The organism is Bacillus silvicola (genome assembly GCF_050524305.1).
Classification (GTDB): Bacteria; Bacillota; Bacilli; order Bacillales; family Bacillaceae_G; genus Bacillus_A; species Bacillus_A cereus_AT.
In genome coordinates, this window is sequence record NZ_JBNGVC010000001.1 from 634,386 (window position 1) to 692,056 (window position 57,671).

Sequence of the window (57,671 nt, forward strand, 5' to 3'; positions counted from 1 at the left end):
CTGGTACTAAAACAATATCATCAATTACCTCTTTACAAGTTTCAAATGTTAACTTTCCTACCTTTTTAACCGCTGCCCCATCAACAAAACTATCTATTTTCTCCAATGCCACATTTTCATTTTGAAGAAAAGCCTCTTTCATAGATGCAGCCCCCATCGGTTCTACACCAATGACCTTTGTAGCAGGACTAACACCTTTCACATATGTACCAACACCTGATGCTAACCCGCCACCGCCGATTGCTGTAAAGATATAATCAACTGGTTTCTCCATATCATGCATAATTTCAACCGCCACTGTTCCTTGACCAGCAACGACATACGGGTCATCGAACGGATGAACGAATGTCATCTTATTTTCATCACAATAGCGCTGTGCTTCTTGGAAAGAGCTATCAAATGTATCACCAACTAATACAATCTCTGCGAAATCACCACCGAAAAATTGGACTTGTGATACTTTTTGCTTAGGTGTCGTTGTGGGCATAAAAATCTTTGACGGAATCTTCAATAAATTACACGTATAAGCTACCCCTTGCGCATGATTACCAGCACTTGCACAAACAACACCATTTTGTAACTTTTCTTTCGGTAAACTTTGAATCAAATTATACGCACCACGAATTTTGAAAGATCGAATCAATTGTAAGTCTTCTCGTTTCACATAAACGTCACAATCATATTTCTCAGATAAAACTGTATCTCGTTGTAACGGTGTTTTAATAACGATATCTTTCATGCAATTATGAGCCATTAAGATATCTTCAATTTTCACTCTCTCCTTTACTTTCTGCACCATTTCATATCATCCTTATCTCTTTTAGATTGGCTCAATCGAAATTCGGGATTTTTAGGACTGCACCTGTATTCGCCGATGTTACCATTTGTGCATAACGCCCAAGCCAGCCAGTTTTCACTTTCGGTTCTGGTCGTTTCCATTCTTTTTTACGCTTATCTAATTCTTCATCACTAACTCTTACTTCTAATAATCTCTCCTCAACATCGATACAAACGATATCCCCTTGTTTAAGAAGTGCAATCGTTCCGCCCGCAGCTGCTTCTGGTGAAATATGCCCTACTGAAATACCACGTGAAGCACCCGAGAAACGTCCATCCGTTAATAGCGCAACATCTGCTCCTAACCCCATACCAGCAATTGCTGATGTTGGTGCTAACATTTCTGGCATACCTGGTCCGCCTCTTGGCCCTTCATAACGAATGACAACTACATCTCCTTTTTTCACCTTTCCAAGCATAATGCCCGCAAGCGCCTCATCTTGTGAATTAAAAATAACGCAAGGTCCTTCAAATCGTTTTACCTCTGTTGCTCCGCTTTTAATAACTGCCCCATCTTTCGCAAGGTTTCCTTTTAATATACGTAATCCCCCTTCCTCACTATGAGGGTTTTCAAGAGTATGAATAACTTCTTTATCTTGAATCTCAGATTCAGCAATGTTTTCTCTTAATGTTTGCCCAGTAGCAGTTATTCGATCTAGATGAAGTACCCCTTCCTTTCTGCTCATCTCTTTCAAAATTGCACTAATCCCGCCTGCTCGATCAATATCTTCCATATGCCAATTAGAAGCAGGGCTTACTTTACATAAATGCGGTACACGTCTTGAAACAGCATCAATACGGTTCATATCGTAATCTAATCCTGCCTCTTGTGCGAGCGCTAGCGTGTGTAATACTGTATTCGTAGATCCTCCCATCGCCATATCAAGTGCAAATGCATCATCAATTGCCTCTTCTGTCACAATATCGCGTGGCTTAATATCTCTCTCAATTAAAATTTTTAATTTCTCTGCTGCTTGTTTAATTAACTCCTCACGTCTTGGATCAATTGCTAAAATACTACCGTTTCCTGGAAGAGCTAAACCTAACACTTCACATAAACAATTCATAGAATTCGCGGTAAACATACCCGAACAAGAGCCACAAGATGGACAGCCATGATCTTCGATATCCTTTAATTCTTCTTCTGAAATTTTCCCGGATTGATAAGCTCCTACCCCTTCAAAAACGGAACTTAAATCAACAACTTCTCCTTTAGATGTTTTTCCCGCAGCCATCGGACCACCTGAAACAAATACAGTTGGAATGTTAATACGAAGAGCCGCCATCATCATACCAGGTGTAATTTTGTCACAGTTTGGAATGCAAATCATGCCATCAAACCAATGTGCATTTACAACTGTTTCTACTGAATCTGCAATAATTTCACGACTCGGAAGCGAATAACGCATACCGATATGTCCCATCGCAATACCATCGTCTACTCCAATTGTATTGAATTCGAATGGTACCATGCCCGCTGCACGAACGGCTTCTTTTACAAGTTTTCCAAATTCGTTCAAGTGCTTATGCCCTGGAATAATTTCAATAAAAGAATTACAGATCGCTATAAACGGTTTATCAAAATCTTCATCTTTCAAACCGGTTGCTTTTAATAAACTACGATGCGGAGCTTTATCAAAACCTTTTTTAATCATGTCACTTCTCATCTTGTCAAATCCCCTCTTACATATTTTTCACTTATACTCTCTTAATCTATTTCTTTACTAATTCTTTCGGTGCATGAATCCAGCTCATCATTTCACGAAGTTCTGCCCCCACCTTTTCAAGCTGATGATTTTGTTCTGCTTTTTTCATCGCATTATACGTTGGGCGCCCCGCCTGATTTTCTAAAATCCATTTTTTCGCGAATTCACCTTGCTGAATTTCTGTAAGAACACGTTTCATTTCCTTCTTCGTTTCATCTGTAACAATTCTCGATCCTGTTACATAATCTCCAAACTCTGCCGTATCTGAAATAGAATGACGCATATTCGTTAATCCGCCTTCGTACATTAAATCAACAATTAACTTTAATTCATGCAAGCATTCAAAGTATGCAATTTCAGGACGATATCCACCTTCCGTTAACGTTTCAAAACCAGCTTTCACAAGTGCTGTTACCCCTCCGCAAAGCACTGCTTGCTCACCGAATAAGTCTGTTTCTGTTTCTTCTTGGAATGTCGTTTCAATTACACCTGCACGTGTACAACCTACACCTTTTGCATATGCCAGTGCTACATGTAGCGCTGTTCCCGTTGCATCTTGATGCACTGCGACTAATGCCGGAACACCATTTCCTTCTTGATATACACGGCGAACGAGATGTCCTGGACTTTTTGGCGCAACCATTGCTACATCTACGTAACTTGGCGGATTAATTTGGCCGAAATGAATATTAAATCCATGTGAGAAAAGTAACATTTGTCCTTCACGGAGATTTCCTTCTACTTCTGCTTTATACACATATGCTTGCTGTTCATCCGGCAATAACATTTGTACAACTTGTGCGGTTCGAACCGCTTCTGAAACAGACATTACTTCAAATCCATCAGCTTTTGCTACTTCATATGACTTACCAGGGCGAACACCAACTACAACTTCCACACCAGAATCGCGTAAATTTTGTGCTTGGGCATGACCTTGAGATCCATATCCGACTACCGCAACTGTTTTCCCTTTTAATAGCTCTAAATTTGCATCTTTCTCATAATAAGTTTTCATATTCCATACACTCCTTATAATTTATTTACTTGCAGTACATTGATTAATTTTTTCAACTGACTGACAAGTAACGTTGCTTCATTTTCAGTACAAACTGCTGTTAGTTTCATTTCAGAAACACCACTTGTATCTCTTTCGTTTAAATTTAAAGAAGAAATATAATAACCACGCCGAGCAAAAATTCCACTTATGCGTAATAAGACGCTCGGATCGTTATGAATAACTAATGAAAAAGTATGACTCATTCTTCCCACCTCTTCATAATCATTTCGTTATTCCCTTTGTTTGGCGGAACCATCGGAAAGACGTTCTCACCTTCTTCTACACAAAAGTCAACTACGACAGGACCTTCATGAGAAAATGCTTCTAACATTACCTTTTTCGCCTCAAACGAATTTGTTGCTCTTAGCCCTTTTACACCATAAGCTTCTGCTACTTTCACAAAATCTGGTGACCCAATTCTCGATTCCGACAAACGGTTTTCATAAAACATTTCTTGCCATTGCCTTACCATCCCTAAAAATTTGTTGTTTATGATGAATACTTTGACAGGAATATTATTTTCAGCAATTGTTTGCAGCTCTTGAATGTTCATTTGGAAAGAAGCATCACCAGCAATACAGATGACAAGTTCTTCTTCTTTTGCAAGCTGAGCACCAATTGCTGCTGGAAAACCAAATCCCATCGTCCCTAATCCCCCTGATGTTAGAAAAGTCCGTGGTTTTCTCGCTTTATAAAAGTGAGCAGCCCACATTTGATGCTGTCCTACCTCTGTCGTGACAATCGCTTCACCATTCGTTAATTCACTTACTAAGTTGATAACATGCTGTGGTTTTAACTCAAATTCTTTTTGCTTATATGAAAGTGGATATTCTTCTTGCCATTTCTTCAGTTTTTGAAGCCATTCATCTGTTTGTGTATAAATAGACATATGTAACAGCATATGTAGCGCCTTTTTCACATCACCAACAATCGGATGCTCTACAGTTACATTTTTATGGAACTCAGAAGGATCAATATCAATATGTACTTTTTTCGAATGCGGAGAAAAAAGTTCTAATTTTCCTGTTACACGATCATCAAAACGAACACCTAACGCCAGTAATAAGTCACATTCTGTTACTGCCATATTTGCAGCGTACGTTCCATGCATACCGAGCATTCCTAAAAACAACGGATCTCCCGGCGGATATGCACCCAGCCCCATTAAAGTTGAAACGACTGGAATACGATTCTCCTTCGCAAACTTGATGAGTTCTTCAGATCCGCCTGAATGAATGACGCCTCCCCCGATATAAAGGAGTGGGCGTTTTGCTTTTGAAATTGATTTTGCTACCTCTCTCAGTTTCAAACTGTCTGGCAAAGGTTCTGGTTTATATCCTGGAATCTCCACTTCTTCATTAAAGAAACTTGTTACATTTGCATTTTGAACATCTTTTGGAATATCAATTAATACCGGTCCCGGTCGCCCGCTTTCGGCGATGTAAAAAGCTTCTTGCACAGTTCTTGATAAATGATTTACATCACGAACTTGGTAATTATGCTTCGTAACAGGTACTGTAATTCCGACAACATCCGCTTCTTGAAATCCGTCTTTACCAATTAAAGGCGTTGCAACTTGCCCTGTAATGACTACTAAAGGAATCGAATCCATATAAGCATCTGCTAAACCCGTAACTAAATTCGTCGCCCCTGGACCAGAGGTAGCAAAGACTACTCCAACCTTTCCAGAAGCTCTCGCATATCCTTCAGCTGCATGAATTGCAGCTTGTTCATGACGAGTTAACACGTGCTTTAAACCACTTTCGTATAACGCATCGTATATTGGTAAAATCGCTCCGCCCGGATAACCGAAAACGGTCGTTACACCTAATTTCTTCAAACATTGAATAACGTGTCCAGCACCTGTAGCTTCTTCACTCTGCAGTTCATCGCATGCTGTATACTGTTCCTCCATTTCAATTAACTCCTCTCCCTATTTACGCTAAACTTTCCACCAACCCTGGAACACGTACTCCTCTTTCTCTCGTTAATTTTTTAAATTCTTCGGTTAATCTTTTTGTTACATCTCCTGGTTTTCCATCTCCAATTTCTCTTGAATCTACTTTCACTACAGGAATTAGTTCCGCTGCAGTTCCTGTTAAAAACACTTCATCTGCTACATATACATCATGGCGAGTAAATGGCCTTTCCTCACACGGAATACTTAGACGCTCACATAACTCAATCACACTATTTCTCGTAATACCTTCTAGCGCCCCTAAGTACGAAGGAGGTGTTAACACTTTTCCATCTTTCACAATGAAAACATTATCTCCAGAGCCTTCACAAACATATCCTTGTTGATTTAACATAAGAGCCTCTAGCACTCCCGCTTGTGCCGCTTCAATTTTTACAAGCACGTTATTTAAGTAGTTCATTGACTTAATGCGTGGGTCTAATGCGTCTGGCGTATTACGTCTTGATGCAACAGACACAACGCTTAGTCCATTATCATAAAATTCCTGAGGGAATAACTTTAATTGTTCTGCAATGATAATTACGCTCGGTTTCACACAGCTTCTCGGATCAAGCCCTAAGTCACCTTTTCCTCTTGAAACAATTAATCGAATGTAGGCATCCGCGTATTCATTTTTTTGCAATGTTTGTAAAACTGCTTCTTCCATTTCATCTACCGTCATTGGAATTGTAAGTAAAATAGATTTCGCCGATTCATATAGTCGTTTCACATGTTCTTTTAAACAAAATACATTTCCTCCGTAACTACGAATCCCTTCAAATACACCGTCCCCGTATAAAAAGCCGTGATCATATACTGAAACAACTGCCTTTTCTTTTTCTACAAATTCCCCATTCATGTAAATGTACTGGTTTCCCATCTCACATCGCTCCTCTTTTTTCTCTCTATTTTTGCAATCTATTTCTATATCGATTGCTGAGATGAGTATTTTTAACAGAATATTCAGTATAATAATCTTAAAAATATACTCGTCTCAACAATCGATTACTTACATACTTGTAGCAATCCATTGCTGAGACGAGGGAATCGTGGTACCACTCAGCTTCCTTACACTTCTCACGAAATATAAGCTCTGCAAGTCCAATTAGACTTTTGTTTTTCTATCGGAAAACAACTCCGCTACTTTTTACTAACTTCAAAAGCAGTGCTCCGAGGTGATTTTCAATGATTCAATTGTTACCACCCTCACAGCCTTTGGGCAGCTCTCTGAAACAATCTTTATCATTTACTCTCCTCTTCCTCGCATTCTTTTATTCTATTTTTTAAAATAAAAACTCTCGCCTCAGCAATCAACTACTACAAATTAGTAGCTTTGATTGCTGAGGCGAGAGTTTCGCGTTACCACTCAGCTTCCTTATACTTCTCACGAAATATAAGCTTCATAGGTCCAATCAGACCTCCGTCCTTTTACCGGAGACGATGCCGCCGCCCTCTACTCAGTTTCCCTTTCGCAAGCGATGCTCCGAGGTGATCTTCAATGATTCGATTGCTACTACTCTCACAGCCTAGGAGTAGCTCTCTGAAACGACCATAATCATCTACTTTCCTCTTCTTTGCATATACAATATATAAAGTTAGAAAATTCTTAATTCACTTTTATTTGTTACACGTATTATAGGACGCGGTTCTTTTCATTGTCAACATGTTTTTAGAAAAAAATTAAAATTCATTCTATTTACTAGAAATCTATTTATTTTTTCTCAAAACAAAATCGGAATGAACTTCTTACACATACTCATACATTACTTAAGTATGTTCGCGTTACTACATAAAGAAAAACAACTTAAAAACATATACAATTTATGAGGAGATGAGAAAACTATGTTAAAAGGTAAAATAGCATTAGTTACAGGAGCAAGCCGAGGAATTGGACGTGCTATCGCAAAACGGTTAGCAAACGACGGTGCATTAGTTGCTGTTCATTATGGAAATCGAAAAGAAGATGCTGAAGAAACTGTTCATGAAATTCAATCAAATGGCGGATCAGCTTTTTCTATCGGTGCAAATCTTGAATCTTTACACGGTGTAGACAACCTTTATATTTCTTTAGATAACGAATTACAAAAAAGAACTGGTGGAACACAATTTGATATTTTAATAAACAACGCTGGAATCGGTCCTGGTGCCTTTATTGAAGAAACGACTGAACAATTTTTTGATAGAATGGTTTCAGTAAATGCAAAAGCACCATTCTTTATCATTCAACAAGCACTACCACGTTTACGTGATAATAGCCGAATTATTAATATTTCATCAGCTGCCACCCGCATTTCTTTGCCTGATTTCGTTGCATATAGTATGACGAAAGGTGCAATTAACACGATGACTTTCACGCTTGCAAAACAACTCGGAGCACAAGGAATAACAGTGAATGCAATACTTCCAGGATTTATTAAAACAGATATGAACGCAGAACTCTTGAGCGATCCAATGATGAAACAGTATGCTACTACTATTTCCGCCTTCAATCGCTTAGGTGAAGTTGAAGACATTGCCGATACTGCTGCATTTCTTGCTTCCCCAGACAGCCGCTGGGTTACTGGTCAATTGATTGATGTGAGCGGAGGATCTTGTTTATAAAAAACATATATTTTCAAATCTTTTTTATTGCGCAATAAAACAATTTATATAATACTATATAAAACATATATATTTAGGAGGATTACAGCAATGTCCGAAAAAACATACGAACTCGCAACCTTCGCTGGTGGCTGCTTTTGGTGCATGGTAAAACCATTTGATGAGCTTCCTGGTATTCAAAAAGTCATTTCTGGTTATGCAGGAGGTCATATAGAAAATCCAACATATGAACAAGTAAAATCAGGGACATCTGGACATTTAGAAGTCGTCCAAATTACATTTGATCCTTCTATTTTCCCGTATCAAAAATTACTAGATTTATATTGGCCACAAATCGATCCGACTGATGATGGCGGACAATTTTTTGACCGTGGTCCCTCTTACCGCACAGCAATTTTTTATCATAATGAAACACAAAAAGAGCTTGCTGAAAAATCGAAGCAAACGCTAGCAGAAAGCGGTATGTTTAAAGATCCTATTGTGACTGAAATTCTTCCTGCTGCACCTTTTTATGAAGCAGAAGAGTACCACCAACATTTCTATAAAAAGAATCCAGAGAAATATGCTTTAGAGCGTAAAGAATCTGGCCGTGAAGACTTTATTCAAGAAAATTGGCAGAAAAAATAATAAAAACGCATCGTGCTCTTTTAAGTACGATGCGTTTTTATCTTTGAAAAAAGTACCATACAATTAAAAGAACAACTGCTGTTAATGTCCAAAGTGCTATTTCGTTTTTCACTCTATTCTTTTTATTAGTCATTTCCGCTCCTCCTAATAGGTGTTAAACATATTCAAGATTTCCTCTGTTTAATTGTCCACCTTATATACGTGAATACATCCTTACAAATTCTTATAACAAGACCACCAATAATTCCGATTGCAATTGAAATTACTAACGTCTGTCCAAAACTAAAAGTTTTTGTATATGTTATGTAGAAAACAATACACACAAGTAAAATATCTGGTAAAGAAAATAAAAGCTTTTTAAACAATCCTTCACCTCTCATGCTTTATTTATAAATTATATCTTCTACTTTAGCTTTAAAAAGTTCCATTTTGACACTCATTTTACGGAAAAAAATAAGAACCTCTTTTAAAAAGGGATTCTTATCTACATATCCTATTCCATAATTACTCCTAAAATAGAATAATATTACTAGTGATTTATTGTAAATTAACTATTTGCCAGGCAATCGGATGTTACACCAGCTACTTACGTCGCATTGACCGTATGTATTATCACCTACTGCTACCACCGTGCCGTCAGATGTAAGGCCGACGGTATGTGCACACCCCGCCGCTATCGCTACAATATCACTCCAATTGCTTACATTACATTGACCATACTCATTCGAACCCATTGCCACTACAGTACCATCTGATTTAAGAGCGACTGTATGCTTACTCCCTGCCGCTATTTCCACAATATCACGCCAGCTGCTTACATCACATTGACCATGTTTATTATTACCGACAGCCATCACCGTGCCATCCGATTTCAGACCCACAGTATGAAGATAACCTGCCGCCAACGCCACCATACCACGCCAGCCACTTACATTGCATTGGCCATATCGATTATTACCCACAGTCGTCACCGTTCCGTCCAATTTAAGACCGACTGTATGCCAGTCACCCACCGCGACCGCCACAATATCACACCAGCCACTTACATTACATTCTCCTTCTTTATTTCGGCCCACTGCTATCACCGTGCCATCCGCTTTAAGACCAATGGTACGGCGCCATCCCGCCGCAACCGATACAATATTATGCCAATCGTTTACATCACATTGGTCATGCTTATTCCAACCCACTGCTACCACAGTACTGTCACATTTAAGACCGATTGTATGAGCATTACCCGTGTTCGTCGCCATATGGACATTGCCCGCTGCGACCGATACAATATCACGCCAGCCACTTACATTACATTCTCCTTCTTTATTTCGGCCCACTGCTATCATCGTGCCATCCGATTTTAGGCCAACAGTATGACAACGCCCCGCTGCAATCGTATCTTTAGGCCACCGTTTCACTTTTAATACCACTTCTTTCGCTAAAATGGAATCCATGTTTTACCTCCTTGCATATAAGCGACTGTATCCAAATAGATATTTTTATCACATTTTATTATAAATGACCTAACTTTTTTTATAAATCTACATCTACAAAGGAGCCTATTACTTCTTCTTCAAAAAATAAAAACCTCCAGTTTAAATACTAGAGGTCTTCTATTTTATTTCTTTAGTCTCTCAATAAAATCCTGTAATTTATCAAGCGATTTCATATTATGATTGCAAGCTACACCATCTTTGCAAATATAGTTTCCCTTTTTAACAAAAGTTCCTTGTACATCACCTTTAATTTCAACTAAAAACATTCCTACTTCTTCATGCCCATGACATAATGAACAAATGCTTTTTTTATTTAAACTTTGAAATGTTCCTTGCAGACCAACAAACTTATTTTTATCATTTTTCGCTATAATAAATTTCCTGCTTGATCCCTTGTCAATCCAGCTTAAATAAGATAATTCTTTCATATCCAGTTCTTCCATATCAGGCAGTTTTAATTTTTTTGCTTTAGGGAATAGTTTTTTTAACGTTTGTGCTGTAACTTCCTGAAACGGAATTACATACGGATTTATTTTCATTAAAAATGATTCTGCATCTTCTCTATTTTTAACTGTTAATACCGTATCAATTAACTCTTTTTGTTCATCCGTTAAATTCTCAAATACATGTAGTATCTTTTCAATTGCAAGTGATTTTAACGCTTGAATTACTCCTCTATCATTTGCCGTCGCATGTCCATTTGCTAAAATATAAGCTTGTGACTTTATAAAATTATATTGATCACTTCTAATAAAAGCTTCCATCTTTATCACTCCATACAAATTGTTGATCTAATTTTATTGTATACAATGATTACGTTTTTTGATATGTAAAAGATAACTTAGAAAAGAATATTACATACATCGATTATTCTCTACCGCTGCATTTCCTGACAAAAGAAACCATCATCTGTTTTCCATTCTGCATATAATACATCCTCAAATTTAGTAATCCCTTTTTGTTTTATTTGTTTATAAAGCCATCCTTCATCAAAACCTGCTTCCCTCAAATTATCTTTCACTACTTTTCCATCACTAATTAATGAAATCGGTAAGTATACAGGCTTATTTTTTAAACTTAAATCATTTATAGTGGGAGATTCATATTTACTTTTTTTCAGAACACTTACGTTTCCGTTAGGTTCCAAAATCATAAACTCAACTTCCCGGATTGAAAAAATATCTTTTTGCTGCCGTAGCATTTGCTGTAATTGGTTTATGTCCAAATGATTTGAACTTAGTTGTTCCCGGTCAATATATCCATTACGGATAATGATTGACGGAGAGCCTTCAAAAAAACTTCTCGTCCCTCTAAATTTTTGCGTTATTACTTCTATAATATAAATTAACACTACCCATACAAGTACTGCATATAAAATAGACCATACTTTTATTTTCGGGTCATATATAGTATTTCCGACCAATTCTCCGAGAACAATAGCAGAAATAAAATCAAAAGGCGTTAACTGCGATATTTGTGTTTTCCCTAATATTTTTGTAGCAACCAATAGAACAAAAAAACCAAAAAATAGTTCTATCGTTATTTGTCCTAAATGATTCATATATGCTCACCTTTCTGCTTTCCACTCAAATGCTCTATATTCTAGTAAAAAAACGGCACATTTTTTCTATTATCTTGCCCATTCATACACAATATATCCGATACATACAAAGCAAAAAGAGTCTAGTTCAAAATAATATTTGAACTAGACTCTTTTATCTTCATTTAGAATACACTATCTTTTTAATCGTTTCTCCGGAAAGAAAATACTCTTCTGCAAGTTGATGAATAGCACTTCCGCTTTTAAATGCTTCTTTAATTGCTTTATTTCTTTCATCCAGCTGTTTTCTTCCTCCAGATCGTGTACCCCATTTATAATGTTTTGTTTCTTGTTTTGGAATGTAAATTGTTTCACCTTGTATATACTTTTGAATTTCCATAATTAAACTTTCTGGTAAAACCGTCGCAGCTTTAACGTATTTCATTTCTGCTCGCCCCTTATTTTTTATGGTTCATTTCAATAAGGTGCAAAGCCAAATATAAAAAATGATACGAGCTCATTTAGGCGATTGTATATTACTTGTCTACCTCACGCAAAGTATCGCCATTTCCATACTTGGCTTTGCATGAGACGCTGCAGTGTCCGGCAATTGAATTATAATCGCCATTTAAACACCTCCTAATATACCTTTTTCAATTTATTATATGATAAATCTCTTCTCCTTGCATCTTCATACTTTTTAAAGATATTTTAGACTCATTATCTAAGAAGGGCTATTAGTTCGTAACGGTAAACGAACTGCAATAAAAAGGTAGCGTAATCATAGAGCGATGCGCTACCTCTCTTTTTATATAATTCCAAGTACATTTAGGAATACGATAATAATCGCAATTGGTGCAATATAGCGAAGTAAGAATAACCATAATACGAATAATTTATAGCCTTTATTTTTACTTACACCAAGCTCTTTCATTAATACATCTTTCTTCATTTTTAAAGGAACAAAGATGGAAACTAATAAAACACCAAGTGGCATTAGTATGTTACTAACCGCATAATCTGCTAAATCAAAAATTGTTTTTCCAAATGGTTTCACATCGCTTAACAAACCGAATGATAATGCTGATGGTACCCCAACAACGAAGATTAATAATCCAACGATTAAAGCCATTTTTTCACGTTTTCCTTTACCTTTTGCAGTTAAAGATGCAACGCTAATTTCTAACATCGAAATTGCTGATGTAATAGTAGCAAAGAAGAATAGTAATAAGAAAACAATGAAGAATAATTTTCCGAACGCCATTTTACTGAAAATAGCTGGTAATACAATAAATAATAGTCCAGGTCCTTGAGATGGTTCCATTCCAAATGCGAATACAACTGGGAAAATTGCTAGTCCTGCAAGTAATGTAATCACAAGCGTTAAAGCTACGATAGAAAATGCTGAACGCGGTAAACTTTCTTCTTTCGGTAAGTACGAGCTATACGTTACCATAACGGCTACACCGACAGATAGTGAGAAGAACGATTGCCCCATTGCATATAAAATGATTTCTGATGTTACGTTTGAGAAGTCAGGTTGTAAGAAGAAGCGAACGCCTTCTCCAGCACCGTCTAATGTAAGTGCACGAACGATTAATACAAAGAATAAAACGAATAGTGCTGGCATGAAATATTTATTTACTTTTTCAACACCATTTTGTACGCCTTTACTTACGATGAAAATAGTAATAAGGATGAATAATAGCTGTGATCCAACTGCTAAATATGGATTGGAAATGATTTCACCAAACGTAGCTTCGTATGCCCCATTTCCTTCCCATAGTCTACCTGTAATTGCATTCCATAAATATAGTAAAATCCATCCCCCTACAACACTGTAGAAAGAAAGTAATATGAAACAAGTTACAATCCCTAATTTACCTAACCAAGGCCATAGTGTTTTTGGTGCGATTTCGCTATACGCATCAACAGCCTCTTTTTGTGTACTTCTTCCGATAACGAATTCAGCTAATAATAGCGGTAAACCAATTAATAATGTGAAACCGATGAAAATAAGGAAGAACGCGCCGCCCCCTCCAATTCCGGCCATATACGGGAACTTCCAAATCGCTCCAAGACCAATCGCTGAACCTGCTGCAGCTAATACGAAACCTAATTTCGACGTCCATTGCTGTGAATTCATTTGTTAATCTCCTCTCTTTATCTTTTTCTGTTTTACAATCCGGTATTTATATTGTTCTATCCATACTCTTTTCTAATACGTTCACTTCCTCCCTAACAATAAAAAACGCCCCTACGTAAATACGTAGGGACGACAAAAATATCGCGGTACCACCCTAGTTATGAAGATACAACAAAAGTAAGACCTAAATAAAAAACGTCCCTACGCAAATACGTAGGGACGATAAAATATCGCGGTACCACCCTAGTTATGAAGCCACACCAAAGTTAGGACCTAAATAAAAAACGTCCCTACGTAAATACGTAGGGACGATAAATATCGCGGTACCACCCTAGTTGTGAAACAATCTTCACCACTTTATTTGATAACGGTATAAACTACCGTCTTTCATTTCCTCAAAATATGAGATTTATGAAAGATGCTCCAGGACGAACTTCATGAATAATCTATATACTGATTCACACCAACCATCAGCTCTCTGAAATAGGGAGATTTTCACTACTATACCCTTTCATTGCCCAAATATTATTTTCCGAATTGATTACTATCATTTTTATCACACATTAAAAATAGTGTCAACTTATATTTTGAATTTTTATGTATTACATTCTATTCAAAAATTCAAAATATGACTTTTGTATGAATAGTATTAGAACATTTATGGTTTATACTGTATTAACTTCTCTAGCAGGTTTATAGTAGTATACGATGAATGCAAGACAGCACGAGTAGGAGGAAAGAATTTTGTCTACTTCAAAAGTTTTAAAAGGCACTGCTTTATTAAGTGGTGCAACAATGATTTCACGAATTTTAGGTTTTATATACTTCTTCCCCTTTCAATTATTAGTTGGAACGCAAGGGGTCGCTTTATACGGATATGCATACTCTTGGTACGGTATTTTATTAAGCTTTTCAACAGCTGGTATTCCTATTGCCGTCTCCAAATTTGTTGCAAAACATAATGCACTTGGTGATTATAGTACAAGTAAAAAATTATACAACTCTAGCGTAAAATTGATGTTGTTTATGGGCTTTTTAGGATTTTTAATTTTATTTATTGGAGCACCGTACATATCACAATTTATTATTCGCTCGAAAACGCCCGATCCACAATTTATCGCCGACGTAACACTTACAATGCGAGCATTAAGTTTCGCGCTTATTATCGTACCAGCTATGAGTGTTACACGCGGTTATTTCCAAGGTTTTCAACATATGAAACCAAGTGCTGTTTCTCAAGTTGTGGAACAAATCGCACGCGTTGTCTTCATTTTAGTTGGTAGTTTTATCGTCTCAAAACTATTAGGGGGTTCAGTAGCTTCTTCTGTTGCAGTTGCTACGTTTGGTGCTGTTATCGGGGCACTTGCCAGCGTCTCTATTTTAATGCTGTACTGGAAAAAATATAACGGATTAAAGCCTCCCGAAGGTGAATTAAAGTCAAGGGCATCCGATATTCCATTAAAAAATATTTATATGGAATTACTTAGATATGCAATCCCAATTGTATTTGTCGGTATTGCAATTCCGCTCTATACGTTAGTAGATCAATATACTGTAGCTGATGTCCTTAGAGCAATGGGAGAGCCTTTAGAAACCGCTAATGCAGTCTTCGCTTATATAACGAACTATGCCCAAAAGTTAATTATGATTCCAGCTTCACTTGCAACTGGATTCTCATTAACAATTATTCCAGCTATAACGAAATCATTTACAAGTGGGAAACTAGAAGAATTACAAGAACAAATTTCAAAGATATTCCAAGTGTTGTTATTCTTCACTATCCCAGCCGCATTCGGTTTAGCTAGTATCGCTTACGATGCATTCCGCATGGTTTATGTAAATCCTGAAATTGCACTTGGTGGATCACAATATTTAATTTCATTTGCACCTTCTGCTGTATTAAGTGCGATTTTCACAGTTTCAGCTGCTATATTACAAGGAATTGATTATCAAAGAAAAACAATGATTGCATTCTCAGTCGGTATTCTCGTTAAAATTGTGGTGAACACACCGCTCTTACATTTATTCGGTGGGCATGGTGCTGTAATTGGAACAATTCTTGGATATCTCGTTTCAAATATTATTATGCTGTACTGCATCGTTAAGTTTGCGAAATTCAAAATTGGTGAAACAGCAAAAACAGTATTTCTAATTACGATTTACTCCGCAGCAATGTCTGCTGTTGTAATTGCATTAAGATCAATTATAAGCTGGATTATTCCTGGACAATCTTATATAGAATCACTGATCATTGTGTTTATATGCGCCGCAGCAGGAGGACTTGTTTATCTTTTATTCGTACTAACGAGTGGACTTGCTTCGCATATTCTCGGTGATAGGGTTCAACGATTACCCGTACTAGGAAAATTAGTAAAATAAAAAAAGAAGAGATGTAACTCGTTGTTACATCTCTTCTTTTTCACTTTGCATATTGAATACGCTTTTGTTGTTCAGCAACATTTAATTCTGGAACATATTGTTCTACTAAATGTAATACCTCTTCAATTAACACTTCTAACTCCTGTACACTATACTCCGGTTCCCCTATTAACGTATTCGCCATACGCTCATATAGATTTTCAGGTTTAATACTCATTCGTTCCACATTATATGGCATCCATTTAAATGCAGGATGATGCACGTACATTCTATTCAAACCGAATAAAACACCGAATAAATCCCTTTGCGCTTCACAAATGACATCATATAGCATAAGCCAATCTTTCCGTTTCAAAAGTGCCTCTCGATTATGCCAACGATTGCTTAACCAAAGGTTTTCTGAAATCATCCTTTTCGCCAGTTCTTCTGGAAATGCTTCAACTTTATCTTTTAGAGCATGTACTTTTACTTCTCCATACAAACTCACACCATCATGAACCGATGATACAATACATTGTTTCTCATAATTTATATCATACTGCTCTATAACTTCTGAAATAATTTTTTCTACTGTCAATGTTAAAAAGTTACTAATCTCTAGCTTAATTCCGTCTTTCGTCAAATACGTTTCCGACCATTCTTCATCCTCATAGGGATGATATGACAAAATCGTTCCACCAATATTATTAATTGGACCTAGACGCTCTTCATCCTCTGGTGGTTCTGACCATAAAATATGTAATTCAATATCTGAATGTTCATCTTCTAACTTTCTCGCTACAGATCCTGCTAAAATAATAGCTTCAACTTTCTGGTTTTGCCTATAAATCTCCGACATCTCTATCGCTTTCTCTTTTAATCCCATTGCATTTCCCCCTAAAACCGCAGTACTCCCCTTACTTTTCATTTATCTATTTCGATATTAAACATTATATTACCTTTTCAAATTTCCACTAAATCATATTTCTACCCAATAACGCTGAACAATTTCGCCAGAATTAGAAGAAACTACTTCATTTTCTAGCACACCGCCAACCTTTTGAATCGTTTTAGCCGAAGCAATATTAGCTTTATCACAAGTTATTAACACTTTCTTCAACCCTAACTTTTGCGCTTCACTTAATGCAAGTTTCAATTGTTTTGTCGCGTAACCTAGGCGACGTTTATTCGGATCGATACTATAACCGATATGACCGCTTTCCAGTAATAATTCTGGATTTAATCGATGTCTAATATTCACAAAACCAATAAGTTCTCCTTTCTCAATACTTAAAAACTGACTAGACGGCACTCGGTTAGATGGTAAGCTTTCTCCTACTTCTTGTATACTCACTTTTGCAAACCATTTATCAAGAGAAGCAAAATTTTGTAGAGAACTACTACCGTGTGGTTGTTCACCGGCATGTAAAAATGCCTCCCGATATTCCATAATTTGTTCACTATATTCATTTGTTGGTTTTAATAGTTTCATTGTGCTTCCCCTCTCTTAATAACCTACAACAAACCCCTTAATAGCTCTATTTCACCATTAAGGGGTTTCTATCATTTTTATTCAAATAATCCCATACTCAAATAACGCTCACCTGTATCAGGTGCAATACATAAAACTTTTTTACCAGCGCCTAAGCGTTTTGCAATCATAATTGCTGCGTAAACAGAAGCTCCTGAAGACGGCCCTACTAATAAACCTTCTTGTCTTGCTAAGTTTCTCATTGTCGTTAATGCCTCTTCATCTGCAATTTGAATAATTTCGTTATACACTTCTGTATTTAAGTTTTTCGGAATAAAACCAGGACTTGTTCCTACTAGTTTATGAGGGCCTGGAACACCGCCAGATAACACTGGGGATCCTTTCGGTTCTACTACTGCAATGTATAAGTTTGGTAGTTTCTCTTTTAACGTTTCACCGATCCCTGTAATTGTTCCACCCGTTCCCGCCGTTGCTACAAATGCATCAAGCTCTCCATCCATTTGTTCATAAATTTCAAGTGCAGTCGTATAACGATGTATATTCGGATTTGCTGGATTTTCAAATTGCTGCGGAATAAAACTATTTGGAATTTCTTTTTGTAACTCTACCGCCTTCGCAATTGCTCCTGGCATTCTTTGTTCAGCTGGTGTTAAAACTACTTCTGCTCCGTATGCTTTCAATAAATTAATACGCTCTTTGGACATATTATTTGGCATAATTAAAATCGCTTTATATCCTTTAGCAGCTGCATTCATCGCTAAGCCAATTCCCGTATTTCCACTTGTCGGTTCAATAATTGTATCACCTGGCTTAATGAGACCGTGTTCCTCGGCAATATGAATTAAGTTATAGGCAGCACGATCTTTCACACTGCGTGACGGATTAAACATTTCCAGTTTTACATACACATCCGCTGCGTCCTCTGGAATAAATTTAGATAATCGGACGACAGGTGTATCTCCTATTAATTCTGTAACGTTTTCACATAATTTCATAGTGCATCCCCTATTCTATCGTTTTCTTATCATTTGGCAGTAACCATGAAGTAAGTCCAATTAATGGTAAACCACTACATAATAGCATAATAAATTGAAGGCTATACATATCAGCTAATTTTCCAAGGACTACAGCACCTAATGCTCCAAGACCAAACGCAAGGCCAACAATCAATCCTGATACCATCCCTACTTTTCCAGGAACAAGCTCTTGTGCATATACAACAATTACACTAAAACTACTTGAACTAATAAAACCAATACATAAAAATAATGGTACAACCCACACGAGTGAAACGTGAGGTAGTAAAAGTGCAAGCGGCGCTGAACCGAGCATTGAAAATACAATTATCTTTTTCTTACCGAATTTATCTGCTAACGGGCCACCAAAGAAAGTACCTAATACACCAGCAATCATAAATGCGAATACGAAATACTGGGCATTTTTTATAGATAAACCGTAATGCTCAATTAAGTAAAATTGATAAAAATTCCCGATACCAGCACCGTACCAAGAACGTACAAATGTTAGAAAAACAAGAAGTATAATAACAAATTTAATATGTGTACTTACAATTGCATTTTCCGCCTCAAGTGCAGCCCTCTTTTTCCTTCTAACAGCACCAGTGGCTAATTCATTTCTATACCAATTTGATACAAAAATTAGTAATACAATTCCTACTGCTGCAAAGGCTGTAAAACCTAAAGAGCCTATTTGACCGAGCGGAACGAAAATTAATGCTGTAAAAATAGGGGCTAGAGAATTCCCTGTGTTTCCTCCCACTTGATAAATCGCTTGTGCTAAACCACGTTTGGCACCTGCCGCCATATAAGCAACGCGGGCACCTTCAGGATGAAAGACCGCGGAACCTAATCCAATAAATAAAACAGAAATAATAACAATAATAAAGTTCGGAGCAAACGCCAGCCCAATCATCCCAAGCATGCTCGAAAACATACCGAGCGGTAATAAAAATGGTGACGGCTTCTTATCTGAATACATACCAAAAACCGGCTGCATAATCGATGACGTCATATTTAACGCGAACGCAATCCACCCTACTTGCATATAAGATAAATTCATCGTTTTTTCCAAAATAGGAAACAACGCTGGTACAACCGCTTGCATCGAATCATTCAAAAAATGTCCGAAACTAATCGCAAATAATATTCGATATATCGTCGGTGTTTCCACTGTACTTTTTTGTGAAACTGCCTGCATATATGAATCTCCCCTTTCTGTACAAAATATATATTTATTACAGTAGGTGTAATAAATTCTGATTTTTGAAACATTTCTATTCTATACTGGTTTCGTTTCTTTTTCCAGAAATTCAACTTCTAAAAAAATATATTTTTTCTATATGCTTTGTCGGATTTATTTATATGAACTCTCTGTATTTTCTTTTATACTGGGACAGGACGAAGGAAAGGGGTCCAACTATGAAGAACAAGGCGATCCTAAAAAAATATTAGGATCGCCTTTTCTATTAAATAGCAAAGCGCTTATACTTCTCGTAATCACTCGTCTTACATTCTAGTTCCATTTTCGTACCTTCGTTTTCATAACTCGTAGATAAAACGTGTGCATGATTGTTGAAATAAGAAACTACCTGTCCTTGATCATATGGAATTAACATTTCACACTTCGTATACTCTTTATAAATGTGTGAGCGAACCATTTCTACAAGCTCTTCAATTCCAACATGTTTCTTCGCAGATAAATAAACGCGATCTTCTTGCACTTTCGGAATTTCAACATCTACTATATCTGATTTGTTGTATGCATAAATCGTCGGGATATTTTCCACGCCAATTTTCTTTAACGTTTCATTTGTAATATCAATTAATTGCTCATAATTAGGATTTGAGTAATCTACGACGTGAATGAGTAAATCTGCTTCCGCCACTTCCTCTAGCGTTGAACGGAATGCTTTCACAAGATGATGCGGTAATTTACTTACAAATCCAACAGTATCCGTTAATAAAAATGATTTATTATCCGGCAAATCAATATTTCGTACAGATGTCTCTAATGTCGCAAATAACATATCTTTTTCAAATACTTGTTTTTCTACAGTACCATTAAAAATTTCAAGCATTGTATTCATTATTGTTGATTTACCTGCATTCGTATATCCTACTAATGACACAACTGGAATTTCATTTTTCTTACGTTGTTTACGCTGCGTTTGACGCTGTGCAACAAGTGCCTCTAATTCTTTATTTAGAGCTGCAATCTGTTCTTCAATTTTACGACGGTCTAATTCCAACTTCTTCTCACCGACACCTTTATTTTTCGTGCCAACTCCCCCGCTCTGTCTTCCTAACGATTCACGAAGACCGATTAAACGAGGCATCATGTACTGAAGATGGGCCACTTCTACTTGCAACTGTGCTTCTTTCGTTTTCGCACGCTGCGCAAAAATATCTAAAATTAAAATGGTACGATCAATTACTTTACAATCTAAATCCTCTTCTAAGTTTCGAATTTGAGAAGGAGATAATTCATCATTAAAGATAACCATATTCGCATCGGCTTCTTTCACATACGCTGCTACCTCTTCAATCTTTCCTTTTCCAATATAATGCGACGGATTTACTCGTTGTAAATTTTGCGTCACTTGACCGATTACTTCCACATCACAAGCTTCCGTAAGATTCGCTAACTCTTCCATCGAATACGCAAAATCAGCTTCATTACCTAAATTTACTCCAACTAATATTGCTCTTTGTAATAATTCTTCCATATATTTATTCCTCCATTTCGATTACGCAAAATAAAAAACACAGGTCACTGCCTGTGTTTTCGTAAACGGATAAGGGTTCACCAAAGAAATAGAAGAAAGCAGTGCTTTCGTCCTATAACATGGTCAAAAAGTCCCAAGATAGTATACGTATCCAACAAGTGTTCACCTATACTATCCCATTCTATTTATAAAGGCAAAACAAAAAGAGGGCGTATTCGTCCCTCCCTCTTTTTCACATATAAGCTTAATAAAGGGTTCCTTTAAAATAGGCAGACCAATCCCGTTCACTCTGTACACAGACAGAGCCTTTGAGCGCTATTCAATTATCGGCACAAAGTATTGAGACGTAATCTGATTAAGATCAAAGGAAGCCCCTCCGTTCATTTTAAGTTACATAAAGTGTAGCATAAGTAATTCACTTTCACAAGATTAAACCACCTATAAAAATAGAAAGAAAATCTTTGTATTTTTACTTTAATCGTCATTTTTTGCGCATTCTTCTCACAATAAAAATAACAACAGCAATTATCAATAACAGACCTATAGAAATGATAGCCACTTGCCACCAACTTAAACTGCTTATCATTTCACCTTTTAAATCCACTTTCTTCGTCGGAACAGACTCTTTTGCAATATGACTTAAAGTATTTTTCTCAATCTCTGCCTCATCTAATCTCTTCGTTCCACTGCAAATAGATGTCTCTAACTTTTCCTCTCCTCTATAAGAAGAAAAGACTAGATACTCTCCTCCCTCTGCAAAATGAAATGCACAGCTACTAAAACTTGTATATATAATAGCTTGCGAAGAGCTTGTCCCTTTCCAAATTTTCTTCACTTCAAATAATGTTTTCATTTCTCCATCTTTCTCTTGAACTTCTAACACCTTACCTTCAAACACTACATCATTTTTTTGTAACCTCTCTTCTGGTGATGCTTTAGTACAATCACAAGCATAAGACTTCTCTGGTAAAATAAAATAAGTAAAGCTACAAATTAAAACAAGAGACAATACATATACGATTCTTTTCAAGAATCTCAAACCCCTTCACATTATCAATTTTAGAAGCTTTCCGTATATTATTTTTACGTCATTCGCCAAATTCCTCCATAGTGAATTAAACATTATCGTTTCAATACAATAAAAGTCTTTATTGACATTTTTATAACCTGATATTAGTATCAGGTTATAAAAATAAGTTAGGAGATGTTCCTATGAATTCTAAATCTCGTATTACTGCAATCGGTACTTATGTTCCAAAGCAAATATTGTCTAATAACGATTTAGAAAAGATGGTCCATACGAATGATGAATGGATTGTGCAAAGAACAGGAATGAAGGAAAGAAGAATCGCTAGTGAAGAAGAATACTCTTCTCACTTAGCCATTAAAGCAATTGAAAATTTATGTAAAACATATAAGAAAAGCTTAGAAGATGTCGACTGTATCATTGTCGCTACCACTACTGCTGACTTTGTTTTCCCTAGTGTTGCTTGCCAAATACAACAATACTTCGACATACCTCATACACTAGCTTTTGATTTAAATGCGACTTGCGCTGGTTTCACATACGGACTGCACGTCGGTAATGGCTTAATCACTTCTGGTTCACATCAAAAAGTACTTGTCATAGCGACAGAGACATTATCTAAAGTTACTGATTACACCGATAGAACGACCTGTATTTTGTTCGGTGATGGTGCTGGAGCTATTTTATTAGAAAGAGATGAAAACAAACCAAGCTTTATCGCTACTCACATGGGAACAAACGGTGACGGCGGCATTAATCTATACAGAACAAACTTATCTACTACTATGAATGGCACACCACTGCAAACAAATGAAAAAATTGTTCAAAACGGAAGAGAAGTATATAAATGGGCAACACGCACAGTGCCAGCAGGTATAAAAAATTTATTACATACCGCAAATATGCAAATAGATGATATAGACTGGTTCATCCCACATAGTGTTAACTTACGAATGATTGAATCTATTTGTGAGAAAACCGAAATTCCAATTCAAAAAACTTTAACAAGTGTAAAATACATGGGGAATACATCATCAGCCTCCATTCCACTCGCTCTAGATTTAGCTAGAAAAGAAGGAAAATTAACTAATGGAGACACACTTTTGCTGTATGGATTTGGTGGTGGTCTTACGCATTTAGGGCTTATTGTGGAGTGGGATTTAAGTTAAGTATATAAAGAGAGGTTCTAGTCAGTAACTAGAACCTCTCTTTACTTTAATTTCTTGCCCCTTTTCGAGACCATATCACAACAGGGATTAGCGATAATGCTAACACTCCTCCCGCTAATGATAATGCGGCATAACTGGAGTTAGCTACTACCATTCCTGACATCGCTCCACCTGAAGCTCCGGCTAACGCAATAAAAACATCTATTTTCCCTTGTGTTTTAGCACGTGTAGAAGGAGTTGTGGAGTCAACGATTTGTGCTGTACCACTAATCAATCCGAGGTTCCATCCTAATCCAAGTAAAGAAAGAGCAACAATTAATAATAGTAAAGAATCACTCGGTGCTATCGCAGCTATGACACCCGCTGCAAGTAAAATCATCCCACCAGCTATACTCATCGTAGTACGGCCAATTTTATCAATTAACATTCCTGTAACAAGTGATGGAAGGTACATTGCACCTACATGAAAACCAATTACAAGCCCTACTGCACTTAATCCATGACCGTGGTGTCCCATATGAACTGGCGTCATCGTCATAATCGCAACCATCACTATTTGAGTAAGTATCATAACAATTGCTCCAACAGTAACACCACGCTTATTTTCTATCATTTCTTCTGTTACTGGTCGCCCTTTATATGTATGTTCTTGTTTATATGTTTCTATTATGTTAGCAATAATTAACGGATCTGGACGAAGCATAACAAATAGGACAAGACCCGCTAGTATAAATGCAGCTGCCGATAATATGAACGGACCAGCAAGTTCAGGAATTCCAATTGAATGAGCAAACCTTCCCATTACACCTACTAAATTTGGACCTGCAACTGCACCAAAAGTCGTCATTACCATCGTAATACTAATAGCAGTTGCTCGCTGCTTCTTATTCGCTAAATCCGTTCCAGCATAACGCGCTTGTAAATTTGTAGCTGTACCTGAACCATATATGAGTAAAGAGACTAGTAATAGAATAATATTATTTGTTAAAGCAGCTAATACAACTCCAATAGCCCCTAGTCCCCCTACTATAAACCCTGTTGCAAGTCCTATTCGGCGACCATATTTTTGCGATAACTTCCCAACGAAGAAAGCCGCTACTGCAGATCCCATTGTAAACATAGCAGCCGGTAATCCTGCATATGCATCTGTTCCAAGCATTTGCTGCGCAAGAAGTGCACCTACTGTAATTCCAGCAGCTAATCCCGCTCCGCCGAACATTTGTGAAATACTTACGATTAGTAACGTTCGTTTATATAATTTTTGTTGCTCTTCTTCTGTATACATATGGTTATTTACTGAAGTTTCCGCCTTACCTAGCATTTTCTCACCCTCCTTTTAAAATTAATTCCTTTTGTTAATGTACTATAATTATTGTTTCATATTCAATGACAATTGTATTCGTTATTTGAACGACACTCTCATTGATTCATCTAATATAAATACATTCTAACTAAAAAAAGCTGTCCCATAGTTTAGTTTCACCTACTTACGGGACAGCTCCTTCTCATGTTTCATACCTACCTCTAATAATGACAAAATCTCTCTATGCTATTTACCCCCTACATCTTGCACAGATTTAATTTCCTTTTTCTCACCTTCTTTTATTTCATAGTAATAAGAAGGTAATTCTATACCATGCTCTACGAAATAATCCTCAATTAACGAAATAATTACTTTCAATGTTTTTAAACGAGCGTATAATTTATCATTACTCGCAATAATATTCCATTTAGCATTCGGCTTATCTGTTTCTTCAAACATGTCTTCCACTGCTTCGACATATTCATCCCATTTTTCACGATTACGCCAGTCTTCATCTGTAATTTTCCATCTTTTAAGAGGGTTGTTCTCTCTCTCTTTAAATCGTTTCAACTGTTCGTCTTTACTAATGTGATAGAAAAACTTTCCTATTATGTAATGATCATCTGTTAATAACTTCTCAAAATCATTAATTTCACCATACGCCCTCGTCCACTCTTCCTTTGTGGCGAACTCTTCAACACGTTCAACTAATACACGACCATACCATGAACGGTCGAATATAGTAATTTGCCCATATTGAGGAAGTTTCCGCCAAAAACGTTGCAAATAATGATACCGTTTTTCATGGGGAGCAGGCGCTCCGATTGGATTTACTTGGAATCCGCGTGGATCAAGATGTTCAGTCACTCGCTTAATCGCTCCGCCTTTACCTGCCGCATCCCAACCTTCCATAACGAGCATAACGGCTATTTTCTCTTCTTTTAAAATTTGCTGTAGTGCTAATAAACGCATTTGATATTTTTCGAGTTTCTTATTGTACTTAGATTTCGAATCAATTCTTTTCGTTAAATCTACTTTAGCAAGATGTCCATTTTCCATAAAACAAATCCCCCTTGTTGTATGACAATATTATTTTAACATATACTTGGTAATTTTTTCATATTACAAAAAACTGTGTAGAAAATCTCTACACAGCTTCCTTCTCTAATTGCACGTCTACTTCAATATTCTCTTTTTTATTTTTCACAGCTTTTATAAAGAATATAGCAGTTAAAATAACTGTAATAACCGCACCTACTATATACGCTGTATTTAGTGGAATATTAAAACCAATCTTCGCATTTAAAATATAAACGACTGTCATGAGCGTCATAAATATTGCCGGAATCAAAGCTACAATATACGGTTTTCCTTTAATAAATAAATACATCGTTCCAATCCATAGTGCAATTGCCGCAGTTGATTGGTTAGCCCAAGAGAAATATCTCCATAATAGTGAAAAATCAATCTTCGTCAAGCCATATGCAATAACAAACAATGGAATCGCAATGATTAAACGGTTTTTTAATTTTGTTTGATTGAAATTGAAATAGTCCGCAATTATAGAACGTGCCGCACGGAATGCTGTATCTCCAGATGTAATTGGCAATACAATGACCCCAATAACAGCTATTGTGCCACCAACAGCACCTAACATCGTCTTCGAAATCTCACTTACAACCGCAGCTGGTGTACCCGATTTAATTAACTCATTTAATTCACCGTAAGAGAAAATACTCATCGCCGCAGCTGCCCAGATCATCGCAATTATCGCTTCTGCAATCATCATACCGAAAAATACATAACGGCCATGTTTCTCCGTTTGAAGTGTACGTGAGATAATTGGTGATTGTGTTGCGTGGAATCCTGATAAGGCACCACACGTAATCGTCAACATTAATAATGGGAAAATAGGTGCATTGTCTGGATGCATATTTTCAAACGTTAACTCTGGAATCGGAGAGCCTTTTATTATCATCATTCCACCTATACCAATAGCACTTATTAACAATAAGGCACCTAATAGTGGATAAATTTTTCCGATAATTTTATCAATCGGTAAGATTGTAGATAAAATATAATATATGAAAATTACAGATAAGATAATAGTTATTGACACTTTTCCTTGCAATACGATATCAAGTAATGATGCTGGCGTTGTTATAAATACAGTTCCTACTAATACTAAAAGTAATAGTGAAAAAATATTTACAATATGTCTCATTGCATTCCCTAAAAATTTCCCTGCTAATTCAGGAATATGCGCCCCTTTATTTCGTATAGAAATCATCCCTGTAAGATAATCGTGAACGGCTCCTGCAAAAATCGCCCCTATCACAATCCAAACAAATGCAACTGGACCATATAAAGCACCTAAGATTGGCCCGAATATAGGACCAGTACCTGCAATATTAAGTAATTGAATCATAGAATTCTTTCGCCTATCCATAGGTACATAGTCTACTCCATCTCGATTCACATATGCCGGTGTTTTTCTTGTATAATTTACTCCAAATATCTTTTCAATAAACTTTCCGTATGTAAAATAACCGATTATCAATACGACGATTGACACTAAAAATGTAATCACTTCTATCCCCTCCCCTTCAAAAAGCATTTTCTTAGACCTATATAAGGAAACGCTTTCAAATTATTCTAGCATATTTCACTATATTAAATAAACAATTTATACAGAATTTTTAGTATATTCTTTTTATAAGACAAAAAACAGCCTCTCTTATTTACAATATCGCCTTACATTATATGGTATATTTTTTCACAAAGAGAAGATAATAACAAATAAATCCATTAAAGAATGGGAGCTCTCTAAAATGAAACGCAAAATAATAACTCTCTTTACGCTTATATGTTTAGCACTACCAATGCAAGCTAGCGCATACACATTTCAATCACTACCAATTGCGTCAAAGTCTACACAGTGGTATATCGAAATTGACAAATCTCATAACTCAAACAAGCAAGCGGCGCAACCAAAACACGGTGTATATGATACGTATAGTTTATTCGTAAAAAACATCGGTAATGATGCCTCAAATGTATCAGTGGAAATACTTGATAACACACCTACATCTAAAGCTACTTTTAATCCTACTACAATAAATAACAACGTTTCAAAAAGTCATACAAGCTTTGACTACATGGTATTCCCATTAGACTTTAATAGCCATAATTTCAAAGTCGTTATTACTTGGGAAGAAAAGAATTTCTCTTACAACGGTCATCCAGTAAATGAGGGTAAAAAAATGAAACAAACATTTGTGTTTAATGAAGAATAAGCCCTAATTGGATTAGGGCTTACTCTTTATTTACAAAACCAGATTGAATTACTTCTGTCACTTCTTTTGCAATTTCCACTGTCGTTGCTTCCATACAAAGTTTTTTATACCAAATATGTACGGATGATTTTTTATTAGAAAGGTGCTTCATTAAAATCAATCGACTATATGCCATTTCACTTCCTATAGGCGTAGCAATATACACAGTAAAATTCCTTACTTCAAATACCTTTTCTCCCAAAACGTATTTACATCCCGACTTATCTACTACTAAATCATTTAGGCTTTCTATTGTCATATACCATATCCCCCTTTTAGCCTACATAATCAATCGAACCGCCGAATACTTGGTACAGACAATGCCATCCCAATTGTTATGAGTACTAAAATAGCTAGCATTATAATTGTTATCTTGCCACCTATTACAGTAGCTAACCAACCTACAATCACATATCCTAATGGCAATAAAGCAAATGAACCTAACATATCAAGACTTGCCACTCTTCCAAATGCTTCTTCTGGTACAAGCTCTTGTAAACTTGTTTCCCAAATGAGCCCAAATATCATAATACCGAATCCTTCCATTGCCATTAAAGCTATTAAAGCAGGTGCCCCAGAAACGAAAGGCATAATTAATAGTGCTATTCCACTTATTAACACACCACCATATGCAAGTAATCCCCTCTTACGCCACTGCTGCCTCCCACCGAAAATTAGTGCTGCAATTACAGCTCCAGCACCAGAAGAAGCCATACCCAATCCATATACGTAAGCATCAAAATGGTGATGAACATTAAACAACCATGGAATTAACACAACGATAATTCCTGCATAACAAATATTTATGAAAGAAAAGACTAAAATTGTAATCCATAGCCACGGGTGGCTTTTTAAAACTAAAACACCTTCCATAAACTCTTGTTTGTAATCGATCTTACTCTTTTCAATGGTTTTTACCTTTTTGAACTTTATTTCTCTTAAAAATAATAAACATAAAAATGATAGCAAATACGTTACTGCATCCAGTCCAAATCCTATTCCGGCAGATGCAACTGAAACGATCAATCCTCCAAGAGCCGGTCCAATTAGTCGTATACCTTGATTACTCATTTGCGTTAATGCATTAGCTGCATTTCGAATTTCCGGTACAAATACTTTCGCTCTTACAGCCGCATACGCCGGCTGAAATATCCCTTCCATAAGTCCATATAATGCTACGAGTACATATAGAAGTGGAATTGTTAAAACGCCCATAAATATCAGTGTTGCAAGTAATAGCATTAATATGCAGCGAATTATATCTGTAAATAACATTAATTTCACCCGATCAATTCGATCCACGACTAATCCAGCAAACGGTAACGCAAGAATATTAGGAAGCATGTACATTGCCATAGTTATTCCCATTACAACTGTTGAACCAGTTAATGAATACACAACGACTGGCAAAATAACCATCGTTATCGAACTACCTAAAGTCGAAAGTAATTGCCCAATCCATAAAAACTTAAAGTGTGGTGACACTTTAATTGGCAATAACAATTTACCGACATAACTTAAATTTTTCTCTGTTGGTATTTCTCCTTGCATATCTCTCTCCTCTTTTCAAATTAAGTTAATATCTGAGATTGAACACAGAAAATTCAATCTTTAACACCTTTAATTATATATGAAACTGTTAAATTATTGGTAAAAATACAAAAAAGAAAATCATAATGAATCTACAAATATCACGTGTTGAATATAAATAAAAAAGGTGTTTTCATATATGAAAACACCTTTTTTATTTATAATTTTAAATTCTTCTTCAATGTCCAATATTTTTCTGGCGCATTTTCAAGTGAGAATTCTACCCAGCCATTTGGATCTTCACGATATACATTTACTTTTGTACCATTTTCTAATTTTCCAACTTCATTTTGTGTAACGTTTGGTACACTCTTTATTGGATTGTTAAACGGGAATGGAACTTGATAGTAAGATCCTACTGATTGAACAGTAGCTTTCGCATCTTTTGCGTAATCTTTATATGGAATTGTTTCGCCTAATGCATCTACATTTAATGTATTAGGGTTTTTCGGTAATCGTTTTACATTTTGATAATCTTTGTTATTGAAAGGCTTAATACGTTCCATAATATTAGCAATTTTGCCAGCCCATTCTTTATCAGTTGAATACATTACATTCATCGCAGGTAATGTGTAACCTTTGAAATACTTAGCACCTTGTTCTAAGTAATTCTTCCTCACATAATCAGCATTGTATGAAATACTTAATCCATAAGATGGTAAATATTTTGCATGTGCGAATGGGTCCCAATCATACGCTCGTAGTCCAAATAAATTATGTTTACGATATGCAATTTCTGATTTCCCGTATCCAGACTCTAAGATTGCATGTGCTGCTAAATATAAAGAGTTCACGCCATACTCGTTTTGCGCTTTAATAAAGTCTTGTCCAACTCCAACAAGCGGACTATCGGGATGATATCTTTTAATATAATTATCAATCTCTTGAGCTGTTACATTAGAAGGTAATGTTACATCTAAATCGATATATGAGGCCATGGCATTAAATAAAAATTGCGCATATTCTTCACGTGTTAAAACACTAGTTGGATTAAATGCACCTGAGCCATTACCTGCAGCAACGCCGTTAGACTCTAATGCACTAATCGCATCATTTGCCCAATGATTTTTAGGAACATCATTAAATGTATGATTAGCTATTACTTTTAGTTTAAAGGCTCTCTGTAAAATTACAGCCATTTCCGCACGAGTTAAAGATTCTTTCGGTCTAAATGTTCCTTTACCATCACCTACGAAAATCCCCATATCTGTTAAAGCTAAAATTTCTTTTTGGAACATTGTTGTCCCTTCGCTAATATCAGAGTATGGATTTTTATATTCGCTTTTCGCTTCTGGTTTTAATGTACGATATATTAATGCGGCTACTTGCTCACGATTTACAACATCCCCGAATCCAAACTTACCATTATCATATCCTGCAATAATTTCTTTTGACGTTAAATTAGTAATTGCTTTATATGACCAATGATCTTTCGGAACGTCTGGAAATTCCTTTTCAGCTGCAAATGAAGTTGCTGGAGCCATCACTACTTGAAGTGCGACTGTCACTGCTAACACATTAGAAATACTTTTTTTCATATTTTTTAACACGTTATGTATATGCTTGTCCCGTGTTAACTTGCCTCCCTTTTTAATAAAATTTTCCCTATTAAACTAACAAACTTTTAATTCAATTAATTAGTCAACAGTAAAAGTATACGTGATAAAAATAAACTAATCTACCATTATTTTATTTATAATCAGCATAATACGATATATCTTTTTATCTCGATACAAAATTATATAAGTCCATATAAAAAGCCCATCTCTATATAGACGATGGGCTTAGCAAACGATGTTTTTTTATTTAGCTAAACGATATTTGGCAACATCGAAACTTTCATAGAATATATTCCCCTCTCAAATACAATGTTTTTATGTAACAGACTAATTATAGTTTTGAAAATTATTAATACTCAATTATATTTTGTATTATTATTGTATTTTTTGGAACAAATAACTATAGTTAGAAACTATAAGATTCTTATTTTTTAAGAGGAGAGATTCGTATGAGCAAGAATTGGAAAGATATAGAACACCGTATTTATACAATGTGTATGATTCAGCGGAATAACGAAGTATTGCTAATACAGCGCCCCGATCATCTAGGCTCCCCTGGTTTCATAGGTAGATTTTCCAGAAAGTATCGTTCAGGCTGCTAAGCGAGAAGTAGAAGAAGAAACTGGATTACTTGTTTCAAATTTAACTTTTAAGGGATTAGATGAATACGTAAATCCGAAAGAAAATGTTCGATATATGGTATTTAACTAATGCACAGATTCATTTGAAGGTGAACTCCTTTTGAATCCTCCTGAAGGCGAATTATTATGGGTACCAATCGGCACAGCACTAAATCTTCCTATGCAAGATTGGTTTAAAGAGAAATTCCCATTATTTTTTGAAAAAGGTACGTTTGAAATTCAACGTGTTTGGGACCGAGACTTAAATAAACAAGTTGCTATGACAATTACCCATACATAAAAAGCTTGGAATCTCCCCAAGCTTTTCTTACTTCTCCTCTAATCTCTTAATCTCTTAATCTCTTAATCAATTTCTAAAAACTTGATTCCGAATATCCACATTTTATGGTTAGCTTCTAACCTTTGATTTGCACCCTCTTTAATAATAAATGTCTCTGCTAACGGTAAACGTATTGTAAAGAAACGAGTATGTAAATAAATCCCCTCATCCCCCTTACCATTTCTTCTCAGCTTACTAGTAATAATTAAATCATTACTCCTATTACATAATTTCAAAACCCCCATCATATTCGAATATGGTAAAGGTAATCCAATATTCATGTATGTCTCATTCTTATATGTATGTTTTGAGTAAAGAGCTACAAAAATAGATTCTCCTGCTTCATTTTTTCTTAGCCAAGCCCTTACATTCTCTCTTCCATCCTTCTCATCTATTACCCCTATGATAGAGCCATGCATCGTTTCCCACTTGTCGCCCATTCCTAAATGTATTTGTCCTACACGCTTACTCATTTTCTCATAGCAAAATGCAAACGGGCGGAACCAACGAGTCCATTTAATATGCGATTGTAACTCATACTCTTTTGTATTTTCATAAAAACGAATAATACTTAAAGGAATCTTCGCCATGTCAAATGCCTCACTATGAAAATCCTTCATTTTATCAACTAAACCGTTGTATTCCTTGCTATCTATTAAATTTCTGTTATGTAAAAATGCTTCACCAACTGTCGCATTTCCTCTTAATCTGCTCATTGGTTTCCTGTAATATTTATAATTCGGAGTACTCTTTTCAATGATCCAGCCGACAAATGCTAGTAACGCTACTCCAATTCCATTTACAACACCGTGAATCCAAACCATTTGTGCAATTGTAATCGTCATTACATATTTCAAATTCCCATATGAGTATATAAGCGAAAACATAATTGTTACCATTAGTATGCTAGACGATATGATCAGGAGAACCTTTGCACTGATAGCATTAAATTTCGTGCGCAAAACATAAATCCCATAACCATAAATAGCACATAAATATAGGAACACTGCAAAAAATTCAAATACCCTTGAGTACGTAATTCCTACTGCAACTGTCATAGGTGAAATGACGATGATAAACATAATAGCATCATATACTTTACTTCTCTTTTCTCTTTTTCTCCCAATTAAACCAGCTGATAACGGCAATAGAAATGCCGAATAATGAAAGTGTGCAGCTGTGAGTAAAACAATGTCAGAACTAAAATGCATAATGGAAAGTTTTGCTACTGAAGCAAAAAACCAGAAACCACCTAAAAACAAATATATAAACGCACTATCAATAGCTGTCTCTTCTAACGGTTTCCATCCTCTTTCTAGTAATCTACTTACACCAAATAATGCAATAATCCCAGTATACATAAGCCAAAGAAGAGCAAAAATGAAATGATTTGTTACGAAAGCTAGCATCGCACTAACTGCTGCTATTGGATATAAAAATTCTCCAAATTTATAAAATAATAAATATGATCCATTTCTTGTTTCTTTGTCAATAATACAAAATGACATCGGTATAAATAATAAAATAGATAACAATATAATTGCTTCAACAGGGTTTACATTCGACCACTCGTATATTAGAAATATAATATAACAAGCAAGCCCAACTATTATATTTTTCATATTTTTTATTTCCTCTCCACAAATGTTCCCTTATATGAAAATAATGAACCAATTAACGGATTGCGTACTTGTACATGAATTCGAAAACATTGTAGTGTTTCATCATAACTTTCTACAATTTTTGCATCTCCGTATAAAAATCTAGGTAACGGTATTTTTCTTCCGAACATGTAAAACCATTGTTTCTTTGAAGAAATATGTATTGCCCCCACCTCATCAATATAAAAATTCAATGTAGAAACGAGCATATGCGGTTTGCCAAAATAATCTAAAATTTCATTATTCTCTTCATCCAACTGCATAACAGCGTTAAAATACCTTTTCTTATTATGAAAATAAAAAGTACGATTCCACCGCACAAATTCCTTTCCATGTTCATCTCGTTCAACGGTATTATGTATTGTAAATGGCACTTCCTTCCCCCGCTCAGAGAAAAACATTCGAAACTTCGATGCAATTTTTAATATCAATTTTACGAAAAAAGAACCTCCGTAAATTTCATCCATCTTCCCTTCTCCAGTAAAGCTATTTTTTTCTGTAATCTCATAGCGTTTCTGTAATTTTGGATGAAGATTTTTATAGGTATCTCCTAATAATCTCTCATAAATATTAGCCATACATTTATCCCTTTCTCTTCCTCTTACAATTTTTTGCGCTCGGCAAATTAGTGCTATTTATATAACCGACAATCGATAACCCTATTAGAAGAAAATTTAATGTAAGCGGATTAAACGGTTGCGTAAAACTTGTGATATTCGTAACTCCTGCCACTATAGTTAAGCCTATTAACATAACAATATGTAATATAAACAACTTTCGTTTTTGAAATGGCAATAGCCACATAACACCCCATATTATTTCTAAAAATCCAACTATTTTAAGTATAGAAATACTACTTTCATTCGATCCGATTAACTCAGAAAGCATCTTCACTTCCTCTGGATGACTAAAAATCACTTTCGGTACGCCCCCTTGATATAACCATACGAAAGCAAATAAAAAGCAAACGAGCCAATACGTCATCGTTCTTCTAATTAACATACTAGGATGGAGGTCTTTTTCTAACCATAATTTGAGAGCATCAAAACTCCATGCAGTTGCCCAACCTAATAAAGGTCGAAAAACATATGAATCTATCACATTTCCTATACGACCAAGCCTTGTATCATAATCATATTGCGTCTCAAAATAAATATGTTCTTCATTCGGTGTATATTTCCAATAACCACGCCCGATTTGTATAAGTGATAATTGATTGTCTGTCCAAAATTTTAAAGAAGACATGCGCTCTCCAGTTTCTTTTCTTACTTCACCTATCGATTCTCCTTCTCCAGCTATTTCAAGTCCGAAACCAATATTCGTTTTATATAAAAACTTCTGCGGCTCCCCCTCCTTTTTCTCCAAATACGAGATTTCTGTAAAACGTGCATCCCACTCTGTATGTAGGTCCGGTTCTTGCGTATATTCCCATAATTTCTCCATTGTTGTTTTCATTTCTGTCGCTACATAAATAGGCTTTTTCTTGCCCATCCTTCCACCTCCCATGCTCTATATTTTTAATGTACATGCACCGAATTTATTTTGCTACATTTTTCACAAAATAACCCTCAAAAAAGATAGAATTTTTAAAATATATATAAAACACTTGATTCCCTGAAAAATTTAAATTATTATAAAACAAATGTTACCAACAACTTCATAAATCAAACACTCTCGCCTAAAACGTGAGATAGAGGTTGCAACGCTTATAAGTATTCTAAAGGAGACACAGAGATGTCTATGAATTTAGAAGAAAGGAAGTGTTGCCGAAATTGATAAATTTCTCTGCATTTATCGATTGGGGCTGTTTTCGAATAGAAACAGAACTGTCATATGTACAGACATGTACGTGTGAAGAGCTATCTACAAAAAAGAGATATCATTTTTTATGATATTCCTTTTTTGGCGGTTTTTTTATTAGCTCCGTTTTCTGTTTCCCTTTTCCTGTAACAGCACCATCCTCACTTATTTGAGATGGTGTTTTTTGTTTTTCTCTCTGGTAACTACAGGAATATTGGGATTTGTATATGTCCTAACCTATTCTTAAAAATGGACGAAAGAAGGAATTCGTAATGGAAACGATTGTACAAAAGTTTGGCGGTACTTCTGTTGGAAGCGTCGAACGCATTCAACATGTAGCAAATTTAATTATTGAAGAATATGAACGAGGACATAGCATTGTCTCTGTCGTTTCAGCAATGGGGAAAAGTACAGATGAACTTGTAGCACTTGCTAACGCTATTACAGAGAATCCGAGTAAACGCGAAATGGATATGCTTCTATCAACAGGAGAACAAGTAACCATTTCATTGTTAACGATGGCACTACAAGCAAAAGGCTATAACGCCATTTCCTTAACCGGATGGCAAGCTGGTATTACGACAGAATCTGTACATAGTAGTGCACGGATTACTGACATTCATACAGATCGTATACAGTCCTATCTTGCTGAAGGCACGATTGTGATCGTAGCTGGCTTCCAAGGAGCCAGTGAAGACCATGAAATTACAACACTTGGACGCGGTGGTTCTGATACGACTGCTGTTGCATTAGCTGCTGCACTGAAAGCAAAAAAATGTGATATTTACACGGATGTGACCGGCGTATATACGACGGACCCACGAGTTGTAAAAGATGCTTATAAATTAGATGAAATTTCTTATGACGAGATGTTAGAACTTGCCAACCTCGGTGCTGGTGTATTACACCCCCGTGCTGTTGAGTTTGCGAAAAACCATAATGTCGTTTTAGAAGTTCGCTCAAGTATGGCACAAGAAAACGGAACAATTGTAAAAGGAGAATGTAACATGGAACAACAATCAATCGTTAAAGGTATTGCATTTGAGGATAATATTACGCGTGTCACAATGAAAGGATTAGAACATGGTTCACTTTCAACCGTTTTCTCTACATTAGCAGCGGCACATATTAATGTAGATATCATCATTCAAAGTATTACAAATGAAGGAACTGTTCATCTCTCCTTCTCCATTCACTCTAATGATTTAAGAGAGACTTTAGAAGTATTGGAACAAAACCAAGAAGCACTTCACTATGAATCAGTAGAATATGAAAATCATTTAGCAAAAGTATCAATTGTAGGATCTGGTATGGTCTCTAATCCAGGTGTTGCTGCGAATATGTTCACTACTTTAAAAGAAGAAGATATTCATATTAAAATGGTAAGTACATCAGAAATTAAAGTGTCTGTCGTTATTGACCGCCTTCATTTAGTAACAGGTGTCGAGGCGCTGCATCAATCATTTATGGCGAAAATTGAGCCTTTAGTGCAGATGAGTTAATTTCCACTCGTAAAACTTAAAATAAATTATATGAATCTAGTTCCTTCCTATTATAAATAGAAAGCTGTTTACATTGTATAGAGTGACAAGAAATTTATTTGTCATTCAAATAATACAATTAATTCTATACAACAATCGGACCATTTAATGGCGTATAGGGTAGAAATATTTTGCAGGGAAGTCGCGGTATTGTTTGTTAACAAGATACTATATGACATACTTAAAAACACCTTGTCACATTCTCCTACACTGTGACAAGGTGTTTTTGTTTGGAAGGAATTTGTAACTTTTTAATAGTATAATTATGGAGATGATTAGATAACACACTTTTACATATAAGGAGATAAAGACAATGACAAAAAACAAATTACTAAGAATGGACAATGTCAGCATCGTTGTAGAATCCCTTGATAACGCAATCTCTTTCTTCGAGGAGATTGGTTTGAAACTCGAAGGGAGAGCAACTGTCGAAGGTGAATGGGCTGGTCGCGTAACCGGACTCGGTTCTCAGTGCGTAGAGATTGCTATGATGGTTACCCCAGATGGCCACAGCCGAATTGAACTTTCGCGATTTCTCGCCCCAGCTACTATAGCAGATCACCGAGCAGCTCCTGTAAACGCCCTCGGTTATTTGCGCGTCATGTTTACCGTTGAAGACATTGACGAAATGGTATCCAGACTTACTAAGCATGGTGCTCAGCTCGTTGGCGAAGTAGTTCAGTACGAGGACTCGTATCGACTTTGCTACATTCGTGGAACCGAAGGCATTTTAGTCGGTTTAGCGGAAGAACTCGGTAACAAGTAAGTAATGTTTTATAAAAAGTCTTTACTGAAATATACATTACTGAAGTAAAAATATTTGAAGAAAATTCTTATTCAATAAAACTTAGATTTTCAGCCCCGTCCTAACTTTAGAACGGGGTTATGATCGTTTGAGCTTTTAAAATTAAATAACTTTATTATCATTTTACACATAGATTTCAAGACTCTATACAAACAGCTTTTTAACATATTATCGATATCCAAAAATCATCATAAAACAATTAAATTATTCGTAATATCCTTTCCTAGGAAATATAACGGACTCTTCTCACTTTTCATTACATATCTTATCGCTCTTTCCCTTGAAAAAACGATCTATATTCATTCAAAATAACTTTCTTCACATCCCAGTAAAAAACCATCATGAATAACACAACTCCTAATACAACAACCTGCATTCTTTCATAATCAATGAAAGCACTCATAATTAGCAATCCAAACCCCATATAAAAACCAAATTCATTCTCTTTCTCAAAATCCTCATCTTCTTCATCAATATGTATTTTCTTTTTTGAATCTTGATTCCCTTTTATTAATTCATCGAGTGTAACATTATACATTTCACTCAGCAAAATCAAATTTTCAATGTCCGGACAGCTTTTATCATTTTCCCATTTACCCCGCTTTAACAGGCACTAAATCCCATCGTAGCTTTTAAATACATCAAGGAAGCCAGATGGGATTAACTGCCTATAAAAGCCCGATTGGTTCAACTAATAATCAGTGGGATAAATCGCTCCACTGATTAAAGTTTCACTTTATACACCGCTTGCCTTGTCAAACCAATCTTTTTAGCGACACCTTCCTGCGAAAACCTTTTTGACTCTCGTAATCTTTTAAGTTGTTCTCCTAAACTCATAACGCCCCCTTCTTTAACAAATTATTACATAAAAGGATATCAAAAAGAAAGAAACTATTAGTAAAACTCACTGTAAACCACTCGTTTACACAATAAAAAAGGGAGGATAGCTCTATGCCTGAGCTACTCTCCCTCATATTTCTATTAAAACAGATGAATGTTTTCTTTCTTACAGGCTTCACGTAAATCGTCAGGCCATACAGAAGATTGAACTTCACCGATATGTGCTTTACGTAAGAAGTACATGCACATTCTTGATTGTCCAATACCGCCACCAATTGTTAATGGTAGTACATCTTCTAATATACCTTTATGGAAATCGTACTCACGTTTGAAATCTTCACCAGTTTTCGTTAACTGCTCATCAAGCGCTTTACTATCAACACGAATTCCCATTGATGATAATTCGAATGAAGCTTGTAGTACTGGGTGCCAGAATAAAATGTCACCGTTTAATTTCCAATCATCATAATCGGATGCGCGTCCATCGTGCTTTTCACCTGAACGGAGTGCATCACCAATTCCAATAATAAAGACTGCACCATGTTCTTTCGCAATTGCATGTTCACGATCTTTCGGTGTTAACTCTGGATATTTGTCTTCTAGCTCTTGGGAAGTAATGAAAACAACCTCTTCTGGTAAATACTTTCCAAGGAACGGATATTTTTCAAATAAGTGATCTTCTAAATCTTTGAATATTCCATAAATTGTTCGTACTGTTTCTTGTAAGTAATCTACAGTACGCCATTCTTTTTGAACGATTTTTTCCCAATCCCATTGGTCAACGTAAATGGAATGTGTTGCATCAAGTTCTTCATCACGACGAATCGCGTTCATGTTAGTATATAAACCTTCACCAGCTTCATATCCATATTCATGTAGTGCAAATCGTTTCCACTTCGCTAGTGAATGAACAATTTCTAATTCTTCTCCTGAATGTAACATATCAAATTCAATCGGACGTTCTACACCGTTTAAGTGATCGTTTAATCCTGATTTTTTCGTTACGAATAGTGGTGCAGATACGCGGAATAGTTCAAGGCGTTTTGCTAATTGATCCTCGAAAAATGTTTTAACTTCCTTAATTGCGATTTGAGTCTCTCTTACTGTCATTAATGATTGATACATGGTGGTTTCCTCCTAAAATGTTTGGATGTTGTGGAAAAAAGCCAACAAAAAAAGCCCTTCTTTCCCAAAAACTGGGACGAAAGACTTTGGTTCCGCGGTACCACCCAAATTAGCAACAGAGGTTGCTCACTTATACAGTACGGAGATTAAAAAATCTCGATACTGTTCTTCTTGTAACGGCGAAGTTCCCGGCTAAGTCTACTTTCCTATAAAGGATTTCGGTTAGCGACTCCAGGAGGTTCTTCATAATAGGCTTCGTATCAGGCTCACACCGCCCCTGACTCGCTTAAACTACATCCTACTACTACTCGTCCTTTCATAGTCGTTTTATTGTCACATCTCTGAAACATTTTATTAATGATTATTCTATACAAAAAATAGATAAAGTCAACAAAAAGTTTTAAAATATTTTTCAATTCTTTATTTTATGCCTTTACCGACTGTTCTTAATATAACATTTTTATTTCCTTTGTCTCTTCAATCCAAAAAACATTTCACTAACTGAAACTAACATATACACAACCAGTAATGTGATCGTTCGAAAAATAGAATCCGCAGTATTTCTTATTATTTTCATTTTATTTGTAATTCCTTTCAGTTTACTCGCAATTTCATGATATACTATAGCATTCAAGCAGTTTGTTTTTACTTAGAGCAAACATAGTCATTTATCAAGAGTATTTTCTAATTCATTGACTATTATTAAATAAGATTTTTATATAACGGAGTGATTATATGAGCAAAACGAAAGCAAAACCGAAAAAAGGTGTAGGACAAGGTACAGGAAGTAAAGGATGGAATCGTTGGCAATCAAGTGCAAAGAAAAAGGCAGCTGCAAAGCCATACAAAAGTAAAGGTACAAAGAAATAAAATAAATAGTGGGTGATGCCCCCACTGATTAAAGTTTCACTTTATCTCTTTACTTTGTACAAAACAAAATATAATTATTACAACCAAAAAAGCTATGCTCTCATCTCTATGAAAGCATAGCTTTTTTTCCATATTAAATCATAAGAATATCGCGAATTTCTTCCTCCGTAATAGAAGATAGCTTTTCTTCCCCTGGCTCGATAATTTCAGCGATTAAATTTTTCTTACTCTCTTGTAACTCGTGCATTTTTTCTTCAATTGTTCCATGTGCTACTAACTTAATCACTTGCACAGTATTTTTTTGTCCCATTCGATACGCTCTATCCGCTGCTTGTTGTTCCACAGCTGGATTCCACCATAAGTCGTACAATATAACTGTATCTGCACCTGTTAAATTTAGTCCTGTACCACCAGCCTTTAAAGAAATCAGGAATAAATCTCCTTCCCCCTCGTTAAACCGATTGCATAGCTCTACACGCTCTTCCGAAGGTGTACTCCCGTCTAAATAAAAGTATGGAATGGCTTGACGGTTTAATTCCCGCCCGATTATCGAAAGCATCTTCGTAAATTGAGAAAATATAAGAATTCTCTTCCCTGTACTTCTGCATTCCTCCAAAATTTCTAACAGCTGCTCAAATTTAGCTGAACTCCCTTTATAATCATCAACAAACAATGCAGGATGATTACAAATTTGCCTTAACCTCGTTAAACCAGCTAATATTCTAATTTTATTTTTACGTAACGTATCTTTATCCAAATGTTTTAACGTTTCTTCTCTTAACTTCGCTAAATAAGCTGCGTAAAGCCTCTTTTGATCTGATAAAAGTTCTGATGATTGTATGTGCTCAATTTTTTCTGGTAGCTCCTGTAATACATCTTCCTTTAACCTTCTCAACACGAATGGTTTTACTCGCTTCGCAATATCTTCACGTCTTAAATCACCGAACTCTTTTCTTCCTGGTAATAATTCTGGGAAGACGACACGGAAAATAGACCATAGCTCTTCCAACGAATTTTCTACAGGTGTTCCCGTTAATCCAAAACGATATTCTGCCTGAATTGTTTTCACTGCTCTTGCAGTTTGCGTCGTATGATTTTTAAACGCCTGTGCTTCATCAAGAAATAACGTATGGAATGGCATTGCATATAACCTTATATCTCTTCTAAGTAAAGGATATGACGTAATGATAACATCAAATTTCGTTATATCCTTTAAAATTTTCCGGCGCTCCACTTGATTTCCATCAGCAATAACCGCTCTAATATGTGGAGCGAATTTTTTCAACTCGCTAAGCCAGTTGTAAACAAGAGAAGATGGAGAGACAACTAATATAGGCAGTTTCTTCTCTCGAATTTCCGGCAAAACAGAGTCTATAAAAGCAATGCTTTGCAACGTTTTACCTAGTCCCATATCGTCTGCTAAAATACCCCCAAAACGGTAATGTGCGAGTGTTTTCATCCACTGAAATCCGTATACTTGATACTCTCTCATTTCTGCATTTAACGTATTTGGCACAGCAAACTTTAATTTTTTCGGGTTTTGAATATTTTCTACTAACTTTTGAACAGACTCATCTAAACTTAAAACATTTCCTTCTTGTAGTGAATTCATCCATTTCACACTACGAATAAGAGGGACGTCTATTTCTTCTCCCTTTAAAAACTCTTTTCGAATATTAGATTCTTTTATAAACTGATTAATGTCATTAAACTCTTTACTCTCAAGTGATAGTAGAGAACCACTTGCTAAACGATAATATTTCCGTTTCTCCTCAAGAGCAACTAATACACCTTTAATTTCTGCCTCTGGAATACCTTTTATATCAAAGCGGAATGATAACCAATCGATTCTCTCTTTCCTTCTAATCCTTATAAGAGGAGCAGTATCTCCTTTATGAATGCGTAATTTGATTGCTGTCGTCGCATAAATATCAACTAAACCTTTTAACGTTGGAACAACATGATATAAAAAGTTATATTCAGCTTCTTCATTATGCATAAAATAACCGCCTTCTGTCTTTGCAAAGGCACTTTCATTCATAATTTCCATTATTTCATTTTCCTTTTTCTCATCACGATTAAAAACAGATGGCTGCCCATCCTCTTCTAACGGATTAATCGAGACGTTTCCATAATGAAATTCGAGACCTGCTAACAAGCGATTTTTCACTCGATCTAAATACAGTTTTGCTTTTAGCGAAGGCATTTCGACACGATCTGATATTACTTCATCAATTCGCACAGTACCAAGCTTCATTAATCCTGGTACAACTTTTGCTACAAAGTGTTCCATCTTATCTGCTGGAATATACAATTGTTTACTACTAGAGCGATTCATCATTTTTTGTAATTCGATAAGCCGCTTACAATCCTCAGCATTCAACTGATACAGTTTTCCTCCAAATAGAGCATAACTATACGTATCCATTACGTCTACTTGTTGTAACCCATCAATATAAAGTGTAAATCCACCGTTACTACCTTTATTAAACTCAAAATGCAAGGGAAGTAGTCCTTTTGAAATATGCAAACGACGGAACGATTGTCCACCTTGATTAAGTCTCACTAACTCTACTCTAGAAAGTAAAGAAAGCATATCCGTCCATGAAGCTGGCGGTATTAAAATCATACTATCATCTTGTTTTGTGTGTACTTCCAGCGTATCCTCATACATTTTTTCGTTATGATGAATTTTAATTAGTTGCTGAATAATCGCATCCGTTTCTTGCCTGAAGCTATGTACATCCGGTGTATATGTAAATTCATTCGAACAATGAAAAGACTCTCTTTTCTCCACTTTAGAAAGAAATTCTCTAATATGATTTACGAAATACGTTTTGGCAAGTTTCAGCTGAATTCCTAGAAGTGCCCCACCACTTTTCGTAGCTACTGGTGTACATATAAACTCAACATCTAATATTTCACGTGTATCAAAACGGTGTTGTTTACTTTTTGGTCTTAATGGTTTCTCTGCAAACAACTGAAACATCCCGCTTGTCAATTGATCATTTCCGCTCATATTTTCACTACTAGCGGGGAGCATACCACCCATTTGCTGATTATAATTTATTTGTATCAGTACTGCCGCAACATGCTGACAATACGTTTGAAAAGATGCTAATGAAGGACAACTACATTTCGCAACAACATCACCTTTTTTAGCTTTTTCTACTGTAACATGAAAATCTTCGTTCCCTTTTACTGTCGCCTCGCAAATTTCTTTATTTTCATCATAATGATTTACTATCACTTTATTTGATTTATAATAAGCTTCGCCTCTTTTATATGAGGTCTCTCCGCATACTTCTTTAATAATCGATTTGTTTAATGTAAAACTCATTTTTTACACCTCTTTAATTTAAAACCAGTTTCTCTTAACTAACATTTTACATGCTCCAAGAGAAAATATAAAATGTAGATTTAACAAAAAAAGATGCTTATTTATAAGCATCTTTTTACTCTATCTCCATCAACCGTTTCGCCTCAAAATACAACACTTGAATAAATTTCTTCGTATTAATACGTATATGCCCAGAAGTTGCTACTTCATCTTTCGTCATTTCAGTCATACGTTTTCTAACTACAGTGAAATCAAAAAATTTCGGAGCATAGCTTTCAAATTTCGGATTTGAAAAATCTGTTAATCCTAGAGAGGCCAAATGATTTAACGACTGATAAATCGCTCTGCGCACTCTTTGTTCAGATGCTTTTTTCTCTTTATCAATATCCGTATCTAAAGCTCCATCTCCTAATTTCCTCATCGTAATATAGTGGAAAATATCTTTTAATGCAGGAAATCCAAAGTCAAACGTTTGTGCTTTTTCTTGTCCATATAAATATTCCAGCATACTAAGTAAATCTTTACTTCCATTCTCTCCCGCAATACCAAGTTCTGATAATAAATAGCGTCCTGAATCCGCTATTTTTTTCCCTTCTTGCATTGGCTCATTTCGAACTTGCGGCTGTTCCCACTTGAAAACGTTATTCAATGATTTTTGAATATCATGTATAGAGCGCTCTAAACGAATACGTTCCATTACTTTTCTTACAACAGATACAACCTCAATTTTATTTAATGGCTTTGTAATATAATATTCCACTCCAAGTGTATACGCCTCACCAATAAGCTGTTTCGATTCAACTTGAGAAATCATAATAATTTTCCCTGTAAAAGAGGACGCAATATGGCGAACTGTTTCAATCCCGTCTCGCATCGGCATTAATAAATCAATAAATAAAATATCTACTTTTTTAAAATTTAGTTGATCTGCTTCAATAAAAGCACCATCTTCCGATTCTCCAATTACTTCCCCAAGATCACCATCTTCAATAATTTGCGAAAGCATAGAGCGGAAAACTTCATCATCATCTACGATATAATAAAACAACTTTATTCCCCTTCCCGCTTTAAACTGCACTCCGGTAAACAAACTACAAACTTACACCCTCTGCCAGCTTTTCGGTCTTCTAATCTTACTTCTCCTCCGAGTTCTGTTACCATTTCGTTTATGTAAGAAAGTCCAATTCCTGTTGATGGTGTTCCCGTTTGATCATACTTCGAAGTAAATCCAGGTTTAAATACTAATTTCTTATATTTTTGTACAATACCAGGTCCATCATCAATTACTTCAAAGAATATATGTTTTTCAATTTTATATAGCTTAATAATAATAACACCATTATCCTCGATTGCTTCAACTGCATTTGCAACTAAGTTGTTGAAAATTGATAAGACTGTATACACATGATATTCTGCATGTTCACCTTCTATATGCTTTGAAAAACGTATCTCTTTTTCCAACATGTCAGCGTACTTCTCATTTATTCTCACAATCATTTCCGCAAGCTCATGACCTTCTACATACTCAGCCACATTTTTATCTAATAACAATTTAGATAATCCTGCAAAAATTCTTTGATTATCCTTTTTTATTTCATGCACTTCTCCCGCTATTTTCAATGCTGTTTTACTATAATTTTCTATACTACTCAAATCATCGTTCGCTTGTAAATTACGATATAATTGATACGCTTCTTGTGTAATTAACTCCGCATTTTGCAGCGTTTTTTTCAAATGAACTGATTCCACATATAAATTAGAAAGGTGCATCAACATTTTTTCATTTTCTTTTCGCACTTGCGATTCTTTTAATTTCGTTTCATACAAATTCATCATATTTAAAAAACCAAGCGCAAAGAAACTACGAAAAATAGCAATAATGATGAGTTTATTAACTTCAGAAACGGTTATTGTTGTACCGAGCACTAACATATGATAAAACGCAAGTTCTGACATACTTGCGATAATTTCAATTGTAATCCCAAGGCAACCAATAACGATTGGCTTCTGATGAAACTTATTCACCCTACAAAGCGAAAAAAGACTTCCATAAATAAAATAATAAAAGAACACAGGGTAGCGCAAATAAAATGATTCTGTCATATGAAATGAACCTTGCATGATCCAATCAAGACATACACGGAATAAAACTACAGATATACCGACAAGAATACCTGCAGCAGCTGCTGGCATTTTTCTTAAAAATAATAATAAAAAGAAGAAAAGCGGTGTCCCGAAGCTAACACGAAACGTATCATTAAAAGGATGAAAATTCAGCTCTCCAGCAATCGGAACAACAACCATTAAAATAATTAAAAGAGACATATCTTTCTTCCATAATTGATTCCAATTCAAAGCTGCCACTTCCTATGTATTTTTTCAAAAATGAACAAGGAAAGCCCGCTTATTATTATAAACGGGCTTTTTTTCTATATTCTATCCTTTTCTACCGCTTTTATTTGGCGATACTCCGGTTCCCATATTGCTTCTTTCACTGCAATCTTAATATCGTTATCACTTAAGTTCTCTCTAGCAACACCTTCTGCAACTGCAACTTTCGCTACTTCAATTGCAACCATTTCAGAAATATTACGTAACTCTTCAACTTCTGGCAAAATAGGTGCTCCTGGCTGACTTGTATCTACCATACTTGCAACAGCTTCAGCTGCTGCCGCAAACATACCGTCTGTCATTACGCTTGCACGAACAACAATTGTACCAAGACCTAGTCCTGGGAAGATAAGTGCGTTATTTGACTGTCCAATCACATAAGTTACACCGTTATATGTAACCGGTTCAAACGGACTTCCTGTTGCAACTAACGCTCTTCCTTCTGTCCACTCGATTAAATCTGCTGGTTTCGCTTCAGCAAGTGGCGTTGGATTCGACATCGGTAATATGATTGGTCTTTCTACGTGAGAAGCCATTTCTTTAATAATTTCCTCTTTAAATGCACCCGCAACAGTAGATGTACCAATTAAAATTGTCGGTTTTACATGTTTCACAACTTCAGCAAGTCCGATTACATCATTTTGTTCCCACTCACTTACTTCAGCTTCTTTTCTTGCATATGGAATTTGGAAATCAAGAAGATCTTCCATATTATCTGTAACTAATCCATTACGGTCAATACACCAGAAACGATTATGAGATTCTTCGTCTGATAATCCGACGCGAACCATTGCATCTCTTACTTGATCTGCGATACCGATTCCAGCCGTACCAGCACCAAACACAACGACACGGTGTTCACTTAACGGCACACCAGAAACTTTTACTGCCGATAATACTGCAGCAAGCGAAACTGCACCTGTACCTTGAATATCATCATTAAATGTACAAACGTCATGACGATATTTATCTAAAATTTTTCGTGCATTTCGAGAACTGAAGTCTTCCCAATGTAAAAGTGCTTTCGGGAATTGTTTATTTACCGCTTGTACAAATGTATCAATAAATTCATCGTAAGCTTCACCTGTTATACGAGGGTGACGATTTCCAATATAAAATGGATTGTTTAATAGTTCCTCACGATTTGTACCTACATCTAAAATTACTGGTAATACACGACTAGGATCGATTCCAACTGCGGCCGTATATACAGCTAATTTCCCGATCGCGATGTTAATTCCACCAACACCCCAGTCACCAATTCCTAATATACCTTCTCCATCTGTTACAACGACTAAATCAATGTTTTCAGCTGTTGCACCGATATTTGCAAATGCTTCTTCAATACCTGAAGGATCATTAACTGATAAATAAACACCGCGTGGTTTACGATATTCATGACTATATCTTTGAATTGCTACACCAACAGTAGGTGTATATACGATTGGTAACATTTCACGTAAATGATTTGTTAAAATACGATAGAATAACACTTCATTTCGATCATGTAACGCTGTTAAGTATACATTCTTTAATAAATCATCCGGTTGAGAACAAAATTGCTCATACGCTCTGCGCGCTTGTTCATCTAATGTTAAAACTGCAGGCGGTAATAGCCCTTTTAAACCTAATTCTTCTCTTTCTTCTTGTGTGAAAGCTACCCCTTTATTTAAAAGTGGTGTTGATAATACTTCTACTCCTCTTAATGTCGTTTCTAATGAACCATTAGAAGCCACTGTAAACTTACTCATAACATCCCTACCTCTATTCATATATAACATTTCTATATTGTAAACAAAAAAGAGGGGATTGTCCCCCTCTTCTTTTAATTTTTCTTTAAAAGAGTTGCTCCTGCAATCCCTGGGTGTGTCATTTCGAATGGATCTAGAATTAACTCTAATTCTTCTTGTGACAATACACCATTTTTCACACAAAGTTCTCGAACGGATTGACCTGTTGCAATTGCTTCTTTCGCAACGCGAGCTGCTGCTTCATAACCGATATGAGGGTTCACGGCTGTAATAATTCCTACACTCTTCTCAACATACTCTTTTAAGCGATCTTCATTCGCTTCAATTCCTTGTAAGCAATTATCTGTAAAGGCACGGAAACCGTTATTCATAATGCTAATAGATTGAAGTAAGTTGAAAACAAGTACTGGTTCCATAACGTTTAATTCTAATTGTCCTGCTTCTGAAGCAAGGCAAATTGTATGGTCGTTACCAATTACTTGGAACGCAATTTGATTAATTACTTCTGGCATAACAGGGTTTACTTTACCTGGCATAATAGATGAACCTGGTTGACGAGCTGGTAGCATAATTTCTGCTAATCCAACACGTGGACCTGATGCCATTAATCGAAGGTCGTTCGCAATTTTAGACATGTTCATCATACATACTTTTAACGCTGCAGATACTTCAGTGTACGCATCAGTATTTTGCGTTGCATCTACTAAATCTTCAGCACCAACAAGTGGTAATTCACTAATTGTAGCTAAATGTTTTACAACTGCTTCAATATACTCCGGATCTGCATTTAAGCCTGTACCAACTGCAGTTGCTCCCATGTTTACTTCATATAAATGTTGACGAGATTGCTGAATTCGTTTCATATCACGCTCAAGTACGCGAGAGTATGCTTTAAATTCTTGTCCAAGACGAATTGGCACAGCATCTTGTAAATGCGTACGACCCATTTTAATAACATGATCGAACTGTTCTGCTTTTAATTCAAATACATCATGCATATAACCCATCGTTTGTAATAAACCTTCTAATGCATTTAATGTTGCAATATGAATAGCTGTTGGGAATGCATCGTTTGTTGATTGCGCCATATTTACATGACTGTTTGGACTAATATAATGATAGTCTCCCTTACCCATTCCTAATAATTCAAGGGCACGATTGGCAATGACTTCATTTGCATTCATATTCATTGAAGTTCCTGCACCGCCTTGGATTGGATCAACGATGAAATGATCATGCCATTTCCCATCAAGGATTTCTTGTGATGCTTCTGCGATAGCGCCACCCTTTTTCAATTCCAATCTTCCCACATCTGTATTAGCAAGTGCTGCTGCTTTTTTTACAATTGCGAACGCTTTAATTAAGCCCTCATGAATTTTGTATCCTGTAATTGGGAAGTTTTCTACTGCACGCATTGTTTGCACACCATAGTACGCATAATTTGGCACTTCTTTTTCACCTAAAAAATCTTTTTCAATCCGTACTCCATTTTTAACCTCGGTTAATGTTGCCATGATTCTTCACTCCTTAACGATTTCTTATGCTGCTTTTGTTTGTTTGACTGTTTCTACATATTGTTTTGCTTTCTCATCATCGAATTCGCCTTCCCACTTCGACATAACAATGGCAGCTAATGCATTTCCTAATACATTGACAGCTGAGCGAATCATATCTAAAATGCGGTCAATTCCCGCAATTAATGCGATGCCTTCTAGAGGTAATCCCATTGATCCTAACGTTGCTAATACAACAACGAATGATGCACCTGGAACTCCCGCCATACCTTTGGATGTTAACATGAGAACGAATAATAACGTTATTTGCTCCATCAGTGACATGTGTACACCGTACATTTGTGCAACAAACAATGCCGCCAACGCTTGATAAATAGCTGATCCAGTCAAGTTAAATGTATAACCTGTCGGAATTACGAAAGAGGCAACTGCCTTTGGACAACCGAACTCTTCCATCTTTCTCATTATATTAGGTAAAACAGCCTCTGAACTTGCTGTCGTAAATGAAAGAATAAGTTCTTCTTTTAAAATTTTCATTAATGTAAAAATATTTACTCCAACCATTCGTGCATTAATACCTAATACAATCACAACGAATAGTATAACAGTTACGTATACAGCTAGCACTAGTTTTCCTAAAGGAAGTAGTGTACCTACACCAAATTTTGCAACCGTAACCGCAATTAATGCGAATACACCAAATGGTGCAAATTTCATAACTTGATTTGTAACCCAAAACATTGCTTCGAGTACACCTTCAAAAAAGTTAAAGACAGGCTTTCCTTTTTCTCCAATTGCCGCAACTCCTAAACCGAATAGTACTGAGAAGAATATAATCGGTAATAAGTCACCTTGTGTAATAGACTCAAATATATTTTTCGGTACAATGTGAACAATCGTTTCAGCAAAACCTTTCTTCTCTGTTGCATCTGCTGTTTGTTTATAAGAAGAAATATCACTTTGCTGCAAATTATTCATATCAACGCCAGTACCTGGCTGGAATATATTCGCTGCAATTAATCCCATTAAAATAGCAATCGTCGTAATAATTTCGAAATAAAGAATTGTTTTCCCGCCTAGTTTCCCAAGCTTTTTCATATCTCCTACACCAGCTACCGCAACAATTAATGCTGAAATAACAATTGGTACTACAATCATCTTAATTAAATGAATAAATATATCCCCAACTGGTGTGATATAAGAAATCGCCGTTTTATTGCCATAAAAGATTGCCCCTACTACAATCCCTAAAACAAGTGCGACAAAAATTTGTGTTGCCAATCCGAATTTTTTCATATATGTTCATCCCCTTCATGCGAACGCTTTCAATTTGAATTTATAAAAGCTACTCACACATCATATAAGCGAACCTACAAAATCATACAAAAACCTACAAGTATGTCACAAAAAATTCAAATATTTTTCTTCTATTTTTCATTGACACCATTTTGTTAAAAAACGATAAAATAAACTTGATAAGTAATCAGATTGTTTCGTATAATCAAAAAGATATATACTTAAAACAAATCGAAATGAAAAGGAGTGGATGGTATGAAAAACTATACAAAGCAATTCGTCCTATCTTCTTCTTTTCTTTTTCATTTTCTTAAAAAGGAACAAAGGCATTCGCCTTTGTTCCTTTTTTTATTGCGATCTATATAGGGGGAATTGTTATGAGGCCATATAAAAGAGTCTTAATAAAACTAAGCGGCGGCGCTCTTGCCGATCAATCCGGAAATAGCTTTAACTCCAAACGATTAGAACATATCGCAAACGAAATAATATCCATTATCGACCTAGATATTGAAGTATCCATTGTCATCGGCGGCGGTAACATTTTCAGAGGTCATCTAGCTGAAGAATGGGGAATTGATCGTGTAGAAGCTGATAATATCGGTACGCTAGGTACGATTATTAACAGCTTAATGCTTCGCGGCGTTTTAACAAGTAAAACAGATAGAGAAGTACGCGTTATGACTTCCATCCCTTTTAATGCAGTAGCTGAACCATATATTCGCTTACGTGCAGTACATCATTTAAATAACGGTTATGTTGTCATATTCGGTGGTGGTAACGGGCAACCATTCGTTACAACAGATTACCCAAGTGTACAAAGAGCCATTGAAATGAATAGCGACGCCATTTTAGTCGCAAAACAAGGAGTAGACGGTGTCTTTACAAGTGATCCAAAACATAATAAATCAGCGAAAATGTATCGAAAACTGAACTATAACGATGTTGTTAGGCAAAACATACAAGTCATGGATCAAGCCGCTTTACTGCTTGCTCGAGATTATAATTTACCGGCACATGTCTTTAACTTTGATGAGCCTGGCGTTATGAAAAGAATTTGTTTAGGTGAACATGTTGGGACGTTGATTAATGATGATGTTTCGATGCTTGTGCATGAAAAATAGTATTTTCCATTAACAAAGGGTGCCTTTTATAGACACCCTTTGTTAATCATCACAAATAAAAATCAACCCATCCAACTACTTTCTCCTTACAACGCTCCCAGAAAGATAAGTTGTCAAAAAATGTTTCTGTCATCTCTTTCGAATCACCAATGTCTTGCGTTAACGCCTCATTCACTTGCGCTATGATAGGTCCACCGTGAATATACAAATTCATCTCATCATTTATATAGAAGCTACGTGCAGTTATGTTCGTTGTACCGATAACAGTTAATTCATTATCAATCAGCATTAACTTTCCATGAAACATCCCTTTTTTATAACCATACACAGTAATCCCGTTTTTAACAGCTTGATGGATGTAAGGATATGCCGCCTCTTTAATAAGAGGTATATCCGGTTTATATGACCAAAGTATTTTCACTGTAACACCACGCTTTTGCGCTCCAATTAAAGCATTCATTAATTCTTTATTTTTCGCTATAAAATATGGTGTTGTAATGACAATTGAATGCTTCGCTTCTTTTATTAATTCGATATATTTTTCAGCGACGTGATGTCCATTGTAGCTAGCCATCGTATGTAATGTATTCCCTTTACTAGCTTTGTTCGTACTTCTTTTTATATTTTCTTTCGTATCTCGTTTCCAATCTAAAGCGAATTGCTCTTCTAAATCTTTTGCTCCTTCTCCTCTTATCCGTACATGATAGTCACGCCAATATCCAAAACGCTTATCTTTCCCTAAATATTCATCTCCCATATTAAATCCACCCGTATAACCAATTTCCCCATCAATCGTCGTAATACGGCGATGATTCCGATGATGTAGAGAATAAAATCCAAATGGCAACTCAGGTTTTCTACTATATGTAAAGTGAACACCGTTCTCTTTTAATTCATTTTTCACCTTTCTGTCAAAAGATAGATCATTAATTAAGTCGACCGACAAATATACGGTCACCCCTTCTCTCGCCTTCTGCATTAATAAATTTAAAAAAGTGTAACTACTTTTATCATCTGACAAAATGTAAAAATAAGTGTAAATGGAGCTTTTCGCTTTTTTAATATCTTCAAATAACTGCTCATATAATGATTTCCCTTCTACATATAATTGAAAGTCACTATAATGAGGAGCATACTCTGTCGGCATATTTTTCCCGGCTTCCATTTTCCGTCCGAGCGTAACGTCAATATGCATCCCAATTAAAACAAAAACGAATATACCAATAATAATAGAAGCAACTCGCAATATCTTTTTTATCATTTTAATTTCCTTCCGCTCAAATTACTTTCTAACCCGTAGTGTTTCATTAAAATAAATTTTCATTCAAAATGTATTTCCCACTTTTTTGGGATGTTACAAAGTTAAAGGAGAGCAGAATATGAAAATAAGAAAAACTCCTATTATTTTTATTCCAGGTCTTTTCGGTTCAATGAGTAATATTATTATCCCTGGTACTGGTAATTGGAGCTTTGGACTTTCTGCGTTTGTTTATGAACCATTCATCATGATGTTAGAAAGTATCGGCTATGAACGAAATAAAAACTTGTTTATCTGTTTTTATGACTGGCGTCAGCGTATTACTGTTTCTACTCAAAAATATTTATTAAAAACAATTGCCTATGTTAAAAAATTTACAGGGTGTGATAAACTAAATTTAGTTTGTCATAGTATGGGTGGACTTCTTGCACGTTCTTACGTTCAAAGTGAAGAATATGAAAATGATGTGGAGCAACTTATTATACTCTGTACACCAAACGCTGGATCTCCTCCCAATTATAGTTATTGGACTGGGGGTAGTCTCCCTGTTCATGCCTCTTCTAAAATAAATATTGTTCATTTTTATATGGAACAATATATTCATTACTTAAGCACCTTTCATAATATGGATAAAGTTAAAGCGATACACCTTTACTTTCCAGGTTTACAAGATGTTATTCCTTGTAAAGATTACGGAAATTATTTATTTATAAAATCCGGCTCTTCTATTACATTTCTTCCTTATAACAAGATGAAAATGAAAAATCCTTTCCTCGATACATTAAATGCAAATAGATTTATTATAGAGAAAAGAAATATTGAAACTACACTCATTGCAGGAGATGGAGTGGAAACGATTCAATATTTACAAGTCGTCCCTTCACATTCAAAACTGGAATGGACAGACGGAAAAGTCGTCGGTGATATACTTACAAAACATGGTGATGGTAACACTGTTCTACATAGCGTTTTTCTTCTAGAGGGAAATAAATATGTTGTGCATGCTTCGCATAACGAAGCGCTCTACAAAAGCATTCCTATATTACAAAAGATACTGTAAATTACGAATACAAAAAAGGTGTGGCATTGCGCCACACCTTTTCATTAAACAAAGTTCCTTGCATCATTATTTCTTCCAAACTTATAAATCGCAATTAAGAAGAACGCTATTGCAAAGGCGAATAAGATTAAAATATTTAAATACAACTCTGAAAACGGAATTCCTTGCTGTAATTTCGAAATCGTGTCCATTAGCCAGCGTTGCGGTAAAAAATCAGCTATTTTTTGTACTGTTTTCGGCATAATATCATATGGGAAATAGCATCCCGCTAATAAACATGTCGGTACAATAACGACATTTTGCATCGCATTTGAAGCAGTTGAATTTTTCGCAAAAGACACAATGACTAAAGACAAACCAATCGCGATTAAAGCAAATATCATGAGTACACCAATCATCACTGTGAAAGGCATATTTATATTTGTATGAAAAACATACTTCATAAATAATACGGCAATTACAATCTGCACTGTTAGTATAATCATATTCACCGCGACATTAGATAATATAAATTTCTTTCCATCTATCGGTGTCGATAATAATCTAAAATACGTTCTGTTCTCTTTTTCTTTTAAAATAATTCCAGATAAATTCGCTGCCGAAAATAGCATAAACATGATAAGATAACCAATCGTTTGATTTGTCATATCCTTATTTTTCGAAGTATCTTCAAGTGTCTCTGCTTTTACTTTAAATGAACTTTTTTGATAACCAGCGTACATACTATCAAACGTACTTTGATCCGCCCCCGCCACTTTACTAATCGCAGCGATATTATCAACATAATTATATAAATATGATTTTATAAATACTGTTACTTGATCACCTTTAATCGATGAAACTTCAATATGACTCGGTTTCCCTACTCGAACACTTTCGGAAAAACCAGACTGTAATGTAATAACACCATCAAGTTTTTTTGAAGTGAGTTTATCTTCCACTTCAGATTCCTTAATTTTACTAACATTTACATGATTGAGTCCTTCTAAAAATTTCACTGTATCATTTGCGATAGGCTGATTTTCTTTATTTATAACCCCAATATTTAACGTTCCTTGCCCTACATTACCATATATTGAAAAAGAAATGAGTGTTCCTATTATCGGCAAACTTACAATAAGCAATAATCCTTTTTTATTTTTAAAAAGCGCAACTAATGTTTTTCGTATGAGCCATAAAATATCTTTCATATTACAGCCCCTCCCGTCTACTTAATGCGATAATCGCAATTAATAAAAAGATTGCTGAAATTCCAAGATTTAAAGAAATAACCGGCAGTGCTGCTCCTATGTCATTTGCATAAATAATTTTCATAATGGCTGTGTTGGCCCACGTTAATGGCGATAAATTCGTAACGACATTTTCTTCCACTACAAAATAAGCACCACCAAAAATAGAAGCTAATTGCACAACAACCATAATAATTGCTCTAGATGCCTCACCTGTTTTTGTAATAAATCCGATTCCTAAACCGAAACTAATTGCCAGAAAAACTTCTGTTAGTAAAATAATAAATATGATTCCAAGATGGTCGCCCCAATTCGCTTGAAAAACAAATTTACTAAATATAACGACGAGTAATAGACAAAGTGCATTTGCTACAAGACTACCGAGCACTTTCCCAATGAAAATTTCAGCCTTACTTATAGGTGCTGCAATTAAACGATCTCCTGTTTTACGTACTCGTTCTCCTCGAATTAAAAAACTCGCCCCCATTGCCGCATACAGTGCAATCATTGTCGTCATTACAACCGCGTAGTAATCCATAGAACCTGGTTTTTTAGCAGCTTGTAAAGATGTTTCTTTAATATAATCATTATGATTTCCATTTGAAATAACTGTGCTAACCTTACTTGGATCTACTTTTGCAACTTCTGCCGCTACATTGTACTTATCAACAAATGTCGTAAGTATTCCTTCAACAATACTTCCTTCAATACTACTTCTGTCGCTTCCGTAAAATTTCGCACCATCTTTATTCAATTCTACATATGCAGCATATTTATTTTGCTGCACTTCTTCTTTCCCATCTATACCTTCGGAAGCTTTTTTAAAATGAATACCCGATTTATCGACCTCTTTCGTAAATGCTTCAAATGATTGAGAAAAAGTGCTTCCCGCTTTATCTTTATAAAGCACTTGTATGTCTTTAATCGAATGACTATCGCTATTAAATGCGTTACTTAACGCTGTTCCTAATACAAGCATAAGCACAATCGGAAATGCTAACATAAAAACTAACGTTCTTACGTCCCTGAAATCTCTTTTAATGTGCATAACTGCAATATTGAAGATGTTCAATCGATGAACCTCCCTTTTCCTATTCTTACAATCACTTTATTTATCTCGTAAGTTTCTTCCGGTCAATGTAAGGAATACTGTTTCTAAATTCGGAGCCTGCTCTTCTAATGAACGAATTTCAATATCATGATTAATAAAGTGTTGAATAATTTTATTTAAATTATTTAATCCTGCATCAGAATTTACTTTGATTACGTTCTCTTCAATTTGAACAGCTTTCACACCGTTTATCTCTTTTAATTTTTCAACGTCTAGATTTTCTACTGACTTCACTTCAATCCAAATGTCTTTCGTATCGGTAATAATCGCTTTTAACTGTTCTTTCGTTCCTTCCGCAATTACCTTACCGTGATCTACAATTGCTATTTTCGTACAAATCTCTTCGACTTCTTCCATGTAGTGACTCGTATAAATAATCGTACTTCCCATTTCATTTAATTTTCGGACAGACTGAAGAATGTAGTTCCTTGACTGCGGATCAATTCCAACTGTCGGTTC

General features: G+C 35.7%; 50 protein-coding genes, 1 pseudogene, 1 riboswitch and 4 other annotated features (2 of these 56 cut by a window edge). Of the genes and pseudogenes, 11 read left to right on the plus strand and 40 right to left on the minus strand.

All coding sequences use genetic code 11. The annotated features are described in order from the left end of the window. The 6 genes in view from ilvA to ilvE are tightly spaced (at most 46 nt apart) and all read right to left on the minus strand, a layout consistent with a single transcriptional unit that may run on beyond the window. Positions 1-799, minus strand: partial view of a threonine ammonia-lyase IlvA gene (gene ilvA, locus ACP6L7_RS03260; protein ID WP_097831520.1) — the 5' portion only. Its footprint begins 464 nt before the window's first position; 799 of the gene's 1,263 nt are visible here — the first part of the coding sequence; it begins with the start codon at positions 797-799; the stop codon falls past the left edge of the window. 31 nt (positions 800-830) lie between these two features. Further along, positions 831-2,504 (minus strand): dihydroxy-acid dehydratase, encoded by a 1,674-nt coding sequence (gene ilvD / locus ACP6L7_RS03265; protein WP_097831521.1) that lies wholly within the window; start codon positions 2,502-2,504, stop codon positions 831-833. Between the two features lie 46 nt (positions 2,505-2,550). Continuing rightward, a complete protein-coding gene (ilvC, locus tag ACP6L7_RS03270; protein ID WP_097831522.1) occupies positions 2,551-3,558 on the minus strand; it encodes a ketol-acid reductoisomerase in 1,008 nt (335 codons plus the stop codon). A gap of 14 nt (positions 3,559-3,572) precedes the next feature. Further along, entirely contained in the window at positions 3,573-3,803 is a 231-nt protein-coding gene (locus ACP6L7_RS03275; protein WP_044440462.1) for an ACT domain-containing protein, read from the minus strand. Continuing rightward, positions 3,800-5,515, minus strand: a complete 1,716-nt coding sequence (ilvB, locus tag ACP6L7_RS03280; RefSeq protein WP_097831523.1) for an acetolactate synthase large subunit — start codon at positions 5,513-5,515, stop codon at positions 3,800-3,802. The genes ACP6L7_RS03275 and ilvB overlap by 4 nt, the downstream gene beginning before the upstream one ends. 22 nt (positions 5,516-5,537) lie before the next feature. Further along, positions 5,538-6,437, minus strand: a complete 900-nt coding sequence (ilvE, locus tag ACP6L7_RS03285; protein WP_097831524.1) for a branched-chain-amino-acid transaminase — start codon at positions 6,435-6,437, stop codon at positions 5,538-5,540. A 151-nt stretch (positions 6,438-6,588) separates the two neighbouring features. After that, positions 6,589-6,828: a binding site (T-box leader), on the minus strand. Positions 6,829-6,895: 67 nt separating this feature from the next. Further along, positions 6,896-7,141, minus strand: a binding site (T-box leader). A gap of 258 nt (positions 7,142-7,399) precedes the next feature. Between ilvE and ACP6L7_RS03290 the strand changes: the two genes are divergently transcribed. Both ACP6L7_RS03290 and msrA read left to right on the plus strand, forming a co-directional pair. Further along, positions 7,400-8,158, plus strand: coding sequence for an SDR family oxidoreductase (locus ACP6L7_RS03290; protein ID WP_098361796.1), 759 nt, complete (start codon positions 7,400-7,402; stop codon positions 8,156-8,158). A 90-nt stretch (positions 8,159-8,248) separates the two neighbouring features. After that, a complete protein-coding gene (gene msrA, locus ACP6L7_RS03295; protein WP_097831526.1) occupies positions 8,249-8,785 on the plus strand; it encodes a peptide-methionine (S)-S-oxide reductase MsrA in 537 nt (178 codons plus the stop codon). 164 nt (positions 8,786-8,949) lie between these two features. On the opposite strand, the gene ACP6L7_RS03300 is transcribed toward msrA, so the two are convergent. From ACP6L7_RS03300 to ACP6L7_RS03325, 6 genes are all read right to left on the minus strand, one after another. Next, positions 8,950-9,150 carry a hypothetical protein gene (locus tag ACP6L7_RS03300; RefSeq protein WP_097831528.1) on the minus strand — a complete coding sequence of 67 codons (201 nt, stop codon included), beginning with the start codon at positions 9,148-9,150 and terminating at the stop codon, positions 8,950-8,952. 186 nt (positions 9,151-9,336) lie between these two features. Next, positions 9,337-10,233 carry an RCC1 domain-containing protein gene (locus tag ACP6L7_RS03305; RefSeq protein WP_097831529.1) on the minus strand — a complete coding sequence of 299 codons (897 nt, stop codon included), beginning with the start codon at positions 10,231-10,233 and terminating at the stop codon, positions 9,337-9,339. Between the two features lie 164 nt (positions 10,234-10,397). Continuing rightward, complete coding sequence (locus tag ACP6L7_RS03310) at positions 10,398-11,039, minus strand: FusB/FusC family EF-G-binding protein (protein WP_097831530.1); 642 nt, start codon at positions 11,037-11,039, stop codon at positions 10,398-10,400. Positions 11,040-11,149: 110 nt separating this feature from the next. Further along, on the minus strand, positions 11,150-11,836 hold the full coding sequence (locus tag ACP6L7_RS03315) for a DUF421 domain-containing protein (protein ID WP_097831531.1): 687 nt from the start codon (positions 11,834-11,836) through the stop codon (positions 11,150-11,152). Positions 11,837-11,996: 160 nt separating this feature from the next. Then, positions 11,997-12,260, minus strand: coding sequence for a CD3324 family protein (locus ACP6L7_RS03320; protein WP_097831532.1), 264 nt, complete (start codon positions 12,258-12,260; stop codon positions 11,997-11,999). Between the two features lie 363 nt (positions 12,261-12,623). Further along, the gene (locus tag ACP6L7_RS03325) at positions 12,624-13,961 is read right to left on the minus strand and encodes a sodium-dependent transporter (protein WP_016094308.1); all 1,338 of its coding nucleotides are present in this window, start codon (positions 13,959-13,961) and stop codon (positions 12,624-12,626) included. Between the two features lie 301 nt (positions 13,962-14,262). Continuing rightward, positions 14,263-14,485, minus strand: a binding site (T-box leader). 220 nt (positions 14,486-14,705) lie between these two features. Here ACP6L7_RS03325 and ACP6L7_RS03330 point away from each other — a divergent pair. Next, positions 14,706-16,340: a putative polysaccharide biosynthesis protein gene (locus ACP6L7_RS03330; RefSeq protein ID WP_097831533.1), complete on the plus strand. Its 1,635-nt coding sequence runs from the start codon at positions 14,706-14,708 to the stop codon at positions 16,338-16,340. A 40-nt stretch (positions 16,341-16,380) separates the two neighbouring features. On the opposite strand, the gene ACP6L7_RS03335 is transcribed toward ACP6L7_RS03330, so the two are convergent. The 6 genes from ACP6L7_RS03335 to ACP6L7_RS03360 all read right to left on the minus strand — a co-directional run bounded on the left by ACP6L7_RS03335 (position 16,381) and on the right by ACP6L7_RS03360 (position 22,586). Next, on the minus strand, positions 16,381-17,205 hold the full coding sequence (locus ACP6L7_RS03335) for a DUF4037 domain-containing protein (protein WP_097831534.1): 825 nt from the start codon (positions 17,203-17,205) through the stop codon (positions 16,381-16,383). 93 nt (positions 17,206-17,298) lie between these two features. Then, positions 17,299-17,811 carry a GNAT family N-acetyltransferase gene (locus ACP6L7_RS03340; RefSeq protein ID WP_097831535.1) on the minus strand — a complete coding sequence of 171 codons (513 nt, stop codon included), beginning with the start codon at positions 17,809-17,811 and terminating at the stop codon, positions 17,299-17,301. Between the two features lie 77 nt (positions 17,812-17,888). Continuing rightward, the gene (cysK, locus tag ACP6L7_RS03345; RefSeq protein ID WP_097831536.1) at positions 17,889-18,806 is read right to left on the minus strand and encodes a cysteine synthase A; all 918 of its coding nucleotides are present in this window, start codon (positions 18,804-18,806) and stop codon (positions 17,889-17,891) included. Positions 18,807-18,816: 10 nt separating this feature from the next. Further along, complete coding sequence (locus tag ACP6L7_RS03350) at positions 18,817-20,028, minus strand: MFS transporter (RefSeq protein ID WP_097831537.1); 1,212 nt, start codon at positions 20,026-20,028, stop codon at positions 18,817-18,819. Positions 20,029-20,296: 268 nt separating this feature from the next. Beyond that, positions 20,297-21,556 carry a GTPase HflX gene (gene hflX / locus ACP6L7_RS03355; RefSeq protein ID WP_071770040.1) on the minus strand — a complete coding sequence of 420 codons (1,260 nt, stop codon included), beginning with the start codon at positions 21,554-21,556 and terminating at the stop codon, positions 20,297-20,299. A 481-nt stretch (positions 21,557-22,037) separates the two neighbouring features. After that, positions 22,038-22,586 carry a cobalamin biosynthesis protein CbiN gene (locus ACP6L7_RS03360; protein ID WP_141533452.1) on the minus strand — a complete coding sequence of 183 codons (549 nt, stop codon included), beginning with the start codon at positions 22,584-22,586 and terminating at the stop codon, positions 22,038-22,040. Between the two features lie 182 nt (positions 22,587-22,768). On the opposite strand from ACP6L7_RS03360, the gene ACP6L7_RS03365 reads away from it, so the two are divergent. Continuing rightward, complete coding sequence (locus tag ACP6L7_RS03365; protein WP_097831539.1) at positions 22,769-23,752, plus strand: ketoacyl-ACP synthase III; 984 nt, start codon at positions 22,769-22,771, stop codon at positions 23,750-23,752. A 46-nt stretch (positions 23,753-23,798) separates the two neighbouring features. On the opposite strand, the gene ACP6L7_RS03370 is transcribed toward ACP6L7_RS03365, so the two are convergent. From ACP6L7_RS03370 to ACP6L7_RS03380, 3 genes are all read right to left on the minus strand, one after another. Beyond that, the gene (locus ACP6L7_RS03370; RefSeq protein ID WP_097831540.1) at positions 23,799-25,073 is read right to left on the minus strand and encodes an MFS transporter; all 1,275 of its coding nucleotides are present in this window, start codon (positions 25,071-25,073) and stop codon (positions 23,799-23,801) included. Between the two features lie 228 nt (positions 25,074-25,301). Then, positions 25,302-26,114 carry a polyphosphate kinase 2 family protein gene (locus ACP6L7_RS03375; RefSeq protein WP_097831541.1) on the minus strand — a complete coding sequence of 271 codons (813 nt, stop codon included), beginning with the start codon at positions 26,112-26,114 and terminating at the stop codon, positions 25,302-25,304. An 88-nt stretch (positions 26,115-26,202) separates the two neighbouring features. Then, positions 26,203-27,645, minus strand: a complete 1,443-nt coding sequence (locus tag ACP6L7_RS03380; RefSeq protein WP_097831542.1) for a carbon starvation CstA family protein — start codon at positions 27,643-27,645, stop codon at positions 26,203-26,205. Positions 27,646-27,886: 241 nt separating this feature from the next. On the opposite strand from ACP6L7_RS03380, the gene ACP6L7_RS03385 reads away from it, so the two are divergent. Next, positions 27,887-28,351: a hypothetical protein gene (locus tag ACP6L7_RS03385; protein ID WP_098361797.1), complete on the plus strand. Its 465-nt coding sequence runs from the start codon at positions 27,887-27,889 to the stop codon at positions 28,349-28,351. 19 nt (positions 28,352-28,370) lie between these two features. Here ACP6L7_RS03385 and ACP6L7_RS03390 read toward each other — a convergent pair whose 3' ends face one another. The 3 genes from ACP6L7_RS03390 to ACP6L7_RS03400 all read right to left on the minus strand — a co-directional run bounded on the left by ACP6L7_RS03390 (position 28,371) and on the right by ACP6L7_RS03400 (position 31,518). Next, a complete protein-coding gene (locus tag ACP6L7_RS03390; RefSeq protein ID WP_430528888.1) occupies positions 28,371-28,649 on the minus strand; it encodes a hypothetical protein in 279 nt (92 codons plus the stop codon). Between the two features lie 29 nt (positions 28,650-28,678). Further along, a complete protein-coding gene (locus ACP6L7_RS03395; RefSeq protein ID WP_097831545.1) occupies positions 28,679-29,941 on the minus strand; it encodes an MFS transporter in 1,263 nt (420 codons plus the stop codon). Positions 29,942-30,138: 197 nt separating this feature from the next. Then, positions 30,139-31,518: an S-layer homology domain-containing protein gene (locus ACP6L7_RS03400; RefSeq protein ID WP_097831844.1), complete on the minus strand. Its 1,380-nt coding sequence runs from the start codon at positions 31,516-31,518 to the stop codon at positions 30,139-30,141. 470 nt (positions 31,519-31,988) lie between these two features. Here ACP6L7_RS03400 and ACP6L7_RS03405 point away from each other — a divergent pair. Continuing rightward, positions 31,989-32,460, plus strand: a pseudogene (locus tag ACP6L7_RS03405) (NUDIX domain-containing protein). 62 nt (positions 32,461-32,522) lie between these two features. On the opposite strand, the gene ACP6L7_RS03410 reads toward ACP6L7_RS03405, so the two are convergent. Genes ACP6L7_RS03410 through ACP6L7_RS03420 form a run of 3 tightly spaced genes read right to left on the minus strand, consistent with a single transcriptional unit; the run spans position 32,523 to position 35,651 of the window. Continuing rightward, the gene (locus tag ACP6L7_RS03410) at positions 32,523-34,121 is read right to left on the minus strand and encodes a YndJ family protein (RefSeq protein ID WP_430528889.1); all 1,599 of its coding nucleotides are present in this window, start codon (positions 34,119-34,121) and stop codon (positions 32,523-32,525) included. A gap of 5 nt (positions 34,122-34,126) precedes the next feature. Beyond that, complete coding sequence (locus ACP6L7_RS03415; RefSeq protein WP_097831547.1) at positions 34,127-34,738, minus strand: DUF4166 domain-containing protein; 612 nt, start codon at positions 34,736-34,738, stop codon at positions 34,127-34,129. Between the two features lie 4 nt (positions 34,739-34,742). Next, positions 34,743-35,651 carry a DoxX-like family protein gene (locus tag ACP6L7_RS03420; protein ID WP_097831548.1) on the minus strand — a complete coding sequence of 303 codons (909 nt, stop codon included), beginning with the start codon at positions 35,649-35,651 and terminating at the stop codon, positions 34,743-34,745. 192 nt (positions 35,652-35,843) lie between these two features. Continuing rightward, positions 35,844-36,030, plus strand: a riboswitch (Lysine riboswitch). A gap of 202 nt (positions 36,031-36,232) precedes the next feature. Between ACP6L7_RS03420 and ACP6L7_RS03425 the strand changes: the two genes are divergently transcribed. Then, the gene (locus tag ACP6L7_RS03425) at positions 36,233-37,462 is read left to right on the plus strand and encodes an aspartate kinase (protein ID WP_097831549.1); all 1,230 of its coding nucleotides are present in this window, start codon (positions 36,233-36,235) and stop codon (positions 37,460-37,462) included. Positions 37,463-37,814: 352 nt separating this feature from the next. After that, entirely contained in the window at positions 37,815-38,267 is a 453-nt protein-coding gene (locus ACP6L7_RS03430; RefSeq protein ID WP_097831550.1) for a VOC family protein, read from the plus strand. Between the two features lie 304 nt (positions 38,268-38,571). Here ACP6L7_RS03430 and ACP6L7_RS03435 read toward each other — a convergent pair whose 3' ends face one another. From ACP6L7_RS03435 to asnA, 3 genes are all read right to left on the minus strand, one after another. Further along, positions 38,572-38,916: a helix-turn-helix domain-containing protein gene (locus ACP6L7_RS03435; RefSeq protein WP_306475214.1), complete on the minus strand. Its 345-nt coding sequence runs from the start codon at positions 38,914-38,916 to the stop codon at positions 38,572-38,574. A gap of 113 nt (positions 38,917-39,029) precedes the next feature. Beyond that, positions 39,030-39,143 (minus strand): helix-turn-helix domain-containing protein, encoded by a 114-nt coding sequence (locus ACP6L7_RS03440; protein ID WP_141533453.1) that lies wholly within the window; start codon positions 39,141-39,143, stop codon positions 39,030-39,032. 144 nt (positions 39,144-39,287) lie between these two features. After that, positions 39,288-40,271, minus strand: coding sequence for an aspartate--ammonia ligase (gene asnA / locus ACP6L7_RS03445; protein WP_097831551.1), 984 nt, complete (start codon positions 40,269-40,271; stop codon positions 39,288-39,290). 69 nt (positions 40,272-40,340) lie between these two features. Next, positions 40,341-40,600, minus strand: a binding site (T-box leader). 406 nt (positions 40,601-41,006) lie between these two features. Between asnA and ACP6L7_RS03450 the strand changes: the two genes are divergently transcribed. Beyond that, positions 41,007-41,141, plus strand: coding sequence for a DUF3934 domain-containing protein (locus ACP6L7_RS03450; protein ID WP_000047588.1), 135 nt, complete (start codon positions 41,007-41,009; stop codon positions 41,139-41,141). A 133-nt stretch (positions 41,142-41,274) separates the two neighbouring features. Here the strand turns inward: ACP6L7_RS03450 and ACP6L7_RS03455 are convergent, their stop codons facing one another. From ACP6L7_RS03455 to ACP6L7_RS03480, 6 genes are all read right to left on the minus strand, one after another. Then, positions 41,275-44,481 carry a DEAD/DEAH box helicase gene (locus ACP6L7_RS03455; RefSeq protein WP_097831552.1) on the minus strand — a complete coding sequence of 1,069 codons (3,207 nt, stop codon included), beginning with the start codon at positions 44,479-44,481 and terminating at the stop codon, positions 41,275-41,277. A gap of 115 nt (positions 44,482-44,596) precedes the next feature. Then, the gene (locus ACP6L7_RS03460; protein WP_097831553.1) at positions 44,597-45,529 is read right to left on the minus strand and encodes a response regulator; all 933 of its coding nucleotides are present in this window, start codon (positions 45,527-45,529) and stop codon (positions 44,597-44,599) included. 2 nt (positions 45,530-45,531) lie between these two features. Next, positions 45,532-46,845 (minus strand): ATP-binding protein, encoded by a 1,314-nt coding sequence (locus ACP6L7_RS03465; protein WP_097831554.1) that lies wholly within the window; start codon positions 46,843-46,845, stop codon positions 45,532-45,534. Between the two features lie 65 nt (positions 46,846-46,910). After that, a complete protein-coding gene (gene malS / locus ACP6L7_RS03470) occupies positions 46,911-48,623 on the minus strand; it encodes an oxaloacetate-decarboxylating malate dehydrogenase (protein ID WP_141533454.1) in 1,713 nt (570 codons plus the stop codon). Between the two features lie 74 nt (positions 48,624-48,697). Then, complete coding sequence (gene aspA / locus ACP6L7_RS03475) at positions 48,698-50,137, minus strand: aspartate ammonia-lyase (RefSeq protein WP_097831555.1); 1,440 nt, start codon at positions 50,135-50,137, stop codon at positions 48,698-48,700. A 24-nt stretch (positions 50,138-50,161) separates the two neighbouring features. Beyond that, positions 50,162-51,433, minus strand: coding sequence for a cation:dicarboxylate symporter family transporter (locus ACP6L7_RS03480; protein WP_097831556.1), 1,272 nt, complete (start codon positions 51,431-51,433; stop codon positions 50,162-50,164). Positions 51,434-51,810: 377 nt separating this feature from the next. On the opposite strand from ACP6L7_RS03480, the gene pyrH reads away from it, so the two are divergent. Further along, positions 51,811-52,554: a UMP kinase gene (gene pyrH / locus ACP6L7_RS03485; RefSeq protein ID WP_097831557.1), complete on the plus strand. Its 744-nt coding sequence runs from the start codon at positions 51,811-51,813 to the stop codon at positions 52,552-52,554. A gap of 49 nt (positions 52,555-52,603) precedes the next feature. Here the strand turns inward: pyrH and cls are convergent, their stop codons facing one another. Then, positions 52,604-53,815, minus strand: a complete 1,212-nt coding sequence (cls, locus tag ACP6L7_RS03490) for a cardiolipin synthase (protein WP_141533455.1) — start codon at positions 53,813-53,815, stop codon at positions 52,604-52,606. A gap of 118 nt (positions 53,816-53,933) precedes the next feature. On the opposite strand from cls, the gene ACP6L7_RS03495 reads away from it, so the two are divergent. Beyond that, the gene (locus ACP6L7_RS03495; protein WP_097831559.1) at positions 53,934-54,872 is read left to right on the plus strand and encodes an esterase/lipase family protein; all 939 of its coding nucleotides are present in this window, start codon (positions 53,934-53,936) and stop codon (positions 54,870-54,872) included. A 44-nt stretch (positions 54,873-54,916) separates the two neighbouring features. On the opposite strand, the gene ACP6L7_RS03500 is transcribed toward ACP6L7_RS03495, so the two are convergent. The 3 genes in view from ACP6L7_RS03500 to ACP6L7_RS03510 are tightly spaced (at most 36 nt apart) and all read right to left on the minus strand, a layout consistent with a single transcriptional unit that may run on beyond the window. Further along, positions 54,917-56,062, minus strand: coding sequence for an ABC transporter permease (locus tag ACP6L7_RS03500; protein WP_097831560.1), 1,146 nt, complete (start codon positions 56,060-56,062; stop codon positions 54,917-54,919). A gap of 1 nt (position 56,063) precedes the next feature. Next, entirely contained in the window at positions 56,064-57,173 is a 1,110-nt protein-coding gene (locus tag ACP6L7_RS03505; protein ID WP_097831561.1) for an ABC transporter permease, read from the minus strand. A gap of 36 nt (positions 57,174-57,209) precedes the next feature. Continuing rightward, positions 57,210-57,671: the 3' portion of an ABC transporter ATP-binding protein gene (locus ACP6L7_RS03510; protein WP_097831562.1), read on the minus strand. 477 nt of this gene lie beyond the right edge of the window; the window shows 462 of its 939 coding nt (coding positions 478-939); its start codon lies beyond the right edge, outside the window; it ends in the stop codon at positions 57,210-57,212.

Excerpts from the sequence above, each read along its gene's own strand:
- ilvD (WP_097831521.1), bottom strand. The coding sequence starts at position 2,504 with ATGAGAAGTGACATGATTAAAAAAGGTTTTGATAAAGCTCCGCATCGT.
- ilvC (WP_097831522.1), bottom strand. The coding sequence starts at position 3,558 with ATGAAAACTTATTATGAGAAAGATGCAAATTTAGAGCTATTAAAAGGG.
- ACP6L7_RS03275 (WP_044440462.1), bottom strand. The coding sequence starts at position 3,803 with ATGAGTCATACTTTTTCATTAGTTATTCATAACGATCCGAGCGTCTTA.
- ilvB (WP_097831523.1), bottom strand. The coding sequence starts at position 5,515 with ATGGAGGAACAGTATACAGCATGCGATGAACTGCAGAGTGAAGAAGCT.
- ilvE (WP_097831524.1), bottom strand. The coding sequence starts at position 6,437 with ATGGGAAACCAGTACATTTACATGAATGGGGAATTTGTAGAAAAAGAA.
- ACP6L7_RS03290 (WP_098361796.1), top strand. The coding sequence starts at position 7,400 with ATGTTAAAAGGTAAAATAGCATTAGTTACAGGAGCAAGCCGAGGAATT.
- msrA (WP_097831526.1), top strand. The coding sequence starts at position 8,249 with ATGTCCGAAAAAACATACGAACTCGCAACCTTCGCTGGTGGCTGCTTT.
- ACP6L7_RS03305 (WP_097831529.1), bottom strand. The coding sequence starts at position 10,233 with ATGGATTCCATTTTAGCGAAAGAAGTGGTATTAAAAGTGAAACGGTGG.
- ACP6L7_RS03310 (WP_097831530.1), bottom strand. The coding sequence starts at position 11,039 with ATGGAAGCTTTTATTAGAAGTGATCAATATAATTTTATAAAGTCACAA.
- ACP6L7_RS03315 (WP_097831531.1), bottom strand. The coding sequence starts at position 11,836 with ATGAATCATTTAGGACAAATAACGATAGAACTATTTTTTGGTTTTTTT.
- ACP6L7_RS03320 (WP_097831532.1), bottom strand. The coding sequence starts at position 12,260 with ATGAAATACGTTAAAGCTGCGACGGTTTTACCAGAAAGTTTAATTATG.
- ACP6L7_RS03325 (WP_016094308.1), bottom strand. The coding sequence starts at position 13,961 with ATGAATTCACAGCAATGGACGTCGAAATTAGGTTTCGTATTAGCTGCA.
- ACP6L7_RS03335 (WP_097831534.1), bottom strand. The coding sequence starts at position 17,205 with ATGGGATTAAAAGAGAAAGCGATAGAGATGTCGGAGATTTATAGGCAA.
- ACP6L7_RS03340 (WP_097831535.1), bottom strand. The coding sequence starts at position 17,811 with ATGAAACTATTAAAACCAACAAATGAATATAGTGAACAAATTATGGAA.
- cysK (WP_097831536.1), bottom strand. The coding sequence starts at position 18,806 with ATGAAATTATGTGAAAACGTTACAGAATTAATAGGAGATACACCTGTC.
- ACP6L7_RS03350 (WP_097831537.1), bottom strand. The coding sequence starts at position 20,028 with ATGCAGGCAGTTTCACAAAAAAGTACAGTGGAAACACCGACGATATAT.
- hflX (WP_071770040.1), bottom strand. The coding sequence starts at position 21,556 with ATGGAAGAATTATTACAAAGAGCAATATTAGTTGGAGTAAATTTAGGT.
- ACP6L7_RS03365 (WP_097831539.1), top strand. The coding sequence starts at position 22,769 with ATGAATTCTAAATCTCGTATTACTGCAATCGGTACTTATGTTCCAAAG.
- ACP6L7_RS03370 (WP_097831540.1), bottom strand. The coding sequence starts at position 25,073 with ATGCTAGGTAAGGCGGAAACTTCAGTAAATAACCATATGTATACAGAA.
- ACP6L7_RS03375 (WP_097831541.1), bottom strand. The coding sequence starts at position 26,114 with ATGGAAAATGGACATCTTGCTAAAGTAGATTTAACGAAAAGAATTGAT.
- ACP6L7_RS03385 (WP_098361797.1), top strand. The coding sequence starts at position 27,887 with ATGAAACGCAAAATAATAACTCTCTTTACGCTTATATGTTTAGCACTA.
- ACP6L7_RS03390 (WP_430528888.1), bottom strand. The coding sequence starts at position 28,649 with ATGACAATAGAAAGCCTAAATGATTTAGTAGTAGATAAGTCGGGATGT.
- ACP6L7_RS03395 (WP_097831545.1), bottom strand. The coding sequence starts at position 29,941 with ATGCAAGGAGAAATACCAACAGAGAAAAATTTAAGTTATGTCGGTAAA.
- ACP6L7_RS03400 (WP_097831844.1), bottom strand. The coding sequence starts at position 31,518 with ATGAAAAAAAGTATTTCTAATGTGTTAGCAGTGACAGTCGCACTTCAA.
- ACP6L7_RS03410 (WP_430528889.1), bottom strand. The coding sequence starts at position 34,121 with ATGAAAAATATAATAGTTGGGCTTGCTTGTTATATTATATTTCTAATA.
- ACP6L7_RS03415 (WP_097831547.1), bottom strand. The coding sequence starts at position 34,738 with ATGGCTAATATTTATGAGAGATTATTAGGAGATACCTATAAAAATCTT.
- ACP6L7_RS03420 (WP_097831548.1), bottom strand. The coding sequence starts at position 35,651 with ATGGGCAAGAAAAAGCCTATTTATGTAGCGACAGAAATGAAAACAACA.
- ACP6L7_RS03425 (WP_097831549.1), top strand. The coding sequence starts at position 36,233 with ATGGAAACGATTGTACAAAAGTTTGGCGGTACTTCTGTTGGAAGCGTC.
- ACP6L7_RS03430 (WP_097831550.1), top strand. The coding sequence starts at position 37,815 with ATGACAAAAAACAAATTACTAAGAATGGACAATGTCAGCATCGTTGTA.
- ACP6L7_RS03440 (WP_141533453.1), bottom strand. The coding sequence starts at position 39,143 with ATGAGTTTAGGAGAACAACTTAAAAGATTACGAGAGTCAAAAAGGTTT.
- asnA (WP_097831551.1), bottom strand. The coding sequence starts at position 40,271 with ATGTATCAATCATTAATGACAGTAAGAGAGACTCAAATCGCAATTAAG.
- ACP6L7_RS03450 (WP_000047588.1), top strand. The coding sequence starts at position 41,007 with ATGAGCAAAACGAAAGCAAAACCGAAAAAAGGTGTAGGACAAGGTACA.
- ACP6L7_RS03455 (WP_097831552.1), bottom strand. The coding sequence starts at position 44,481 with ATGAGTTTTACATTAAACAAATCGATTATTAAAGAAGTATGCGGAGAG.
- malS (WP_141533454.1), bottom strand. The coding sequence starts at position 48,623 with ATGAGTAAGTTTACAGTGGCTTCTAATGGTTCATTAGAAACGACATTA.
- aspA (WP_097831555.1), bottom strand. The coding sequence starts at position 50,137 with ATGGCAACATTAACCGAGGTTAAAAATGGAGTACGGATTGAAAAAGAT.
- ACP6L7_RS03480 (WP_097831556.1), bottom strand. The coding sequence starts at position 51,433 with ATGAAAAAATTCGGATTGGCAACACAAATTTTTGTCGCACTTGTTTTA.
- pyrH (WP_097831557.1), top strand. The coding sequence starts at position 51,811 with ATGAGGCCATATAAAAGAGTCTTAATAAAACTAAGCGGCGGCGCTCTT.
- cls (WP_141533455.1), bottom strand. The coding sequence starts at position 53,815 with ATGATAAAAAAGATATTGCGAGTTGCTTCTATTATTATTGGTATATTC.
- ACP6L7_RS03495 (WP_097831559.1), top strand. The coding sequence starts at position 53,934 with ATGAAAATAAGAAAAACTCCTATTATTTTTATTCCAGGTCTTTTCGGT.
- ACP6L7_RS03500 (WP_097831560.1), bottom strand. The coding sequence starts at position 56,062 with ATGAAAGATATTTTATGGCTCATACGAAAAACATTAGTTGCGCTTTTT.